The 57,104-nt window shown below is 73.4% G+C and carries 53 protein-coding genes (1 of these 53 running past the window's edge); 24 read left to right on the top strand and 29 right to left on the bottom strand.

The features are described 5' to 3' along the window. The first annotated feature begins 113 nt into the window (after window positions 1-113). The 4 genes from QUV83_RS15355 to uxuA all read left to right on the top strand — a co-directional run bounded on the left by QUV83_RS15355 (window position 114) and on the right by uxuA (window position 3,481). Complete coding sequence (locus QUV83_RS15355) at window positions 114-839, top strand: hypothetical protein (protein WP_289565799.1); 726 nt, start codon at window positions 114-116, stop codon at window positions 837-839. Window positions 840-928: 89 nt separating this feature from the next. Next, window positions 929-1,333, top strand: coding sequence for a DUF2809 domain-containing protein (locus QUV83_RS15360; protein WP_289565800.1), 405 nt, complete (start codon window positions 929-931; stop codon window positions 1,331-1,333). After that, window positions 1,330-2,235 carry a polyphosphate kinase 2 gene (gene ppk2 / locus QUV83_RS15365; protein WP_289565801.1) on the top strand — a complete coding sequence of 302 codons (906 nt, stop codon included), beginning with the start codon at window positions 1,330-1,332 and terminating at the stop codon, window positions 2,233-2,235. Before QUV83_RS15360 ends, ppk2 begins: the two co-directional genes overlap by 4 nt. Window positions 2,236-2,305: 70 nt before the next feature. Further along, entirely contained in the window at window positions 2,306-3,481 is a 1,176-nt protein-coding gene (gene uxuA / locus QUV83_RS15370) for a mannonate dehydratase (protein WP_289565802.1), read from the top strand. Between the two features lie 48 nt (window positions 3,482-3,529). Here uxuA and QUV83_RS15375 read toward each other — a convergent pair whose 3' ends face one another. Then, on the bottom strand, window positions 3,530-5,119 hold the full coding sequence (locus QUV83_RS15375; protein WP_289565803.1) for a mechanosensitive ion channel family protein: 1,590 nt from the start codon (window positions 5,117-5,119) through the stop codon (window positions 3,530-3,532). A 188-nt stretch (window positions 5,120-5,307) separates the two neighbouring features. On the opposite strand from QUV83_RS15375, the gene QUV83_RS15380 reads away from it, so the two are divergent. The 4 genes from QUV83_RS15380 to QUV83_RS15395 all read left to right on the top strand — a co-directional run bounded on the left by QUV83_RS15380 (window position 5,308) and on the right by QUV83_RS15395 (window position 10,837). Continuing rightward, window positions 5,308-6,951 carry a Na+/H+ antiporter gene (locus tag QUV83_RS15380; RefSeq protein WP_289565804.1) on the top strand — a complete coding sequence of 548 codons (1,644 nt, stop codon included), beginning with the start codon at window positions 5,308-5,310 and terminating at the stop codon, window positions 6,949-6,951. 143 nt (window positions 6,952-7,094) lie between these two features. Beyond that, window positions 7,095-9,851, top strand: coding sequence for a bifunctional acetaldehyde-CoA/alcohol dehydrogenase (gene adhE / locus QUV83_RS15385; protein ID WP_436231932.1), 2,757 nt, complete (start codon window positions 7,095-7,097; stop codon window positions 9,849-9,851). Between the two features lie 205 nt (window positions 9,852-10,056). Then, entirely contained in the window at window positions 10,057-10,575 is a 519-nt protein-coding gene (locus QUV83_RS15390) for a hypothetical protein (protein WP_289565805.1), read from the top strand. 133 nt (window positions 10,576-10,708) lie between these two features. After that, complete coding sequence (locus QUV83_RS15395; protein WP_289565806.1) at window positions 10,709-10,837, top strand: molybdopterin oxidoreductase; 129 nt, start codon at window positions 10,709-10,711, stop codon at window positions 10,835-10,837. A 66-nt stretch (window positions 10,838-10,903) separates the two neighbouring features. On the opposite strand, the gene QUV83_RS15400 is transcribed toward QUV83_RS15395, so the two are convergent. Both QUV83_RS15400 and QUV83_RS15405 read right to left on the bottom strand, forming a co-directional pair. Next, entirely contained in the window at window positions 10,904-11,530 is a 627-nt protein-coding gene (locus QUV83_RS15400; protein ID WP_289565807.1) for a DUF1349 domain-containing protein, read from the bottom strand. Between the two features lie 55 nt (window positions 11,531-11,585). Continuing rightward, window positions 11,586-12,863, bottom strand: coding sequence for a multidrug effflux MFS transporter (locus QUV83_RS15405; protein ID WP_289565808.1), 1,278 nt, complete (start codon window positions 12,861-12,863; stop codon window positions 11,586-11,588). An 83-nt stretch (window positions 12,864-12,946) separates the two neighbouring features. On the opposite strand from QUV83_RS15405, the gene QUV83_RS15410 reads away from it, so the two are divergent. Continuing rightward, window positions 12,947-13,687, top strand: a complete 741-nt coding sequence (locus QUV83_RS15410) for an SOS response-associated peptidase (protein ID WP_289565809.1) — start codon at window positions 12,947-12,949, stop codon at window positions 13,685-13,687. Between the two features lie 22 nt (window positions 13,688-13,709). Here QUV83_RS15410 and QUV83_RS15415 read toward each other — a convergent pair whose 3' ends face one another. Both QUV83_RS15415 and QUV83_RS15420 read right to left on the bottom strand, forming a co-directional pair. Further along, window positions 13,710-14,792 (bottom strand): adenylate/guanylate cyclase domain-containing protein, encoded by a 1,083-nt coding sequence (locus tag QUV83_RS15415; RefSeq protein WP_289565810.1) that lies wholly within the window; start codon window positions 14,790-14,792, stop codon window positions 13,710-13,712. A 15-nt stretch (window positions 14,793-14,807) separates the two neighbouring features. Beyond that, complete coding sequence (locus QUV83_RS15420) at window positions 14,808-15,677, bottom strand: biotin--[acetyl-CoA-carboxylase] ligase (RefSeq protein ID WP_289565811.1); 870 nt, start codon at window positions 15,675-15,677, stop codon at window positions 14,808-14,810. A gap of 128 nt (window positions 15,678-15,805) precedes the next feature. Here QUV83_RS15420 and QUV83_RS15425 point away from each other — a divergent pair, with 128 nt between their 5' ends. Genes QUV83_RS15425 through QUV83_RS15440 form a run of 4 tightly spaced genes read left to right on the top strand, consistent with a single transcriptional unit; the run spans window position 15,806 to window position 20,004 of the window. Further along, a complete protein-coding gene (locus QUV83_RS15425; RefSeq protein WP_289565812.1) occupies window positions 15,806-17,422 on the top strand; it encodes an acyl-CoA carboxylase subunit beta in 1,617 nt (538 codons plus the stop codon). Further along, entirely contained in the window at window positions 17,419-17,952 is a 534-nt protein-coding gene (locus QUV83_RS15430; protein WP_289565813.1) for a hypothetical protein, read from the top strand. Before QUV83_RS15425 ends, QUV83_RS15430 begins: the two co-directional genes overlap by 4 nt. Then, window positions 17,949-18,233: an acyl-CoA carboxylase epsilon subunit gene (locus QUV83_RS15435; protein ID WP_289565814.1), complete on the top strand. Its 285-nt coding sequence runs from the start codon at window positions 17,949-17,951 to the stop codon at window positions 18,231-18,233. The genes QUV83_RS15430 and QUV83_RS15435 overlap by 4 nt, the downstream gene beginning before the upstream one ends. Window positions 18,234-18,282: 49 nt before the next feature. Then, window positions 18,283-20,004 (top strand): DUF885 domain-containing protein, encoded by a 1,722-nt coding sequence (locus tag QUV83_RS15440; protein ID WP_289565853.1) that lies wholly within the window; start codon window positions 18,283-18,285, stop codon window positions 20,002-20,004. An 81-nt stretch (window positions 20,005-20,085) separates the two neighbouring features. Here the strand turns inward: QUV83_RS15440 and QUV83_RS15445 are convergent, their stop codons facing one another. Then, complete coding sequence (locus QUV83_RS15445; RefSeq protein ID WP_289565815.1) at window positions 20,086-20,763, bottom strand: vitamin K epoxide reductase family protein; 678 nt, start codon at window positions 20,761-20,763, stop codon at window positions 20,086-20,088. A gap of 160 nt (window positions 20,764-20,923) precedes the next feature. Here QUV83_RS15445 and QUV83_RS15450 point away from each other — a divergent pair, with 160 nt between their 5' ends. From QUV83_RS15450 to QUV83_RS15465, 4 genes are all read left to right on the top strand, one after another. Continuing rightward, on the top strand, window positions 20,924-21,613 hold the full coding sequence (locus QUV83_RS15450; RefSeq protein WP_289565816.1) for a Maf family protein: 690 nt from the start codon (window positions 20,924-20,926) through the stop codon (window positions 21,611-21,613). Window positions 21,614-21,804: 191 nt separating this feature from the next. Beyond that, the gene (locus QUV83_RS15455; RefSeq protein ID WP_289565817.1) at window positions 21,805-23,598 is read left to right on the top strand and encodes an acetyl/propionyl/methylcrotonyl-CoA carboxylase subunit alpha; all 1,794 of its coding nucleotides are present in this window, start codon (window positions 21,805-21,807) and stop codon (window positions 23,596-23,598) included. 4 nt (window positions 23,599-23,602) lie between these two features. Beyond that, window positions 23,603-24,100, top strand: coding sequence for an NUDIX hydrolase (locus tag QUV83_RS15460; protein WP_289565818.1), 498 nt, complete (start codon window positions 23,603-23,605; stop codon window positions 24,098-24,100). Window positions 24,101-24,213: 113 nt separating this feature from the next. Then, the gene (locus QUV83_RS15465) at window positions 24,214-26,178 is read left to right on the top strand and encodes an endonuclease/exonuclease/phosphatase family protein (protein WP_289565819.1); all 1,965 of its coding nucleotides are present in this window, start codon (window positions 24,214-24,216) and stop codon (window positions 26,176-26,178) included. 3 nt (window positions 26,179-26,181) lie between these two features. Here QUV83_RS15465 and QUV83_RS15470 read toward each other — a convergent pair whose 3' ends face one another. Beyond that, entirely contained in the window at window positions 26,182-27,630 is a 1,449-nt protein-coding gene (locus tag QUV83_RS15470) for an NAD(P)H-quinone dehydrogenase (RefSeq protein ID WP_436231933.1), read from the bottom strand. A gap of 151 nt (window positions 27,631-27,781) precedes the next feature. Between QUV83_RS15470 and QUV83_RS15475 the strand changes: the two genes are divergently transcribed. Then, a complete protein-coding gene (locus QUV83_RS15475; RefSeq protein WP_289565820.1) occupies window positions 27,782-28,645 on the top strand; it encodes a purine-nucleoside phosphorylase in 864 nt (287 codons plus the stop codon). Window positions 28,646-28,650: 5 nt separating this feature from the next. Beyond that, entirely contained in the window at window positions 28,651-30,537 is a 1,887-nt protein-coding gene (locus QUV83_RS15480) for a phospho-sugar mutase (protein WP_289565821.1), read from the top strand. An 85-nt stretch (window positions 30,538-30,622) separates the two neighbouring features. Here the strand turns inward: QUV83_RS15480 and deoC are convergent, their stop codons facing one another. The 12 genes from deoC to QUV83_RS15540 all read right to left on the bottom strand — a co-directional run bounded on the left by deoC (window position 30,623) and on the right by QUV83_RS15540 (window position 43,514). Continuing rightward, window positions 30,623-31,297, bottom strand: a complete 675-nt coding sequence (gene deoC / locus QUV83_RS15485) for a deoxyribose-phosphate aldolase (RefSeq protein ID WP_289565822.1) — start codon at window positions 31,295-31,297, stop codon at window positions 30,623-30,625. Beyond that, a complete protein-coding gene (locus tag QUV83_RS15490; RefSeq protein ID WP_289565823.1) occupies window positions 31,294-32,400 on the bottom strand; it encodes an adenosine deaminase in 1,107 nt (368 codons plus the stop codon). Before QUV83_RS15490 ends, deoC begins: the two co-directional genes overlap by 4 nt. 35 nt (window positions 32,401-32,435) lie before the next feature. Further along, window positions 32,436-32,741, bottom strand: coding sequence for a hypothetical protein (locus QUV83_RS15495; protein WP_289565824.1), 306 nt, complete (start codon window positions 32,739-32,741; stop codon window positions 32,436-32,438). 112 nt (window positions 32,742-32,853) lie between these two features. Further along, entirely contained in the window at window positions 32,854-33,810 is a 957-nt protein-coding gene (locus tag QUV83_RS15500; protein WP_289565825.1) for a hypothetical protein, read from the bottom strand. Further along, a complete protein-coding gene (locus QUV83_RS15505; protein ID WP_289565826.1) occupies window positions 33,807-35,099 on the bottom strand; it encodes a thymidine phosphorylase in 1,293 nt (430 codons plus the stop codon). Before QUV83_RS15505 ends, QUV83_RS15500 begins: the two co-directional genes overlap by 4 nt. After that, complete coding sequence (locus QUV83_RS15510; RefSeq protein WP_289565827.1) at window positions 35,096-35,509, bottom strand: cytidine deaminase; 414 nt, start codon at window positions 35,507-35,509, stop codon at window positions 35,096-35,098. Before QUV83_RS15510 ends, QUV83_RS15505 begins: the two co-directional genes overlap by 4 nt. Window positions 35,510-35,541: 32 nt before the next feature. Beyond that, complete coding sequence (locus QUV83_RS15515) at window positions 35,542-36,843, bottom strand: ABC transporter permease (protein WP_436231934.1); 1,302 nt, start codon at window positions 36,841-36,843, stop codon at window positions 35,542-35,544. After that, window positions 36,840-38,102 (bottom strand): ABC transporter permease, encoded by a 1,263-nt coding sequence (locus QUV83_RS15520; RefSeq protein ID WP_436231935.1) that lies wholly within the window; start codon window positions 38,100-38,102, stop codon window positions 36,840-36,842. The genes QUV83_RS15515 and QUV83_RS15520 overlap by 4 nt, the downstream gene beginning before the upstream one ends. Then, window positions 38,099-39,691, bottom strand: a complete 1,593-nt coding sequence (locus QUV83_RS15525; RefSeq protein WP_289565828.1) for an ABC transporter ATP-binding protein — start codon at window positions 39,689-39,691, stop codon at window positions 38,099-38,101. The genes QUV83_RS15520 and QUV83_RS15525 overlap by 4 nt, the downstream gene beginning before the upstream one ends. Before the next feature lie 124 nt (window positions 39,692-39,815). After that, window positions 39,816-40,907: a BMP family lipoprotein gene (locus tag QUV83_RS15530; RefSeq protein WP_289565829.1), complete on the bottom strand. Its 1,092-nt coding sequence runs from the start codon at window positions 40,905-40,907 to the stop codon at window positions 39,816-39,818. A 239-nt stretch (window positions 40,908-41,146) separates the two neighbouring features. Next, entirely contained in the window at window positions 41,147-42,340 is a 1,194-nt protein-coding gene (locus QUV83_RS15535; RefSeq protein ID WP_289565830.1) for an amidohydrolase, read from the bottom strand. Window positions 42,341-42,398: 58 nt separating this feature from the next. Then, window positions 42,399-43,514, bottom strand: coding sequence for a mannose-1-phosphate guanylyltransferase (locus QUV83_RS15540; RefSeq protein WP_289565831.1), 1,116 nt, complete (start codon window positions 43,512-43,514; stop codon window positions 42,399-42,401). Window positions 43,515-43,710: 196 nt separating this feature from the next. On the opposite strand from QUV83_RS15540, the gene sdhC reads away from it, so the two are divergent. From sdhC to QUV83_RS15560, 4 genes are all read left to right on the top strand, one after another. Continuing rightward, on the top strand, window positions 43,711-44,091 hold the full coding sequence (sdhC, locus tag QUV83_RS15545; protein ID WP_289565832.1) for a succinate dehydrogenase, cytochrome b556 subunit: 381 nt from the start codon (window positions 43,711-43,713) through the stop codon (window positions 44,089-44,091). Further along, window positions 44,091-44,543 (top strand): succinate dehydrogenase, hydrophobic membrane anchor protein, encoded by a 453-nt coding sequence (gene sdhD, locus QUV83_RS15550; protein WP_289565833.1) that lies wholly within the window; start codon window positions 44,091-44,093, stop codon window positions 44,541-44,543. Before sdhC ends, sdhD begins: the two co-directional genes overlap by 1 nt. Window positions 44,544-44,622: 79 nt before the next feature. Then, the gene (sdhA, locus tag QUV83_RS15555) at window positions 44,623-46,533 is read left to right on the top strand and encodes a succinate dehydrogenase flavoprotein subunit (protein ID WP_289565834.1); all 1,911 of its coding nucleotides are present in this window, start codon (window positions 44,623-44,625) and stop codon (window positions 46,531-46,533) included. Further along, window positions 46,533-47,300, top strand: coding sequence for a succinate dehydrogenase iron-sulfur subunit (locus QUV83_RS15560; protein WP_066584734.1), 768 nt, complete (start codon window positions 46,533-46,535; stop codon window positions 47,298-47,300). Before sdhA ends, QUV83_RS15560 begins: the two co-directional genes overlap by 1 nt. An 83-nt stretch (window positions 47,301-47,383) precedes the next feature. Here QUV83_RS15560 and QUV83_RS15565 read toward each other — a convergent pair whose 3' ends face one another. The 7 genes from QUV83_RS15565 to sigE all read right to left on the bottom strand — a co-directional run bounded on the left by QUV83_RS15565 (window position 47,384) and on the right by sigE (window position 53,535). Further along, a complete protein-coding gene (locus tag QUV83_RS15565; protein ID WP_289565835.1) occupies window positions 47,384-48,415 on the bottom strand; it encodes a YihY/virulence factor BrkB family protein in 1,032 nt (343 codons plus the stop codon). Between the two features lie 9 nt (window positions 48,416-48,424). Continuing rightward, on the bottom strand, window positions 48,425-49,069 hold the full coding sequence (locus QUV83_RS15570) for a 2'-5' RNA ligase family protein (RefSeq protein ID WP_289565836.1): 645 nt from the start codon (window positions 49,067-49,069) through the stop codon (window positions 48,425-48,427). Beyond that, entirely contained in the window at window positions 49,066-50,094 is a 1,029-nt protein-coding gene (gene trpS / locus QUV83_RS15575) for a tryptophan--tRNA ligase (protein WP_289565837.1), read from the bottom strand. The genes QUV83_RS15570 and trpS overlap by 4 nt, the downstream gene beginning before the upstream one ends. A gap of 62 nt (window positions 50,095-50,156) precedes the next feature. Continuing rightward, the gene (locus tag QUV83_RS15580) at window positions 50,157-50,555 is read right to left on the bottom strand and encodes a twin-arginine translocase TatA/TatE family subunit (protein WP_289565838.1); all 399 of its coding nucleotides are present in this window, start codon (window positions 50,553-50,555) and stop codon (window positions 50,157-50,159) included. 21 nt (window positions 50,556-50,576) lie between these two features. Then, window positions 50,577-51,959 (bottom strand): S1C family serine protease, encoded by a 1,383-nt coding sequence (locus QUV83_RS15585; protein WP_289565839.1) that lies wholly within the window; start codon window positions 51,957-51,959, stop codon window positions 50,577-50,579. Further along, complete coding sequence (locus tag QUV83_RS15590; RefSeq protein ID WP_289565840.1) at window positions 51,956-52,927, bottom strand: zf-HC2 domain-containing protein; 972 nt, start codon at window positions 52,925-52,927, stop codon at window positions 51,956-51,958. The genes QUV83_RS15585 and QUV83_RS15590 overlap by 4 nt, the downstream gene beginning before the upstream one ends. Further along, window positions 52,924-53,535: an RNA polymerase sigma factor SigE gene (gene sigE / locus QUV83_RS15595; protein ID WP_289565841.1), complete on the bottom strand. Its 612-nt coding sequence runs from the start codon at window positions 53,533-53,535 to the stop codon at window positions 52,924-52,926. Before sigE ends, QUV83_RS15590 begins: the two co-directional genes overlap by 4 nt. 189 nt (window positions 53,536-53,724) lie before the next feature. On the opposite strand from sigE, the gene QUV83_RS15600 reads away from it, so the two are divergent. Beyond that, window positions 53,725-54,357, top strand: a complete 633-nt coding sequence (locus tag QUV83_RS15600) for an O-methyltransferase (protein WP_289565857.1) — start codon at window positions 53,725-53,727, stop codon at window positions 54,355-54,357. 332 nt (window positions 54,358-54,689) lie between these two features. On the opposite strand, the gene QUV83_RS15605 is transcribed toward QUV83_RS15600, so the two are convergent. From QUV83_RS15605 to QUV83_RS15615, 3 genes are all read right to left on the bottom strand, one after another. Then, window positions 54,690-56,249: a leucyl aminopeptidase family protein gene (locus QUV83_RS15605; RefSeq protein ID WP_289565842.1), complete on the bottom strand. Its 1,560-nt coding sequence runs from the start codon at window positions 56,247-56,249 to the stop codon at window positions 54,690-54,692. Between the two features lie 62 nt (window positions 56,250-56,311). After that, on the bottom strand, window positions 56,312-56,479 hold the full coding sequence (locus tag QUV83_RS15610; protein WP_082812748.1) for a DUF3117 domain-containing protein: 168 nt from the start codon (window positions 56,477-56,479) through the stop codon (window positions 56,312-56,314). A gap of 157 nt (window positions 56,480-56,636) precedes the next feature. Continuing rightward, a protein-coding gene (locus QUV83_RS15615) for a hypothetical protein (RefSeq protein ID WP_289565843.1) crosses the window boundary here: on the bottom strand, window positions 56,637-57,104 show its end. It continues 840 nt past the right edge of the window; the window shows 468 of its 1,308 coding nt (coding positions 841-1,308); its start codon lies off the right edge, out of view; the stop codon is at window positions 56,637-56,639.

Consider the following 57,104-nt stretch of genomic DNA (forward strand, 5'->3'; position numbering starts at 1 on the left):
CGGCCACGCCGCGGCCCACCCCGACGCCGAGCCCGAGCGCGTCACCCACCACCTCGCCCACCACCACGCCCACGCCGACCCCGACGTCCGCCCCCTGGTCGCCGCCCGCTGGCATGTCGCAGGCCCTGGACCAGGTGTGGGCCCACCAGGAGCAGACCTACAACAACGGCGACCTCTACGCCTTCAAGAACTACGGCTGGGACCAGGTCATGGCCAACGGCGGCTACCTGAACATCTGCGTGCGCTGGGACTCCGACCAGCCGGTCAGCGCCACGCTGCGCGACCAGATCCACGCCAAGTACGCCGAGCAGTACGCGAAGTGGTTCGACACGCTGCGCGAGAACGGCCAGCGCTGGAACGGCTGGCCCTACGACCAGGTGAAGATCACGGTGGTGGGCTGGGCGGTGCGCGACCGCAGCCTGCTGCAGTGGACCGACAACAGCGTCGACATCTACGTCAACGACATCCGCGAGAACGCGCCGCAGTGCGCCGAGAGCCGCGGCCGGTTCTTCCACCAGGACGGCGTCTACCCCGGCGGCACGGAACGGCACTACGACCAGTCGCTGTGGCTGACCAAGGGCATGGGCGGCGGCGCCGGCGGCGACTGGGGCCAGCGCATGGGCAGCGAGTACTTCGTCGGCGCCCTGGGCAGCCCTGACGTGACGATCCTCCAGCACGAGATCGGGCACACCTTCGGCCTGGACGACTTCTACGACTGGACGCCCACCGGGCAGAACAGCTTCGTGATGCTGGCCGGGTCCTCGCCGCGGATCACGCAGTTCGACGCGTGGATGCTCCGCGACTGGTGGCGGCACCTGAAGCCGCGGTACGGGCTGTGAGGCCGGTGCGGACAGTGCGGCACACGACCTGCACGGGACCCGCACGCCCGGGGCGTCGACGGCGGCGCCCCGCGGCCTAGGGTGCCCGTGTGCACCACGCTCCGCGCCGCCGCACGGCGTTCCTCCTCCTCGTGCCAGTCGTCGTCGCGGTGGGCCTCGTCGTCACCGGCGCCGTCGGAGGCTTGGCGGGCGACCTGCTCGGCGGGGTGCTGTACGCGGCCCTCGTGTACGTCCTGCTCGGCGCGGTGCGGCCGGCGTGGCGGGTCCCGGTGCTGGCCGGGGTCGCGTTCGGCGTGTGCGCGGCCATCGAGCTGGCTCAGTTGACGGGCCTGCCCGCGCAGGTGGTGGGCGAGTTCTCCCTGGCCCGGTACGCGCTCGGCTCCACGTTCACGGCCCACGACCTGCCCGCCTACGCCGTGGGCGCGGTGCTGAGCGGCGCCATCGACCGGTGGGGCGCGACGCGGGCCGTCGCCAGCGGTACTTTGCGGACATGACGAAGACGTCGGGCGACGCGTCCACCACCGCGCAGCAGACCCGGGGGAAGAAGTCCGGCAAGAAGGCCAAGGGCGGGGCCGCGCGCCCGCCCAAGATCCCCAACGCCGTCTACGAGGCCGAGTTGTTCCGGCTGCAGGCCGAGCTGGTCAAGGTGCAGCTCTGGGCGCAGGCCACGGGGGCGCGCGTCGTGGTCGTCTTCGAGGGGCGGGACGCGGCCGGCAAGGGCGGCACCATCAAGCGCATCACCGAGTACCTCAGCCCCCGGGTCGCGCGGATCGCGGCGCTGCCCACGCCCACCGAGCGCGAGCGCACCCAGTGGTACTACCAGCGGTACATCGAGCACCTGCCCGCCGCCGGGGAGATCGTGCTGTTCGACAGGTCCTGGTACAACCGGGCGGGCGTCGAGCGGGTCATGGGGTTCTGCACCCCGCAGGAGTACGCGCAGTTCATGCGGCAGACGCCGATCTTCGAGCAGATGCTCGTCGAGGACGGCATCATGCTGCGCAAGTACTGGTTCTCCGTGTCGGACGACGAGCAGCTCCGGCGCTTCCGGTCCCGGCTCAGCGACCCCGTGCGGCAGTGGAAGCTCAGCCCGATGGACCTGGAGTCGATCCACCGCTGGGAGGACTACTCGCGGGCCAAGGACGAGATGCTGGTGCACACCGACGTGCCCGCGAGCCCCTGGTTCATCGTGGAGTCGGACATCAAGAAGCATGCCCGGCTCAACATGATCGCCCACCTGCTGTCCACCATCCCGTACACCGACGTGCCGCACGAGAAGGTGGTGCTGCCGGAGCGCCCCGCCGCGTCGAGCGGGTACGTGCGCCCGCCCCGCGAGCTGTCCACGTACGTCACCGACCACGTGGCCGAGCTCATGGGCGACCCCGAGCGGTACGCCTGACGCGTCGCCCGCCCGTCGACGTGCGAGCCAGATGGTGGCGCCCACGCCTCCCACCAGGCTCAATGGTCCGATGGAACTCACTTGGCGATGGTTCGGGCCTGCGGACCCGATTCAGCTGACTGACATCAGGCAGACGGGCGCGACGGGCATCGTCACGGCACTGCACGAGGCGCCGAACGGCGAGGTCTGGACCGTCGAGGCGATCTCGGAGCGCAAGCGGATCATCGAGGAGGCCGGCCTGACCTGGTCGGTCGTCGAGAGCATCCCGATCCACGAGGACATCAAGCGCGCGCAGCCGCTGCGCGACACGTGGATCGCCGCGTGCCAGCAGAGCCTGCGCAACCTCGCGACCTGCGGCATCGACATCGTCTGCTACAACTTCATGCCCGTCCTCGACTGGACGCGCACCGACCTGGCCTACCCGCTGCCCAGCGGCGGGTGGGCGCTGCGGTTCGACCAGGACGCGTTCGCCGCGTTCGACCTGTGCATCCTGCGCCGAGTCGGCGCCGAGGCCGACTACACGCCCGAGGAGATCGCCCGCGCGCAGGCCTACGCGGACGCGCTGACCCCCGAGGGGCGTGACCGCCTCGTCGACACCATCATCGCCGGGCTGCCCGGCTCCGAGGAGGGCTACACCCTCGAGTCCTTCCGCGCGATGCTGGACTCCTATGCCGGCATCGACGCCGACACGCTCCGCGAGAACCTCGGGTACTTCCTCCGCGCGATCATCCCGGTCGCCGAGGAGGTCGGCATCCGCATGGCGATCCACCCGGACGACCCGCCGCGCCCCATCCTCGGGCTCCCCCGTGTGGTCTCCACGCAGGCGGACGCGCAGTGGCTGCTCGACGCGGCGCCGTCGGTGGCCAACGGCCTGACGTTCTGCACCGGCTCCTACGGCGTGCGCGCCGACAACGACCTGGTGGCCATGGCCCGCCACTTCGCGCCGAAGATCTACTTCGCGCACCTGCGCTCCACGCAGCGCGAGGCGAACCCGCTGAGCTTCCATGAGGCCGAGCATCTGGGCGGCGACGTCGACATGGTCGGCGTCATCGCCGAGCTCGTGAGGGAGGAGCGCCGCCGCGAGGCCGAGGGCGGCCCCCGCCTGCCGCTGCGGCCCGACCACGGCCACCAGCTCCTCGACGACCAGAGGCGCCGCTCCAACCCCGGCTACTCGTTGATCGGGCGGCTCAAGGGCCTCGCCGAGCTGCGCGGCATCGAGTTGGCGGTGCGCCGGCTGATCGGCTGACCTCCTGACGCCAATCCTCCGCGGGCTGCGGGGCTGCGACCTGCCCGGTCAGTAGTCCCGCAGCTCGCGTCGGCTCGACCGGCGCTCGGAGGTGTCGAAGACCTGCGTCTCCGCCGCCCCCACGTCGCCGCCGGGCCGGTCGTCGTACAGCCGGGCGACCTGCGCCGGGTCGAGCACCTGCGTCTGGTCCACCGCCGCCCCTCCTCCGCTCCACGGGTCGGACGGCGGGGCGGTGGGGGTGCGCCGTGCGAGCAGGGGCGCCGCGCTGCCCTCCAGGAACGCCGGCAAGGGCTCGGGCTGCGGCGCCTGACGTGTCGGCAGCGGCGCCGCGGCCGACGGCATGGCGCTGCGCCGCTCAGGCAGGCGCGGCGCCTCGTGGTCGCGGGATGTGTCGGGCTGCCACGGGTCGACGGCGGGCGCCGGCTCCACGGCACGCTGCGGTTCCAGAGCACGCTGCGGCTCCACGGCACGCTGCGGCACGCTGGCGCGCTGCGGCTCTGCGGTGGGCTGCGGCTCCGCGGCCCGGGTCGGCGTCGCGATCGCGGCCGCCGTCTGCCGCCAGGCGCTCGACGTCGCCGCCCCGCTGCCGCCCGACCACGCCCCGGCCCGGCCGCCGCCCAGGCCCGACGCGGTCGCCTGGGCGCCGAGCAGCCAGCCCACGAGCTCCTCGCGCACATGCTCCCGGAGCTCGAGCAGCGTCGCGCCATCAACGGCGCTGGCCACCGCGCGCACCCGCACCTGGGAGCCCGCCAACGCTGCCACCTGCAGGCGCCCCACGCGCCCGTCCCACAGGCGGGTGCCGTCGAGGACGTGCTGCAGCGCGGCGCGCAGGCCGGCCAGGTCGACTCCGCCGTCGACGTCCAGCTCGACGGTCCCCACCACCGCGTCCCCGGCCCCCCGGGTGCGGTTCTCGACCCGCGAGGTGGCCGCGTGCGCGGTGGGCATAGCCACCCGGCGCCCGTCGGCAAGCCTCACCGTCACAGTGGTGAGCGTGACGGCCTCGACCACGCCCCAGTCGCCATCGACGACCAGCACGTCCCCGACGCGCACGGAGTCGGTGTAGGCGATGCGCACCCCGGCGACGACGTCGGCCAGGACCTCGCGGGCGGCCAGGCCCAGCACCACGGCGGCGACGGCCACCAGCGCGAGCAGCCCGACGCCGACCGGTCGCACGACCGGGAAGACGAGCAGCGCGGAGCCGACGCCGAGGCACCAGAACAGGGCCCGGGTGGCGCCGCGCAGCAGCGAGCGCACCCGGGTCTGCAGCGCGAGGGCGTGCGGGTCGGCGCCCTCCTCGTCCTGGTGGCGCGCGAGGGCGGCCCCGGCCTGGTGGTGGGCCATCGCCGCGTCCTCTAGCCGGAGCGCGACCGCGCCCAGCAGCCACGCGACCGCGAGGACCACCGCGATGAGCAGCGCTGTCTCCAGGGCGTGGATCGCGGGCGTGGTCTCGGTTGTCGCGCCGAGCACGATCCAGGCGGCGGCGGCGGCGAGCGCGGCCTTCAGCGGGCGGCGGCTGACCGCGATGACGGCGAGGGCGAGCGGCTGGCGGCGCGCGGCGCGATGGGCGAACGTGGCGACGAAGATCTCCGCGACGAAGGCCACGATGACGGCGATGAGGACGCTCAAGACGGGGGGCACGCGGACCAGGGTAGACACTCGCGCCCGATTAGTCCGAAGCGGGTTCTCGGGCGACGGCGCCGCACGCCTGGCCTGCGCCCGGTCCCATCGGCGCCACACCGGCTCCTCACGGCGCGCTCCCCGCTGGCTCACAGCATCGGCGCCTACCGTTCCACGCCGACCCCGATCCCATCGAGAGGCTGACGTGGATGCACGTGATCGAGCTGTTCGTGCTGGTCGCGGGGGCAGTGCTCCTCACTGCCCTCTGCCGCCAGCGCGCCTGGCCGGCGCCCTTGGTGCTGGTGGCCGCGGGGCTCGTCGTCTCGTTCATCCCCGGTGTCCCGCGGTTCGAGGTCGACCCTGAGCTGATCCTCGACTTCGTGCTCCCGCCGCTGCTGTTCTCCGCGGCGCTGACGACCTCGTACCAGGACTTCCGCCGCTCGTTGAACTCGATCACGCGACTGGGCGTCGGGCTGGTGCTGGTCTCCGCCCTCGCGGTCGCCGTCGTCGCGTGGCTGCTGGCCCCGTCCCTCCCGTTCGCCGCGGCGCTCGTGCTCGGCGCGGTGGTGGCGCCCCCGGACGCGGTCGCCGCGGCGGCGGTGGGCCGCCGGCTCGGGCTGCCGCGCCGGGTGATGACGTTGCTGACGGGCGAGAGCCTGATCAACGACGCCACGTCGCTGACCCTCTACAAGGTGGCATTGGCGGGGGTGGCGACGGGAGTGTGGTCGCTCAGCGAGGGCCTGCAGGTGTTCGCGGTGGCGGTGGTCGCCGGTGTCGGGGTGGGGCTCGCCCTGGGCTGGCTGCTGCACCAGTTGCGCCTGCGGCTCGACGACCCGGTGGTGGCGTCCGCCGTCGCGGTGCTCACCCCGTTCGCCGCGTACTGGGGCGCGGAGGCGATCGGCGGCTCGGGTGTGCTCGCCGTGGTCGCGGCGGGCCTCCTGCTGGCCGCCACCTCGCCCCGTGCGGGGTATGCGACGCGGCTGTACCAGGAGCCGGTGTGGTCGACTGTGGACCTGCTGCTCGAGGCGTTCACGTTCGCCCTGATCGGCATCCAGCTCAAGTGGCTCATCCTCGACGTGAACGCGTCGGACCAGGGGCTCGGACAGGCGGCCCTGCTCGCCGTCGCGGTCCTCGCGGTGGTGATCCTGGTGCGCCCGCTGTACGTGCTGGCGACCGCGTGGATGGACCGGGTGCGCATGCGCGGCAGCCACCGCACCGCCGACGACGCGTTGACCAGCAGGGAGTCCCTGGTCGTCTCCTGGGCGGGGATGCGGGGCGTGGTGACGCTCGCGGCCGCCGCAGCGATCCCCCTGACGATGTCGGGCGAGGCCTTCCCGGAGCGCGCGACGCTGCAGCTCGTCGCCTACGCCGTGGCGATCGGCACGTTGCTGCTGCAGGGGCTCACGCTGCCCTGGGTGATCCGCCGGCTGGGCGTCGGCGCCCAGGACGAGCGCAGGCGTGACGCGTTGCAGGAGGCCAAGGTGCGAGTGGCGCTCGCGGAGGCGGCGCAGTCGGTCATCGAGCGCCAGCGCCCCCAGATCGCGGCCCAGGTCGGCGAGCAGGCCGCCGAGGCGATCGTCTCCCGAGTCGTCGCCGCGCTGAGCGTGCGCGGGCAGGCGGCGGCCGCCCTGCTGGCGCCGGGCCGCGACGACGACGACAACCCCGACGCGAGGGCTCCCTGGCCCGTGCTGCGCCAGCAGTCGCTGCGCCGCGAGGTCATCGCCGCGCAGCGCGCTGTGCTGGTGGCCCAGCGCGACTCGGGGGACCTCGACGAGGTGGTGATGCAGCGGGTGCTGCGGGAGCTCGACCTCGAGGAGGAGCGGATGTCGTCCTCATGGGTGAACCGCATCTGACACCGCCATTCGGGTGAGCCCAGAGCGAACCCGGTGACGAATCGGGACCTTCGGCACAGGAGGATCCGTCCCATGACTTCTAATGTCGGTGACGAGGTCAACGGAGACTTCCCACACTCACCGCGACCCGAGGGAGACCTCCTGTGAGCACCACAGCCCGCACCGACACGTCGATTGACGGCGCCATCGACCAGCTCGTCGCCAACGCCGCCAAGGCCCTCGCCGAGTACTCGCGATTCACCCAGGAGGACATCGACCACCTGGTGAAGAAGGCGGCGGTCGCCGCCCTCGACCAGCACGGCGAGCTCGCCCGCCACGCTGTCGAGGAGACCGGGCGCGGGGTCTTCGAGGACAAGGCCGTGAAGAACATCTTCGCGTGCGAGCACGTCACGAACTCCATGCGCTCGCTCAAGACCGTCGGCGTCATCAGCCGCGACGAGCTGTCCGGCATCACCGAGATCGCCGAGCCCGTCGGCGTCGTCGCCGGCATCACGCCCGTCACCAACCCGACGTCCACCGCGATCTTCAAGGCGCTCATCGCGCTCAAGACGCGCAACCCGATCATCTTCGCGTTCCACCCGAGCGCGCAGGAGTCCTCGGTCGCCGCGGCCCGCGTGGTCCGTGACGCCGCCGTCGCGGCCGGCGCCCCCGAGCACTGCGTGCAGTGGGTCGAGAAGCCGTCGCTCGACGCGACCGGCAAGCTCATGAACCACCCGGGCGTCGCCCTGATCCTCGCGACCGGTGGCAACGCGATGGTCCGCGCCGCCTACTCGTGTGGCAAGCCGGCCCTCGGCGTCGGGGCCGGCAACGTCCCCGCCTACATCGAGAAGTCCGCGAAGCTCAAGCGCGCGGTCAACGACGTGGTGCTGTCCAAGGCCTTCGACAACGGGATGATCTGCGCCTCCGAGCAGGCGGTCATCCTCGACGAGGAGATCTACGACGAGGCGATGGCGGAGTTCGCGACGCTGCACGCGTACCGCGTCAACGCCAAGGAGAAGGCGCTCCTCGAGAAGTTCATCTTCGGGGTGCAGGCCCAGGGCAAGAACTGCGGCGAGGCCAAGCTCAACGCCTCCGTGGTGGGCCAGTCCCCCGCCTGGATCGCCGAGCGCGCGGGCTTCACCGTCCCCGCGGAGACGTCGATCATCCTGGCCGAGGTCAGCGGCGTCGGCCCGCAGGAGCCGCTCACCCGCGAGAAGCTGTGCCCCGTGCTGGCCGTGCTGCGCGCCGGGTCCACCGAGCAGGGCATCTCCTACGCCGAGCAGATGGTGGAGTTCGACGGGCTCGGCCACAGCGCCGCCATCCACACGCAGGACGAGGCGCTCACCGAGGTCTACGGCAGCCGCGTCAAGGCGGTGCGCGTGATCGCGAACGCGCCGTCGTCGCTGGGCGGCATCGGCGACATCTACAACGCCTTCATCCCGTCCCTGACCCTCGGCTGCGGCTCGTACGGCCACAACTCGGTCTCGAACAACGTCTCGGCGGTCAACCTGGTGAACATCAAGCGCATCGGCCGCCGCAACAACAACCTGCAGTGGTTCAAGGTCCCGGCCAAGACGTACTTCGAGCCGAACGCCATCCGCTACCTCGCGGACATGGCCGACGTCGAGCGCGTGACCATCGTGACCGACTCGACCATGACGACGCTCGGCTTCGTCGACCGCATCATCGAGGTCCTCAACCGCCGCCCCAACAAGGTCGCGCTGCAGATCATCGACCAGGTCGAGCCCGAGCCGAGCGTGCGCACCGTCCAGGCGGGCGCCGCGCAGATGCGCCACTTCCGGCCCGACACGATCATCGCGCTGGGCGGCGGCTCGCCGATGGACGCCGCCAAGGTCATGTGGCTGCTGTACGAGCACCCCGAGATCGTCTTCTCGGACCTCAAGCAGAAGTTCTTCGACGTCCGCAAGCGCGCGTTCAAGTTCCCCGTGCTGGGCGAGCTCGCCAAGCTCGTGTGCATTCCGACCACGTCGGGCACGGGCGCGGAGGTCACGCCGTTCGCTGTCATCTCCGACCCGGACGCCGGCAAGAAGTACCCGCTGGCGGACTACGCGCTCACGCCGACCGTCGCGATCATCGACCCGGTGCTGACCGCGAAGATGCCGCGCTCGCTGGCCGCCGACTCGGGCTTCGACGCCCTGACGCACGCGACTGAGGCGTACGTGAGCGTGTACGCGAACGACTTCACGGACGGCATGGCGCTGCAGGCCATCCGGCTCATCTTCGACAACCTGGCCGCGAGCGTGAACGGCGAGCCGGGCGCCCCGGAGACGGCCGACGCCCGCGAGAAGATGCACAACGCGGGCACCATCGCCGGCATGGCGTTCGGCAACGCGTTCCTGGGCATCGTCCACGCCATGGCGCACGTGGTGGGCTCCACCTACCACCTGGTCCACGGCCGCACGAACGCGACCCTGCTGCCGCACGTGATCCGCTACAACGGCACCATCCCGACCAAGCTCACGAGCTGGCCGAAGTACGAGCACTACGTGGCGCCCGAGCGGTTCCAGCAGATCGCCCAGGCGCTGGGCCTGCCGGCCGAGACCCCCGAGCAGGGCGTGGAGTCCTACGCGCTGGCCGTGGAGTCGCTGCGCTCGAAGGTGGGCATCCCGTCCTCGTTCCAGGCGCAGGGCGTCGACGAGCAGGAGTTCCTCGCCCGCCTCGACGAGGTCGCGATGGGCGCCTACGAGGACCAGTGCGCCCCGGCGAACCCGCGGATGCCGATGCTGGCCGACATGAAGGACATCATGACGGCGGCGTACTACGGCACCTCCGTGGAGGACGTCCGGAGCCGTCGCGAGGTCGCGGCCCCGAAGGCGGCGAAGGCGGCCGCCGAGGCGCCGGTGGCCGACGAGGCCACCGCCGATGAGGCACCGGCCGACGAGGCGCCTGCCCAGGCCTGACCGCCACGCCGCTGACCGGCTCGACCGGTCGCCTGCCAGCGCCCCGCCCGCGTGCCACACGCGGGCGGGGCGCTGTGCTGTGCGGCCCGCGCCCCGCCCGCGCGCCAGCGCTTTCCCAGGTCAGCGGGGCGCCCGGTTCCTCCGCTGTCGTCCCGGTCCTGTTCAGGCCACACTGGTGCGTCCGTCCCCCCTGTGAGGAGATCCCATGCGCGTCCCCCCTGGTGTCCCCCGCCTGCTCGCCGCCGCTTCTGCCACGGCCCTCGCGCTCGCCCTGGCGGGCTGCGCCGAGGCGTCGACGGCCATCGACGAGGCCCGCGACGGCGCCCAGACCGCCGTTGACGAGGCGAAGGGCGCCGTCGCCGAGATGCAGGCCGCCGTCGACTCCGCCCGCGACGGGCTCGCCCAGGCCCGCACCGCCGCCGAGGACGCCCGCGCCGAGCTCGAGCAGCTCGACGCGAGCGCCAGGACGTCCGCGCAGGACGCCGTGGCTCGTGCGAGCACCGCGATGGACGACGCGTCAGCCGCGCTCGACGAGGCGGCTGCTGAGGGCTCCACCACGGCGAAGCAGCAGCTCGCGGACGCCGAGACCGCCCTGGCCGACGCCCGCGCGGAGGTCGAGAAGGCCGCGGAGTCGGCCGACGGCAACGCCCGCGCCGCGCTGGACGAGCTGTCCGCGCGCGTCGACGAGCTCCGTCAGAAGGTCGAGCAGGCGAGCGCGCAGTAACTCAGCCTGGCTCCCCGCGCGGTCGGCTCCCTTGAGCCCGGCCCATGGCTGGGCGCGCGAATTCACTCTGTTGCGCGGACTTCCGTGCGGGTCGGATATTCACGGGAACCCCCTGGCCTGCCGATCAGAGGGCATGGGAGTCCCACGGACCGAGCGCGCGGCACGGCGGCGCCATGTCGAGTGGTGGGTGCTCAGCGCCTGGCTCTCGCTCGGCCTGCTCGTCCTCGCCGGGCTGACCGCCGCGGCGGGCGTGGGCATCTGACGCAGGGGCGCGCGACCGCGCCGGTTGCTCCCCGACGCGGCCGGGCGCCCGCGGCGCCGCCTCGGCTCAGGAGCCGTCGCGCAGGTCGCCGAGCCGGGCGCGGGTGAACCTGACCTGGTCGAAGACGACGGCGCATCCGTCGCCGGTGGGCGCCTGCGCCTCGAAGCCGAGCGTCAGCGCGCCAGCCGGGTCGTCGAGCGCGAAGAAGCGGATCAGGCGCCATGCCTCCCCGTCGAGGGACGCGTGGTAGGCGAAGGCCTGGTCGATCCGGGACACGCGCAGCCACACCGACCGGCCGTCCACCACGAACCCGTTCGCGTCGTCGGCCACCTCGCGGCACACCACGGAGACGACCATCGGCTCGCCGTCGGGCGAGTACTCGAAGCACAGCTTCGCCCAGTGCCGGTCGTCGATCCACAGCAGCAGGACGCCTGCGTCGAAGGTGGCGGCGAAGTCCACGCTGACGCGCGCGCTGAGCTGGAAGTCCCCGGCGGGCGGCGCGCCCAGGAGCGTCACGGCGTTCAGCATCGACTCCGCGTTCAGCGCGGACCCGGAGCCGGGGTCGACGAAGATGTCGCTGTGCGGCAGGGCGGCCACCCGCACCGTGCCGGTCGCGTCATCCACGGCCCAGGAGGAGCCGTCTCGGGGCGTGAGCGCGAAGGGGATGCCGGGGACGTGCTGCGCAGTGGTCATGAGGTGCTCCCAGGTGGGTGTCGGGGACCGCACGACGACGCCGCGCGGGTGGTTCCTAGGTGGTCCAGCCGCCCGCGCGGTAGGCCGGCGTGGCGAGCACGAGCACGAGCATCGCCACGGCAGCGGAGCCGACCATGACGATCGCCATCGCGAGGGTGTCCCCGCCGAGCACGCCCACCAGCGGGCTGACGGTGCCGGACACGCCGGCCTGCGTCGCTCCGATGAACGCCGCCGCGGTGCCCGCGATCGCCCCATGCCGGCCCAGGGCCAGCGCGGAGGCGTTGGGCGGGGTGAAGTTGACCAGCGCGAGCAGCATCCACAGCACCACGAGCAGCGCGGGCAGGCCGCCGGCGCCGGTGAGCGCGAGGACGAGCAGCAGCAGGGTCAGCCCGAGCGAGATCGGCAGCACGATCCGGATGATGCGGATCGGCGCGTACTTGCGCACGAGTGACGCGTTGACCTGGGCGCCGAGCACGAGCCCGGCGCCGTTGACGGCGAAGACGAGGGCGAACTGGTTCGCGCTGAGGCCGTAGCCCTCGCGCAGCACGAACGGCGAGCCGACGACGTAGCTCATGAGCACCGCGGCGCCGAGGCCCGGGAGCACCGCGAGCGCCACGAAGTGCCTGTCGCGCAGCAGCGTCGCGTACCCGGCGATCGCGGCCCGCAGCCCGCCGTCACGGCGCCGCTCGACGGGCAGCGACTCCGGCATCCGCCGCCAGACCACCACCCACAGCGCCGCCCCGAACACCGCCAGCGCGACGAACACCCCGCGCCAGCCGGCGAACCCGGCGATGAGGCCGCCGATGGTCGGGGCGAACAGGGGCGCCACGCCGATGACGAGCATGAGGCGGGACAGCAGCCGGGACGCGTCCGACCCGACGAAGCGGTCGCGGATGAGCGCCATCGCGACGACGGAGGCCGACGCGTTGAAGAACCCCTGGAGGACGCGCAGCGCGATGAGCGGCACGATGCCGGGCGCGATGGCGCACAGCAGGGAGGTGACCACGTGCAGCGCGACGCCGATGAGCACCGGGAGCCTGCGGCCGAGCCGGTCGGAGGCGGGGCCGATGACGAGCTGGCCCACGGCGCCGCCGAGCAGCATGCCGGTCATGGTGAGCTGGGCGCCGGTGGCGGTGGCGCCGAGGTCGCGTGCGACGTCGGGCAGCGACGGCAGGTAGATGTCGGTGGAGACGGCCGGCAGCGCGCACATCACGCCCAGCAGGAGCACGTACTTGGCGTTGGGGACGTAGGCGGGTGCGCCGGGCGCGCCTCCGGGCGTCGCGGGCGCGCCGGTGGGCTCAGGGGGCAGGGCAGGGGTGGAGCGGCTGGTCATCGTCGGCCATGTTCTCATCGACGGCCGACCTCATGCGAATCGATTCGACCGCTCGTGTCGGAGCCATCGGCCACACTGGGGGGATGTGTGGTCGATATGCCTCCTTCCGCCGGGTCCAGGCGCTGGAAGACGCGTTCCGCATCGCCGAGGTGGCCCAGGACGCGCGCCTGCTCCCCGAGTCCTGGAACGTCGCGCCCACCGACCCGGTGCGCATGGTCGTCGAGCGCGCGGACCGCGAGACCGGTGAGATCAACCGCCAGCTCCAGGCCGCGCGGTGGGGGCTCGTGCCGTCCTGGGCGAAGGACCCCTCGATCGGCAACCGGATGATCAACGCGCGCGCCGAGACCCTGCTGGACAAGGGCTCGTACCGCAAGGCCTTCGCGCAGCGCCGCGCGCTGCTGCCCGCCGACGGGTACTACGAGTGGAAGCGCCCGGGCCCGGGGGCGCTGACCAAGGCCAAGCAGCCGTTCTACATCCACCCCGCCGACGACGGGCCGCTCGCCCTCGCCGGGCTGTACGAGTTCTGGCGCGACCCCGCCAAGGCCGCCGACGACCCGAGCCGCTGGCTCGTGACCACCACAGTCATCACCACCGACGCCAGCGAGCCGCTCGCGCACATCCACGACCGGCAGCCGCTCATGCTGCGCCCCGAGGCCTGGGACGCCTGGCTCGACCCCGCCGTGGGCGCCGACGACGCGGCCGACCTGCTGCGGGCCCCCGCCCCGACGCTCGTCGCGACGGAGGTCTCCACGCGCGTCAACAAGGTCGGCAACAACGGGCCCGAGCTGATCGAGCCCGAGGAGCCGGCAGCCCCGGAGGCCTGACGCCGAGGCCTGGCGCCGAGCGTCAGGCGACGCGGAGCAGCACCGGCGCGATCGGCCCGATGCCGGCCAGGTCCCGCGTCGGCTGCTGCTCGGCCACGAACCGCGGGTCGGAGGCCAGCAGCGCGGCCGTGGAGCCGTCCGTGAGCACGGTGCTCGGCTCCGCGATGTCCGTGAGCCGCGCCGCGAGGTTCACCGACGGCCCGAACACGTCGCCGAACCGGGACAGCACCCGGCCCCACACGAACCCGACACGCACGGGCGTCACGCCGCGCGCCCCCTCGGCCAGCCCGCCGGCGCCCTTCTCGCGCTCGACGTCGAGGTCCCCGCCCAGTACCCGGGCCAGCCCCAGGGCCACCCGCGCGCCGGTCTGCACGTCGTCCGCGACGAACAGCACCGCGTCGCCGATGGTCTTCACCACCCGGCCGCCCGCGTTGGTGACGACGTCCCGCGCGACGGTCTCGAAGCGCTGCACGAACTCGCTGAGGTCGGTGGAGCCCAGGCCTGCCGTGCGGCGCGTGAAGGACACCATGTCGGCGAATCCGACGGCGCGGGCCAGGGGCAGCGCCGTCGGGTCGGGCCGCTCGTCGCGCTGGTGGGCGAACTCCGCGGACAGCCGCCCGGCGATCGCCGCGAGCTGGCGCCGCCAGGAGTGCACGAGCTGCGACTCGAGCAGCGGCGCGATGTCGGCGAGCTGGTCCAGCACGAGCAGCCGCGCCGAGATGTCGTCCAGCTCATGCCTGCGGGCCAAGTCCTCCACGAGTGCCTCGACCTGCCACAGCGCCAGGCGGTCGCTGGTGTGGCCCAGCGCGCGGGTCAGGGAGATCGCGGTGCGCCTGTCGACGCCGTGCTCGCGCTGCAGGTCGGCCCACCGGCCCACGGCGGCGGCGTCCTGCTGGGTGAAGACCACCTCGTCCGCCGAGGGGTGCGGCAGGCCCAGCGTCTGCCAGTACAGCCGCACCAGGTCCAGGTCGATGCCGACCTGCTCGGCGAGGTCGCGGAGCGTCAGCGTGCGCGGGCCGCCGAGGAGCTCGTCGTCCAGCTCGTCCAGCGTCGACGGACGCTCGGACTCAGCCCCCGCGTCGTGCTCGTCTCTCTCACCCGCCACGAGGTCGAGCGTAGATCACCCACCTGCCCGCACGTGACGCACGTCACCGGCCAGCACCTGGTGCTCCGTCCCCGCGGCGTCCACCACCACGAGCGCGCCCTCGTGGTCGAGCCGGCGCGCGACCCCCAGCAGCTCGCCGCCGCCGGGCAGCTCGACGCGCACCCGGTCGCCCAGCGTCGCGCACACCGCGGAGACCTCGTCGGCGATCCCCGACGCCTCCGCGTCGCCGCCGTGCGAGCGCCACCTGTCGAGCACATCCGCGAGCGAGGACACCAAGGCGACCAGCAGCAACTCGCGATCCTGCTCGCCGCCGCCCGCGACCCGCAGCGACGTCGCGCTCGGCACCACCAGCTCGTCGTCCGCCTGCGAGACGTTGATGCCGATGCCCACCACGACCACGTCGCCCTCGGGGGTGCGCACCAACTCGGTCAGCACCCCGCCGAGCTTGCGCAGCGTCCCCCAGCCCGGCACCTCGCTGCCGTCCGCCGCGTGCACCATCACGTCGTTCGGCCACTTGAGCGCCGCCGCCACCCCGGCGGTGGCGCGCAGCGCGTGCACGGCCCCGAGCCCGGCGACGAGCGGGATCCAGCCGTAGGTCTCCGGCGGCGTCGCGGGGCGGATCGCGAAGGAGGCGGTCAACGCGGCGCGCGGCGGGGTCTCCCAGGTGCGCCCGGCCCGGCCCCGGCCGTGCTCCTGGTGGTCGGCCACCAGGAGGCTCCCGCTGGGCCAGGCCGCGGGGTCGGCGCGCACCGCAGCCACCAGGTCGGTGTTGGTCGACCCGGTGCGCTCCACCACCTCCACCCGGCGCAGCGGGCCCGCGGGCTCCAGCAGCAGCTCGCGCAGGACGGAGGCGCGCAGCGGCCGGCGCTCGATCTGTTCAGCCATGAGGCCATCATCGCTCGCCGGGCAGCGGGCGCCCAGACCGTGCTTGTGGGAACCCGACGACACGACGCGCACATCCCCGTCAGCGGACTGCACGTGTCGGACGGGCTCGGACATCTAGTCTCGGTCGGGTGACGCAGACCGATCCGACCTCGCCTGGCGCATCGACCGACCAGGTCCCCGGCTCCACCGCCGCCCGCCTCGCCGACCTCGAGCAGCGCCGTCAGGCGGGTGACGACGCCGCGCTGGCCGCAGCGGAGAAGCAGCACGCGCGCGGCAAGAAGTCCGCCCGCGAGCGCGTCGAGTCGCTGCTGGACCCGGGCTCGTTCACCGAGATGGACGCGCTCGTGCGGCACCGCTCGACGAACTTCGGCCTGGACAAGAAGCGCATCGCCGGCGACGGCGTGGTGGTCGGCCACGGCACGATCGACGGCCGGCCTGTCGCCGTGTACTCGCAGGACTTCACGGTCTTCGGCGGCAGCCTCGGCGAGGTGCACGGGCAGAAGATCGCCAAGGTGATGGACCTGGCGCTGCGCACGGGGGTGCCGTTGATCGGCATCAGCGACGGCGGCGGCGCGCGCATCCAGGAGGGCGTCGCGGCCCTGACGCAGTTCGCGGAGATCTTCCGGCGCAACGTCGCCGCCTCGGGCGTCATCCCGCAGATCTCCCTGATCCTGGGCCCGAGCGCGGGCGGCGCGGTGTACTCCCCCGCGCTCACCGACTTCATCGTCATGGCGGACGGCACGTCCAACATGTTCATCACCGGCCCGGACGTGATCCGCGCGGTCACCGGCGAGGAGGTGGGCCTCGAGGAGCTCGGCGGCGCCACCACGCACAACACGCGCTCCGGGGTGGCCCACTACCTGGCCGCCGACGAGGACGACGCGCTGGACTACGTGCGCTCGCTGCTGTCCTACCTGCCGCAGAACAACCTCACCGACCCGCCGTCGTTCCCGCATGAGACGGAGGTGTCGGTCACCGAGGAGGACCTCGAGCTCGACACGCTCATCCCCGACTCCGACGCCCAGCCCTATGACATGCGCACAGTGATCGAGCATGTGCTGGACGACGGCGTGCTGCTCGAGGTGCAGCCGTTGTACGCGCAGAACGTGCTCATCGGCTTCGGCCACGTCGAGGGGCGCCCGGTGGGCGTGGTCGCCAACCAGCCGCTGTCGATGGCGGGCACCCTGGACATCAACGCCGCGGAGAAGGCCGCGCGGTTCGTGCGCACCTGCGACGCGTTCAACATCCCCGTCGTGACGTTCGTGGACGTGCCGGGGTTCATGCCCGGCGCCGACCAGGAGTGGAACGGCATCATCCGCCGCGGCGCGAAGCTCATCTACGCGTATGCCGAGGCCACGGTCCCGCTCGTGACCGTGATCACCCGCAAGGCGTACGGTGGCGCGTACATCGTCATGGGGTCCAAGCAGCTCGGCGCGGACGTGAACCTGGCGTGGCCGACGGCGCAGATCGCGGTCATGGGGGCGGGTGGCGCGGTGAACATCCTGCAGCGCGGCGCCCTCAAGGCGGTGGCGGACGCGGGCGGCGACGTGGAGGCGGAGCGCGCCCGGCTGACCCGCGAGTACGAGGAGGCGATCGTGAACCCGTGGGACGCCGCCGATCGCGGCTACGTGGACGCGGTGATCGCGCCCGCGCAGACCCGCAGCGAGATCACCAAGGCCCTGCGGCTGCTGCGCTCCAAGCGCGCGAGCCTGCCGCCCAAGAAGCATGGGAACATCCCCCTGTGAGCGGCAACGAGGGACATGAGCACGACCACCCGTCGCACGGCAGCGAACCGCTGACCGGCGTCGACCCGGCGGAGCTGCGGGCCGTGGTCGACGACCTGGGCGCCGCGCTGCGCGACTACGTGGACACGGCCGTGGGCGTGCGCGCGGAGTTCGGCGCGCATGAGGCGGACGAGGACCCGCGGATCCTCGCGCTCGAGTCGCGCGTCGCGGGCCTCAACGCCGCGTTGTACGACCTGCTGCACGAGCGCCTCGGGCTGCACTCCGACCTCACCGGCATGACGTGGGACGACGACGAGGAGCCGGCGCCGCACACCCGCACCGACACGTTCCACCTCGGCTTCGTGGTGGGCCCCCCGCAGGGCACCAGCGACCTGTCGATGGACTCGGTGCTGGGCATCGTCGACGACGCGGGCGAGGAGATCGCCCAGCGCCTGATCGGCAGCGGCTTCGACGTCAGCGAATGGGGCACCTCGCGCGGCGTGCCGGTGGTCTTCGACCTGGACGAGGACGACGAGGGCGACGGCGCGTGAGCACTGCCCTGCCCAACGGGCCGACCTCCGTGCTGCCCGGCGCCCCGATCGTGCCGGCGGCGCCGCATGTGCACGTGGTGCGCGGCGAGCCGGACGAGGCCGAGCTCGCGGCCCTGGTCGCGGGGCTCGCCGCCGCGCGGTCGCAGGACGCCCACGAGTCGCATCCCGGCGACGACGGGCTCCCCGTGTCCGCCTGGGCCGATCGCTCCCGCACCCTGCGCGGCGCGGGACGGGCGCCCGCCCCGGGCCCCGACGGCTGGCGCTGGAGCCTGCACCCCTGAGCTGGGCCGCTGGTCTGGGCCAGTCGCGCGATATGGTGCCGCGGTGACCATGACCTCCTCGCTCAACGGACAGCAGGGTCATCGCGACCCGTCTCCCATCGACGCCATCGCGGACAAGCACGTCGCCCTCGGCGCCCAGCTCGACCCGCTCAGCGCCACCTCGATGGGCATCTCGGGCCACGACCACGAGATGACGGACCTGTCCCCCGCGGGCCACGACGCCCGCGCGGAGGCCGCCCGGGCCACGCTGGTCGCGCTCGACGCGCACGCCCCGTCGGACGCCGTGGACGAGGTGACCGTCGCCGCGATGCGCGAGCGCCTGGGCCTCGAGCTCGAGCTGCACGACGCCGGCGAGCTCCTCGCCGACCTGAACAACATCGCGTCCCCCGTGCAGGGGCTGCGCGACGTGTTCGACCTGATGCCGACGGGCGACCCGGAGGCCTGGGAGAACATCGCCGCGCGCCTCAACGCCCTGCCCGGCGCCATCGACGGCTACGTCGAGTCGCTGCGCGAGGCGGCGGGCCGCGGGCGGGTCGCCGCGGTGCGCCAGGTGCGCGAGGCCGTCGCGCAGGCCGCCGAGCTCGCCGACCCGTCCACGTCCTTCTTCACGGGCTTCGTCCAGGGCGCCGCCGTGGACGCGGCCCTCGACGGCTCGGCCGCGTGCCAGGCCATCCGCGGCGAGCTCGAGCTCGGCGCGCAGGCCGCCCGCCAGGCCTACGCCACCCTCACGTCCTTCCTCGCCGACGAGCTCGCGCCGCAGGCCCCCGAGGCCGACGCGGCGGGCCGCGAGCGCTACTCGATGTGGTCGCGCTACTTCCTGGGCTCCACCGTGGACCTCGAGGAGACCTACCAGTGGGGGCTCGAGGAGCTCGCCCGCGTGGTCGACGAGCAGGAGCGCGTCGCCGCGCAGATCGCGGGCCCCGGGGCCACCGTCGAGCAGGCCGTGGCCGTCCTCGACGCCGACCCCGCGCGGCGGCTCAACGGCACGCAGGCGCTGCAGGCCTGGATGCAGGAGACGTCCGACGCGGCCATCGCGGCCCTCGACGGCGTGCACTTCGACATCCCGGGGCCGGTGCGCACCCTCGAGTGCATGATCGCCCCCACCCAGAACGGCGGCATCTACTACACCGGCCCCAGCGACGACTTCACGCGCCCGGGCCGCATGTGGTGGTCCGTGCCGCCCGAGGTCACCACCTTCAACACGTGGCGTGAGAAGACCACCGTCTTCCACGAGGGCGTCCCGGGCCACCACCTGCAGGTCGGCCAGGCCGTGCACCAGCGCGCGACGCTGAACTCGTGGCGCCGGCTGAGCTGCTGGGTCTCGGGCCACGGCGAGGGCTGGGCGCTGTACGCCGAGCGCCTCATGGCCGACCTCGGCTTCCTGGACGACCCGGGCGACCGCCTCGGCATGCTCGACGGCCAGCGCATGCGCGCCGCCCGCGTCGTGCTCGACATCGGCGTGCACCTGGGCCTGCGGGCGCCCGAGCGCTGGGGCGGCGGCACGTGGGACGCCGACAAGGCGTGGGAGTTCCTCAAGGCCAACGTCAACATGCCCGAGCAGTTCGTGCGCTTCGAGCTCAACCGCTACCTGGGCTGGCCGGGCCAGGCGCCGTCGTACAAGATCGGCCAGCGGCTCTGGGAGCAGGCCCGCGACGACTCCGCGAAGGCGGCCACCGGGCGCGGCGAGGTCTTCGACCTGCGCGAGTTCCACGCCCGCGCGCTGGGCCTGGGGGCGCTGCCGCTCGACGTGCTGCGCTCCGCCCTGGTCTGACACTTCCCGGCACACACAGCAGCGCCCGGCCCCGCACAGGGACCGGGCGCTGCTGTCATGCGGGCCGGGGAGGGCGGCCCGTCAGGCGAACACGGCGGCGCCGTACTTCAGCAGCACCAGGGCCACCAGGACCACCAGCCAGGCGGCGACGACGATCACGTCGTTGTCGCTGTCCACGAACTCCCGGGCGCTGCGCTGCAAGCGCGGGGGCAGGAAGAGGTTGTTCTCCCGGATGTTGTAGTGCGTCAACGTGGAGAACACGAGCGTGGTCGACAACGTCACCAGCAGGCACCACGGGCACAGCGAGCCGATCACCATCATCGACTGCTGGAACAGCCAGTACGCGAACACCAGGCCGATCGTGTAGACGATCTGCGCCGAGAACATGAACCAGCGCGGGAACCGCACGCCGCCGAGGCCGGCCACGGCGATGGTGATCACCACGGACTCGGCGATGAGCCCGAGGAACGCGTTGGGGAACCCGAGCAGGCTGGCCTGCCAGGACAGCCCGACCGCCCCGCAGCTCACCACCGAGTTGATGTCGCAGGACAGCTCCGCGCCCGGATCGGCGGCCAGGGCGATCGCGTCGACGGACAGCACGAACGAGGCCGTCAGGCTGATGAGCGCGGAGAACAGCATCGTCCCGAAGATCCAGCCACGGGAGTGGCGCAGTGCGCGCAGCCGGTTCACCGGCCGCGCGTCGGCCTCCATCAGGTCGCTCATGTCGTCGAGGTCCTCGGGGTCGGGGCGGGATGGCACGGCTCTCTCCGATGATTGTGGTGTTCCGGCGGCCAGAACGGGGACGTACGTCCCCATCTCGACCGCGGGCCGGCCCCCAGACGATAACGATCGGGGCCCGCGTTCCACCATGACCCCGCGACGGCGGTGGGCGCAGGCTGGGCGGCTAGGCTCCCAGGCCGTGACCCGACTGCTGCTCGCCTCCGCCTCCCCCGCCCGTCTCGCGACCCTGACCGCCGCCGGGATCGACCCGGTCGTCCGCGTCTCAGCGGTTGACGAGCACGCGGTGCTCGAGGCGGCGCGTGAGCGGTTCGGCGACTTGGAGCCCGTGGACGCGGTGCTCCTGCTCGCGCAGGCCAAGGCGGAGGACGTCGCCCGGGCGCTCGCCGCCGAGGACGACGCCGACGACGCCGCGCAGGGCGGCCTGCTCGTGCTGGGCTGCGACTCGCTGCTCGAGCTCGACGGCGAGGTGCTGGGCAAGCCGCGCGACGCGCAGGACGCCGTCGAGCGGTGGCGGTCGATGCGCGGGCGCACGGGCGAGCTGCACACGGGCCACTGGCTGATCGACGAGCGCACCCCGCAGGCCGAGGGCGGGGACGGCACGGGCGGGACGCTCGGGGCGGTGTCCTCGACCACCGTGCGCTTCGCGGACCTGTCGGACGCCGAGATCGACCAGTACGTCGCCACCGGGGAGCCGCTCGCGGTGGCCGGCGCCTTCACCCTCGACGGCTTGGGCGGCGCCTTCGTCACCGGTGTGGAGGGCGACCACCACGGGGTGGTGGGCCTGAGCCTGCCGCTGCTGCGCGAGCTGCTCGCCGAGGTCGGCGTGAGCATCCCGTCGCTGTGGCGGGCGGGCACGATCCCGGCCTGAGCCACCGCGGGCCTGTCCGCGCCGGGCATTTGTCAGCATCTGACAAGCCGCACCCGACGGAGCGGACACCGCGCCCATGTCCTCGTGGGATCCCTACAACTGCCCCCTGGCCTGGCTGGGCAGTTCCCCAATCTTCCGCCGGGATGCGTGGCACGGCTGAGATGCCGACGCCGCGCGCGTTACGGTGAGCCGTGCCCGCCATCTCAAAGGTCCTCATCGCCAACCGCGGTGAGATCGCCGTGCGCATCGCCCGCGCCTGCCGGGATGCCCGCATCGGCTCCGTCGCCGTCTACGCCGACCCGGATCGGGAGTCGCTGCACGTGCGCGTCGCCGACGAGGCCTTCGCGCTCGACGGCTCCCGCGCCCAGGAGACGTACCTCGACATCGGCAAGCTGCTCGACGTGGCCCGCCGGTCCGGCGCCGACGCCGTGCACCCCGGCTACGGCTTCCTCGCGGAGAACGCCGACTTCGCCCGGGCCGTGATCGACGCCGGGCTCGTGTGGATCGGCCCGCCGCCCACCGCCATCGAGCAGCTCGGCGACAAGGTCAGCGCCCGCCACATCGCGCTACGCGCCGGCGCCCCGCTGGTGCCCGGCACCCCCGACCCGGTGGCCGACGTCAAGGAGATCCACGCCTTCGCGGAGCAGCACGGCCTGCCGGTCGCGATCAAGGCGGCCTTCGGCGGCGGCGGCCGCGGCCTCAAGGTCGCCCGCCACGCCTCGGAGATCGACGAGATGTTCGAGTCGGCGGTGCGCGAGGCCACCGCGGCGTTCGGCCGCGGCGAGTGCTTCGTCGAGCGCTACCTCGACTCCCCCCGCCATGTGGAGACCCAGTGCCTCGCGGATGAGCACGGGACCGTCGTGGTGGTCTCGACGCGCGACTGCTCGTTGCAGCGCCGCCACCAGAAGCTCGTCGAGGAGGCGCCCGCGCCGTTCCTCACCGATGAGCAGCGCAAGCAGCTCGTGACCTCCTCCGTCGCGATCCTGCGTGAGGCGGGCTACGTGGGCGCCGGCACCTGCGAGTTCCTCGTGGGGGCCGACGGGACTGTGTCGTTCCTCGAGGTCAACACCCGCCTGCAGGTCGAGCACCCGGTCACCGAGGAGATCAGCGGCGTCGACCTGGTGCGCGAGCAGCTCCGCATCGCGGCGGGCGAGCCCCTCGGCTACGACCACGTCGAGACGCGCGGGCACTCGATCGAGTTCCGGATCAACGGCGAGGACCCGTCCGCCGGGTTCCTGCCCGCGCCGGGGCGCTTGTCCACGCTGCGCTTCCCCTCCGGCCCGGGCGTGCGCGTCGACTCCGGGGTCGTCGAGGGCGACACCGTCTCCGGGGCCTTCGACTCGATGATCGCCAAGCTCATCGTCACGGGCGCCACCCGCGAGCAGGCCCTCGAGCGGGCCCGTCGCGCGCTCGCCGAGCTGGAGATCGTCGGCATCCCGACGGTCGTCCCGTTCCACCGCGCGGTGCTCGAGGAGGAGGCGTTCGCGCCCGCCGACCCGTCCACGCCGTTCCGGGTGCACACCCGCTGGATCGAGACGGAGTTCGCCGACCGGCTGCCCGGCCTGGTCGGGCAGGGCCCCGCCGCGTCGAACGGCTCCCCGCAGGAGGACCACGACGAGCCGGTCGCGCTGGAGCGCGTGGTCGTCGAGGTCGGCGGCAAGCGGCTCGAGGTCGTCATCCCGGCGTCGCTGGCACGCAGCGTCGGGCGCCCGTCCGCCACGAGCCGTCGCCCGGCGCGGCGCACAGCGGCCCGCGCGGTGGGCGCCAACGGCGTCACGCTGGCCTCCCCCATGCAGGGCACGATCGTCAAGGTCGCGGTGGCCGATGGCGCCGAGGTGGCCGCGGGCGACCTGGTGGTGGTGCTCGAGGCCATGAAGATGGAGCAGCCGCTGCTGGCCCACCGGGCCGGCCGCGTGACTGGGCTGTCCGCCGGCGTCGGGTCGAGCGTCAGCGCCGGCACCGCGATCTGCGACATCGTCGGCTGATCGCATGAGGTCCGACGACCTCAGGAGGCCGCACCACCCGCAGCCCGGCGACGGGTGGGTCGAGTGCGCCTGCGGCCGTCGGCACTGGGGGCTGCACGGCGCGGCCGGCTTGCTGCTCGCACGCCGGGGCCCCGACGGCATGGCGACGGACGTGGTGCTGCAGCATCGGGCCGTCTGGAGCCACCAGGGCGGCACCTGGGGGGTGCCGGGCGGCGCCCGGATGCCCGACGAGACGGCCGTCGAGGCCGCGCTGCGCGAGGCGCAGGAGGAGGCGGGCATCGACCCGGCCTCGGTGCGGGTGCTCGACGAGCACGTGCTCGACCATGGCCCGTGGAGCTACACCACTGTCCTGGCGACGGCCATCGGCGCCGTCGAGCCGCGCCCCACAGACTCGGAGAGCCTCGAGGTCGCCTGGACGCCCGTGGACGACGTCGCCCTGCTGCCGCTGCTCCCGGAGTTCGCCCGCGCGTGGCCCTCGCTGCGCAGCCGACTGGACGGCTGACGCCGCTTTTCCCCGCCGCCCGGCGCCGTCCGCGCGGCTGACCAGGCACGGCACGGCGCCCAGGCGCTGAGGCGAGTCGAGGCCCGCCCCGCGTCGCGGGTACCGTGGCGGCCGTGACAACGCCCGACCGCACCAGCCCGCCCGACGTCGGGACGCCCACCCGGGTGGTCCTGATCGCCCTGCTCTCCACCCTGACGATCGAGGCGGTGCGCGCCAGCGGCCCGCTGCTCGACCGCGCGTTCGCCTCGGGCGTGGTCACGGCCGGCGTCACCGCGCTGACCACCTACGCCGCCGTCGGCCTGGTCGTCGCGGCGCTGCTGCTCGCGACCCGGCGTTTCACCTCGGGCTCCCCCTCCGGCCGCACGGTGCTGGCGGGCACACTCGTGCTGGCGGTGGCCCGGCTCGCCGCGCAGGCCCTCGACGGCGGCGCCCGGTTCGCCGTCGGCCTGGCCACCGCGACAGTGGCCGTCGCCGTCCTCATGCTCGCTGTGGCCTTCGTCGCGGGGCGCCCGCACGGGGCGCGCGCGGCGGCCGTGGGGCTGGCCCTCGGCACGGGCTTCGCCGCGGGACTGCAGCTCGTGCTCGGCACCTGGGACGCCTACTGGCGGCACGGGCCGCTGGGCTGGATCCTCACGATCGCGCTGGTGGGCGGGGCCGTCGCCGTGGCCCGCGTCGTGCGCCGTGACGTCGTGGAGGCGCGCCCCCGGCGGCTGTGGGTGCTGGGCCCCTCGCTGGGGATCGCAGTGATGGTGCTGGCGAACCCCGCGTTCGCGGCGTCTCAGTCGGGCGCCCGGCTCGACGTGGCCGGGCTGGTCGTCGTCGGCGCCTCGACTGTCGCGGTGTGGATGATGCTCGACCCGCAGCGGCTCAACAGCGAGACCCGGGTGCTGGCCGCCGTCACCGTGCCACTCGCCCTGGTCGCGGCGTTCCTCACGCAGGGCACGGGCACGCTCGTGGCCATCGGGGCCCTTGGCGTCGCGGCCCCGGTGACGCTGGTGACCGCGCTCAGCGTGCGCCGGCCCGCCCCGCGCGGCGGCCTGCGGGTCAGCCTCGCGGCCTCCCTCGTCGGGCTCGGGCTGATCATCCCGCTCGCGCTGTACCTCGTCGACTACGACGTGCCGCTGGGCTTCGACAACGCCTGGGTGGTCGTGGCCGCCGGGGTGGCGTTGGCCTGCGGCGGGCTGCGCCGTCGGATGCCCGCGCTGCCGGGCGCCGATCCTGAGACCGCCGCGCCCGAGCCTGCCGCCCCGCGCGCCAACCCCGTGCGGGCGAACGCCGTCCGCCTGCTCGTGATCCCGGCCGTGCTGCTCGCCCTCGTGGGCTGGGCCGTCTCCAGCCCCGCGTCCGCCAGCCAGGACCGCGCGCGCTCCGACGAGCTCGTGCTGCTGAGCTGGAACCTGCACTACGGCGTCGAGCCGGCCACGGCCGTGGACCTCGAGCGCATCGCCTCCGTGATCGAGGAGCACGACCCCGACGTCGTGGCCCTCCAGGAGGTCTCCCGCGGCTGGGTGCTCGGCGGCGGCGTCGACATGGCCACCTGGCTCTCGCACCGCCTCGGCATGGAGTTCGTCTACGCGCCGGCCGCCGACGCCCAGATGGGCAATGCGCTGCTGTCCCGCTCGGCGCTGACCGACACGCAGGTCACCGAGCTGCCCATCGGCGCCGGGCCGCAGCAGCGCTCCGCCATCACGGCCACCGTCACGCTGGCCGACGGATCGCCGATCCGGGTGACGTCGGTGCACCTGCAGCACCGCGACGAGAACACCCCCACCCGCATCGACCAGCTCGAGGCCCTGCTGGCCGCGGAGCCGCACGGCGACGAGCCCGCGGTGATCGCGGGCGACCTCAACGCGGAGCCGGGCTGGCCCGAGCTCGAGCTGCTCGCCGACGACGGCTGGACCAGTGCCGTGGACTCCGCCGGCGACCCCGACGCGCTGACCTTCCCCAGCGACGACCCGCAGGTGCGGATCGACTGGGTGCTGGGCGCGGGCGTCGAGTTCAGCGACGTGCGGGTGCTCACCGGCGAGGGGTCGTCCGACCACCTGCCGATCGTGGCGCGCGTCCGGGCCGCTGGCTGAGGGCTACCCCTCCTGCACGTGGTGCAGCATGCGGGCGACCTCGGCGATCGAGCCGGTGATCGACGGGTACACCGTGAACGCGCTCGCCACGTCGTCGACGGTGAGCCGGTGCGCCACCGCCAGCGTGATCGGGAAGATCAGCTCGCTGGCGCGGGGCGCGACGACCACCCCGCCGAGCACCTGCCCCGCCGGGTGGGCGAAGAGCTTCACGAAGCCGTCCTTGAGGCCGAGCATCTTGGCGCGGGGGTTGCGGGTCAACGGCAGCATGCTCGTCACATACGGCGTGCCGTCACGCTGCAGGCCCGCCTCGCTCGCCCCCACCGTCGCGATCTCGGGCGCGGTGAAGATGTTCGCCGCGACCGCGGGCAGCGCGAGCGGGACCACGGCGTCGCCCAGCGCGTGGGACATCGCGATGCGGCCCTGCATGGCGGCCACCGAGGCCAGTGGCAGCACCCCCGTGACGTCTCCCGCGGCGTAGACGCCCCGAGCGGTTGTCCGCGAGACCTTGTCCACCTCGATGTGCCCGCTCTCCGTGAGCCGCACCCCGGCGCCCTCGAGGCCGAGGCCGGCGGTGCTGGGCGTCGACCCGACGGCCATCAGGGCGTGTGAGCCCTCCACCGTCCGGCCGTCGGCCAGCGTCACCAGCACGCCGTCGGCGGTGCGGCGCACGGACTGCGCGCGCGAGCGGGACATCACTGTCATCCCACGGCTGCGGAACACCTCCTCGATGAGGGCCGCCGCGTCGGCGTCCTCCCCCGGGAGCACCCGGTCGCGGCTGGAGACCAGCACCACGTCGGAGCCCAAGGAGACGTACGCCCCGGCGAACTCGGCCCCGGTGACCCCGGAGCCGATCACCACGAGGCGCTCCGGCAGCGACTTCAGGTCGTAGAGCTGCGTCCAGGTGAGGATCCGCTCGCCGTCGGGCTGCGCGTCCGGCAGCACCCGGGGGGTGGCGCCGGTGGCGATCAGCACCACGTCCGCCTCGAACACGTGCTCCCCGCCGCCGGCCTCCTGCGCGAGGACGCGCTGCGGCCCGTCGAGCCGCGCGCTGCCGATCACCACCCGGACGCCCTCGCGGTCGAGCCGGGCGCGGATGTCCTGGGACTGCGCGGCCGCGAGCGCGAGGACGCGCGCGTTCACCTCGTCCAGGTCGACGCGGTGGCGCTCGGACTCCGTGGGGCCGTCCGCGGCGACTCCGGCCGCGCCGGGCACGTCGAGCCGGATGCCCAGGTCGGGGGCCCGGTCCGCGATCGTCATCCACTCGGCCGTCGCGATCAGGGTCTTGGACGGGACGGCGTCGGTGAGCACCGCGGCGCCGCCGAGCCCGGTCCGCTCGACCACTGTGACCTGGGCGCCCAGCCGGCGCGCGACGAGCGCCGCCTCATATCCGCCAGGGCCGCCGCCCACGATGACGACACGGCTGGCCTGCAGGTCATGAAGGGGGGTGTTCACGCCCCCATTGTGCCGTCCTGCCCCGTCCGCGCAGGTCGGAAGGACCTGGCGCGGCGCTGGCGCGGTGTCGGCTCGGCGCCGGGGCGGCGCAGCCTCGGGCGCGCGCCGCGTCGCGGGCGAGATCAGGCGGCGCGGCCACTAACCTCGACGCATGTCTGAACTCGACGACCCCCGCACCGACCCCTTCGACGTGGCCCGCCTGGCGGCCGAGCACCTGGCGCGGGTGACCGGCGTCGAGCGGCATGACATCGCGCTCGTCCTCGGCTCCGGCTGGGGCGGCGCCGCCGACCTGCTGGGCGAGACGGTGGCCGAGGTCCCCAGCCACGAGATCCCCGGCTTCTCCGCCCCCGCGGTGCCCGGCCACGTCGGCACCACCCGCTCCATCCGGGTCGCCGGGGAGGACGGGGCGCCGGACCGCCACGTGCTGGTCATCGGCTCCCGCACGCACCTGTACGAGGGGCGCGGGGTGCGCCGCGTCGTGCACGGCGTCCGCACGGCCGCCGCCGCGGGCGCGCACACCATCGTGCTGACCAACGGCTGCGGCGGCCTGAACCCGGACTGGGCGCCCGGCACCCCCGTGCTCATCCGCGACCACATCAACCTGACGGCCACGTCGCCGCTCGAGGGCGCGACGTTCGTCGACCTCACCGACCTGTACGCGCAGCGCCTGCGCGATCTGGCCCGCACCGTCGACCCGAGCCTCGACGAGGGCGTCTACGTCCAGTTCCGGGGGCCGCACTACGAGACCCCCGCAGAGGTCACGATGGCCGGCCGCATGGGCGGCGACCTGGTGGGCATGTCCACCACCCTCGAGGCCATCGCCGCCCGGCAGGCCGGCATGGAGGTGCTGGGGCTCTCCCTCGTGACGAACCTCGCCGCCGGCATCAGCCCGGTTCCGCTGTCCCACGCGGAGGTCATCGAGGCCGGCCAGGCCGCGGGCCCGCGCATCAGCGCGCTGCTCGCCTCGATCGTGCGCCGCCTGGACGACGCGTCGGCGACGCCGTCGGTAGATTGAGCGACATGGCGACCGCCGACGCATGGCCCCAGGTGCAGGACAGGGTGCGAGCCTGGATCGCTGACGATCCGGACCCCACCACCGCCGCCGAGCTCGCGGAGCTGCTCGCGACCGCCGGCGCCTCCCTTGAGGAGGTCGAGGCGGGACGTGTCCCCGGCAGCGACCTCCCGCCCGAGCAGGAGCAGCTCGTCAGCGATGTCGAGCGCGCCCGCGCCGAGCTCGAGGACCGGTTCGCGGGCACCCTGCAGTTCGGCACCGCCGGCCTGCGGGGCGCCATCGCAAGCGGCCCCAACCGGATGAACCGCGCTGTGGTGATCCGGGCCGCCGCGGGCCTCGCCGGCTACCTGCGCGCCCAGCTCCCCGCCGCCCGGCCCGCGCCGCGCGTCGTGATCGGGTACGACGCCCGGCACCGCTCCGCCGACTTCGCCCGGGACACCGCCGCCGTCATGACGGCCGCGGGCATCGAGGCACTGATGCTCCCCGCGCCGCTGCCCACCCCCGTGCTGGCCTTCGCCGTCCGCCACCTGGGCGCCGACGCCGGGGTCATGGTCACGGCGAGCCACAACCCGCCGCAGGACAACGGCTACAAGGTGTACCTCGGCGGCCGGGTCGCCGCCGGCGGGGCGCAGGGCTCGCAGATCGTGCCGCCCGCCGACGCGGAGATCGCCGCGGAGATCGCCCGCGTCGAGTCCGTCGCGTCGGTGCCGCGCGCCGACTCCGGCTGGACGGTGCTGGGCCCCGAGGTGCTCGACGAGTACGTCGCCGCGGTGCTGACCCTCGCCGACCCGAGCGAGCTGGCCCGCGTCCAGGCGAGCGACCTCAGGGTCGTGCTGACGCCGCTGCACGGCGTGGGCGGCGCCGTGGCCCACCGGGTGCTGGCCGCCGCCGGGTTCAGCGACGTCACGCTGGTGCCCGAGCAGGCCGACCCCGACCCCGACTTCCCCACCGTCGCCTTCCCCAACCCGGAGGAGGCCGGCGCGATGGACTACGCGCTGGGCCTCGCACAGGACCGGGACGCGGACCTGGTGCTGGCCCTCGACCCGGACGCCGACAGGTGCGCCGTGGCCGTCGACGACCCCGCCTCACGCACCTACCGCGGGCCGGGCACCGCGGCCGCGGACGGCTGGCGGATGCTGCGCGGCGACGAGGTGGGCGCCCTGCTGGGCGCGCTCGCCGCCGGCGCCATCGACGGCGTGGGCACGTTCGTGGCCGGCACGCCCGACGACCGCGAGCTCGTGTTCGCCAACTCGATCGTCTCCTCGCGGCTGCTCGCGGAGATCGCGCAGGCCGCCGGGGCACGGCACGAGGAGACCCTCACGGGCTTCAAGTGGATCTCCCGCGTGGACGGCCTGGCCTACGGGTACGAGGAGGCGCTCGGGTACTGCGTCGACCCGGCGCATGTGCGGGACAAGGACGGCATCTCCGCCGCGCTGGTCATCGCGCAGCTCGCGGCGACGCTCAAGGCCAACGGACGCACCCTCGTCGGGGTGCTGGACGACTTGGCCCGCGACCACGGCCTGTACGTCACGGACCAGCTCTCCGCGCGCTTCACGGACCTCGCGCAGATCCCCGCGACGATGGCCCGGCTGCGGGACAACCCCCCGGCCACGCTGGGCGGCTCCCCCGTGACGAAGGTCGTCGACCTGGAGGCGGGCACCGACGCCGAGCGCGGCGGGCTCCCCCCGACGGTGGGGCTGCGCCTGCTCGCCGAGGACGGCACCCGCGCGATCGTGCGGCCCAGCGGCACCGAGCCGAAGGTGAAGTGCTACCTCGAGGTGATCGTCGAGGTCGGCGAGCACGCCAGCGAGGCGAAGATGATGAGCGCACGCCAGCACGCGCGCGACCGGCTCGACGCGGTGCGCCGCGACCTCGAGGCCGCCCTCGGCCTCTAGGTCGGAAACGGCCGAGACGCACAGCAGCCGGCGGCCCCGTTGACCGGGCCGCCGGCTGCTGTCATGTGCGGGTCGTGCCGCCGGCTCAGTAGCCGGAGTCGGCCTCCAGGCCGGCCAGCACGGCGGCCGTCCCCGACAGGCCCAGGCGCGTCGCGCCCGCCTCGATCATCGCGAGCGCGTCGGCGCTGGTGCGCACCCCGCCCGACGCCTTGATGCCGAGGCGTCCGCCCACCGTCGCGTGCATCAGCTCGATGGCGTGCACGGTGGCGCCCCCGGCCGGGTGGAAGCCCGTGGAGGTCTTGACGAAGTCCGCGCCCGCGGCCTCGGCCGCCTGGCACACCGCGACGATCTCCTCATCGCTCAACGCCGCCGACTCGATGATGACCTTGAGCACCACAGGCGCCGGGGCTGCCGCGCGCACCGCGGCGATGTCCGCCTGCACCGACGCGAACTGCCCGGCCTTGGCCGCGCCCACGTCGATGACCATGTCCACCTCGTCGGCGCCGTCGACCACCGCGCGGGCGGCCTCGGCGGCCTTGACCTCGCTGTGGTGCTTGCCGGACGGGAACCCGCACACCGTCGCGACCTTCAGGCCGCCCGCGTCGAGCGGCAGGAACGACGGCGAGACGCACACCGAGTACACGCCCAGGCGCTGCCCCTCGGCGATGAGCGCCGCGACGTCGTCCGCCGTGGCCTCCGGCTTGAGGAGCGTGTGGTCGACGTACTGGGCCAGGGTCGTCGGGTCGATGTTCGTGGTCATGCGCGGTGCCTCCCGCTGCCGTTCTGCGAATAGGCCGGGAGGATCACCCGGTCGATCAGGTCGCGCCGCTCGGGCAGCGCGAGGAAGGAGTGCTCGGCGGCGGTGACCGTCACGTCGCGCAGGTCGTCGAGGGTCCAGCCCGCCTCCGCCGCCAACAGGGCGAACTCGCGGGTGAGCGAGGTGCCGGACTGCAGGCGGTTGTCGGTGCTGACGGTCACAGCGAAGCCGAGCCGCCGCAGCGTCGTCACCGGGTGCTCGGCGATGGACCGCGCGGCGCCCGTCTGCAGGTTCGAGGACGGGCACAGCTCAAGCGGGATGCGCCGGTCCAGCACCCACTGCGCGAGCCGTCCGAGCCGGGCATGGGGCATGCCGTCCGGGCCCGTCGTGACGGTGATGTCGTCCATGATCCGCACGCCGTGGCCGAGGCGCAGGGCCCCCGCGACCTGCACGGCCTCGGCGATGGACTCGAGCCCGGCGGCCTCCCCGGCGTGCACCGTCACGGGGAAGCTGGCCTCGCGCAGCATGCGGAACGCCGACGCCTGACGTGACGGCGGGAAGCCCTGCTCGGCCCCGGCGATGTCGAATCCGACCACGCCGCGGTCACGGTTCGCCAGGGCGAGCGCGGCGATCTCGTCGCCGCGGTCGGCGTGCCGCATCGCCGTCAGCAGCGTGCCGACGCGGATCTCGCGGCCGTCCTCGGCGGCCAGGGCGACGCCCTCGTCGAAGCCCGCCTGCACGGCGTCGACGACCTCCTGCAGGCTCAGGCCACCCTGCAGGTGCTGCTCGGGCGCATACCGCTGCTCCGCGTAGACGACGCCGTCGGCGGCCAGGTCGAGCACGGCCTCGCGGGCGACGCGCCGCAGGTTGTCAGCCGTCTGCATGACGGCGACGGTGTGCGCGAACGTCTCCAGGTAGCGCTCGAGGGAGCCCGAGTCGGCGGCCTCGACGAACCAGCGCGCCAGGGCGTCCGGGTCCGCGGCTGGCAGCTCGTGGCCGGCCTCTCGCGCGAGCTCCACGATCGTCGCGGCCCGCAGCCCGCCGTCGAGGTGGTCGTGCAGCAGCACCTTGGGCAGCACGGCGATCTGGTCGGCGGCGAGGGTCATGGTCCCACCGTAGTGGTCGGTGGGGACTGCTCCGATCAGGGGTAGTCGTCGCGCTCGTCGGGCGGGACCTCACGGGTCTGCTCGGTCACGTCGGCCACATTCGCCTTGTCCTCGAGGTCGGGCCGCGGCGCGTCGGGGCGGTACTCCTCGACGACGCCGGCCGCCGGGTCGACGACCGTCACGTCGGTGGCCGCCTCCTCGTCGCGCAGCTCGTCGGAGGCCTGCTCGTCGTCGATCTCGTCGAGCTCGAACGGCGAGGGGTCCGCCTCGGTGGTGTCGCGCAGCGATGGCCGCGTCAGGCCTGCGTCACGCCAGGAGTCCTTGCCGGGCACGGTGCTCATGATTCCTCCCGGGGGATGAGGACGGCTCGTGCGGTTCCATCGTGGACCGCCCCGGCGGCCTGTGCCAACAGGACAGAGCGGTCATCCCCCGCGGATCGCGCCCGCGTCGGCCTCAGGCCCGCCGCACGGGCAGCAACGCCCAGCACACATGCGACCAGCCGCCGTACGCCGCGCGCGGGACTCCCCCGTCGAGCACGGCCTCCTCGGGCAGCACCAGCTCCCGGCCGGTGGACGGCTCGTAGAGCCGCAGGCCTGCGGCGTCCGCCCCGGTGAGGAGCACGACGTGGCGGGGCACGGCGGCGGCCAGCCCGTGGGACGTGTCCCCGCCGGTGTACAGCGGCACGGGAACCCCGTGGGCGAGCGAGCGCCGGGCGCGGGCCAGCACGGCGCGCACCTCGTCGGGTCGGGTGTCGTCGACCATCACCGAGCGGTAGGCGACGCCCAGCCCACCGGCGCACACCTCGGTGGCGACACGCGCGGCCCCCCACGGCGGGGTGCCCAGGGCCGTCGGCCAGGGCAGCGCCCCGAGCAGCGCGCGCCGGGTGCCGCGCACGTGCAGGGCGGCTTGGAGGGCGGCCAGTCGCCCCTGCGGCCCAGAGGACACCGGCGCGACGCCGTCCAGCGCCGCGGGCTCCTCGCCGACGTGCTCGCCGGTGACCAGCCAGAGCGCCAGCGCCGGGTCCGCCTGCGCGGCGAGCATGGCCAGCACGGCGGCGCCGCAGGACGTCTCGTCGACCTGGCGGGCGGCCGCGGTGCCGAAGCGCAGCACGTCGGCGCCCGGGGCCGGTCGCAGCGGCTCGACGACCTGCCATGCCTCCCGGTCGGTCAGCCGCGCGACGCGGCCAGCCAGCTCGGCGGCGCCGTCCGGGGCGAGGCCGGCTCGGACGGCACGGGCCCGCACGAGGTCGGCTGCGGGGCGGCTCGAGCGCGCCAGCACGGCGGCGGCCGGCTCGTGGCCGGCCGCCGACTGCACGCACGGGACGCTGCGCCCGCGCAGCGCGCGCAGCGCGCTCGTGAGCTGCACCGCCGTGAGCCGCGCCGCCGTGAGCCGCGTCGAGGTGGGCGTCACTCGCCGATGCGGTCGATGAGCAGCGGGCGCGCAGCCACCTCGGCGCCGTCGGCCTCGATGCGCACAGCGCCCTCGAGCGCCTCGCGGGCCCGGCCGAAGCGCTCCGGGGTGTCCGTGTGCAAGGTGAGCAGCGGCTCCCCCGCGCGCACCCGGTCGCCCGGCTTGGCGTGCAGCTCGACGCCAGCGGCGGCCTGCACCGGGTCCTCCTTGCGGGCCCGGCCGGCGCCGAGCCGCCAAGCCGCGACGCCCACGGCGTACGCGTCCAGCCCGGTCAGCACGCCATCGGAGGCCGCGAGCACCTGCTCGGTCTCCCGCGCGACGGGCAGGGGCGCGTCGACGTCGCCGCCCTGCGCCGCGATCATGCGCCGCCACACGTCCATCGCGCGCCCGTCGGCCAGGGCGGCCGCCGGGTCGGCATCGGGCTGCCCGGCGGCGGTGAGCATCTCGCGGGCCAGCGCCACGGTGAGCTCCACGACGTCGGCGGGGCCGCCCCCGGCCAACACCTCGACCGACTCGCGGACCTCGAGGCCGTTGCCGGCGGTGAGCCCCAGCGGCGTCTCCATGTCCGTGATCAGCGCGACGGTCCGCACCCCGGCGTCCACGCCCAGCTCCACCATGGTGCGGGCGAGCTCGCGGGCCCGGTCGATGTCCTTCATGAAGGCGCCCGAGCCGACCTTCACGTCGAGCACCAGCGAGCCGGTGCCCTCGGCGATCTTCTTGCTCATGATCGAGCTGGCGATGAGCGGGATGGCCTCGACGGTCCCGGTGACGTCGCGCAGCGCGTAGAGCTTGCGGTCGGCGGGGGCCAGCCCGGATCCGGCCTGGCAGATGACGGCGCCGACGTCCTCGAGCTGGCGCATCATCTCGTCGTTGCTGAGCGCGGCCCGCCAGCCAGGGATGGCCTCGAGCTTGTCCAGCGTGCCGCCGGTGTGCCCCAGGCCACGGCCCGAGAGCTGCGGCACCGCGACGCCGAACACGGCGACCAGGGGCGCCAGCGGCAGCGTGATCTTGTCGCCGACCCCGCCCGTCGAGTGCTTGTCAGCGGTCGGGCGGGACAGGCCCGAGAAGTCCATCCGCTCGCCGCTCGCGATCATCGCGGCCGTCCAGCGGGAGATCTCCGCGCGGTCCATGCCGTTGAGCAGGATGGCCATGGCGAGGGCCGACATCTGCTCCTCGGCCACGGCGCCGCGGGTGTACGCGTCGATGACCCAGTCGATCTGCCCGTCGCTCAGGCGACCGTGGTCGCGCTTGGCACGGATGACGTCGACGGCGTCGAACTGCTCGCTCATCGGGCTGCCCTCTCCACGAGGTCGTCCGGCCCGAACGCGTCGGGCAGCACCTCGGTCATCGGCTTGATGCCGCTGACGGTGTCCACCAGCAGCGACGGGCCGCCGTGCTCCCACAGGAGCTGGCGGCAGCGGCCGCAGGGCATCAGCGCGTTGCCGTGCTGGTCCACGCACGCGAACGCCACCAGGCGCCCGCCGCCGCTCACGTGCAGCCCGGAGACGAGCGCGCACTCGGCGCACAGCGTCAGGCCCAGCGACGCGTTCTCCACGTTGCAGCCCACGACGATGCGGCCGTCGTCGACCAGTGCCGCGACGCCCACGGGGAACTTCGAGTAGGGCACGTAGGCCCGGGTCATGACGTCCCGCGCGGCGGCGCGCAGGGCGTCCCAGTCGATCTGGGGGGTCTGGCTCATGTCACTCACTCCACTATCGCTTGTCGCACGTCTCACTTGACGTACGGGACGCCCTCGGCGGCCGGGGCGCGCACGCGTCCCACCAGGCCGGCGACGGCGAAGATGGTCACCACGTACGGGGTCATCAGCATGATCTGGCTCGGGATCGGGGTGCCGATGATGCCGAGCACCACCTGCAGGTTGTCCGCGAAGCCGAACAGCAGCGCCGCCGCGAGGGCGCCCATCGGGCTCCACCGGCCCAGGATCATCGCGGCCAGGGCGATGAAGCCCTTGCCGCCCGTCATCTCCTTGCCGAACGCGAGCCCGGCGGCCACGGTGAAGAACGCCCCGCCCAGCCCGGCGACGGCGCCGCCCAGCATCGTCGCGCGGACCCGGGTGCGGTTGACCTTGATGCCGACGGTGTCCGCGGCCTTCGGGTGCTCGCCGACGGCGCGCAAGCGCAGGCCCCAGCGGCTGCGGAACACCATCACCTGCAGCAGCGCCACCACCACGTACATGACGTAGACGAGCGCCGTCTGCCGGAACAGCACCGGGCCGATCACGGGGATCTGCGAGAGCAGCGGGATCTCGATGGTCGGCAGCTTCGGCGGGGAGTTCCACGTCGCGGCGTTCACCTTGAGCACCGTGGAGAACAGGTAGCTGGTGACGCCGACCACGAGCACGTTGAGCACCACGCCGACGATGATCTGGTTGACCAGGTACTTCACCGAGAAGAACACGAGGATCAGGCCGACCAGCGCGCCGGCGATGGGCGCGGCGATCAGGCCCGCGTACGCGCTGTGCGTCAGCGAGGCGACGACCGCCGCCGCGAAGGCGCCGGCGAGCAGCTGGCCCTCGATGGCGACGTTGATGATGCCCGAGCGCTCGCACAGCACACCCGCCAGCGAGCCGAACACGAGCGGGATGGCCAGGAACAGCGAGCCCTGCAGCAACCCCGTGATCGGCAGCGGCTGCGCCTTGCCCGCGACGGCCCACGTGAGGAACGCGAGCACGAACACCACGCCGAACAGCACGGGCAGCCACACGCCCGTCTTGCGGCGGCTGCGGGTGAGCCACAGGGACACCGCCGCGAGGGCGAGCCCGATCAGCGAGAGCACGATGGCCGTGGACTTCGACGGCACCGTCAGCGGGTCGATCTGGAAGAAGTCCTTGGACGTCGCGAACGTGAACGTCGTCGTCCGGCCCGCAGCCGGCAGCAGCCCGAACAGGACCAGCGACGCCAGCGCGGCGACCCCGTACCCGATGGGCGCCTTCCAGTTGATCGGCGGCAGCGGCTTGCCCGCGTCGGGGGCGGGGCTCGCGGCGGGCCGCGAGGGTGCGGTCACGGCGCTCACGCTGCGGCCTCCTTGGTGGCGAGGACGCCGGGTCTGACCGCGCCTGGGGAGGGCAGTCGGAACACAGCGCGGACGAGCGGCGGCGCCGCGATGAACAGCACGATCAGCGACTGCACGACGAGCACGATGTCGATGGGCGTGCCCGTGCGGGCCTGCATCGAGTACCCGCCGGCGCGCAGCGCCCCGAAGAGCAGGCCCGCGAACACGGTGCCCAACGGCTTGGAGCGGCCGAGCAGCGCCACGGTGATGGCGTCGAAGCCGAAGCTGGCGGCGACGCCGGCGGTGAGCACCTTCTCAGTGCCCAGCACCTGGGCCGATCCGCCGAGCCCGGCCAGCGCCCCCGCGATCACCATGACCCACACGTAGCTGGCCTCGACGGACATGCCGGCGGTGCGGGCGGCGTGCGGGTTGGAGCCCACGGCGCGGAACTGGAACCCGATCGTCGACCGGTTCATCAGCCACCACACGCCCACCGCCGCGGCGAGCGCGAGCAGGAACCCGGCGTGCAGGCGGAAGCCGGTGCCGAGCAGCAGCGGGTACACCGCGCTGGACTCGACCGGCGGCGAGATCGGGTTGTTGCTGTTCCCGCGCTGGAACGCCGACGTGGTGAGCAGGTAGCCCACCAGGTAGATCGCGATGTTGTTGAGCATGATCGTGACGATCACCTCGTTGGCGCCCGTGCGTGCCTTGAGCACACCGGCGATGCCCGCCCAGATGGCCCCGCCCAGCGCCGAGCCGATCACGGCGAGGAGCAGGTGCAGCCCGACGGGCAGCTCGAATGTGAAGCCGATGTAGCCGCCGAGGACGGCGCCCATGATGATCTGCCCCTGGGCGCCGATGTTGAACAGGCCGGCGCGGAAGCCGATGCCGAGGCCGAGGCCCGCGAAGATCAGCGGCACGGACACCGTCATGGTCTCCGTCAGCGGGCGCACGGCCCGGGCGAAGGTCGTGGCGCCCGGGTCGACGATGGCGCCCTGGAACAGCGCCGTGTACGCCTGGGACACAGCCACCCACGCCGCGTTGAGCAGGTCCATGGGCCGTGCGAAGAAGTAGCTGGCGGCGGCCTGCACCTCGGCGTCGGCCGCGGCGATCAGCACCGCGCTGATCACCAGTGCGAGCACGATCGCCAGCACAGTGACGAGCCAGCTGCTCTCGAGCATCTCGCGGAGGGCGTTCTGGCCGCGGGACGGGGGCCGCTCGACCCCGGTGTCTCCCGGGACCGGGACGGCCGCGTCCCGCAGCGGAGCGGACTCGCTCACGTGAGGTCCTCCTCGGAGGGGTCGGTGTCGGCCGCGGCGTCCGCCTGGCCGAGGGTGGTGCGGTGAGTCGCGACCTGCGCCTGCGCCTCGTCGAGCGGCACGCCGGCCATCATCAGGCCGAGCACGTCGCGGTCGGCGCCGCCGGGGACGATCCCGACGATGGCGCCGCGGTACATCACGAGGATGCGGTCGGCGAGCGCGAGGACCTCGTCGAGCTCGGTGGAGACGATGACCACCGGGGTGCCGAGGTCGCGCTCGGCGACGACCCGGCTGTGCACGAACTCGATCGATCCGACGTCGAGGCCGCGGGTGGGCTGCGAGGCGATGAGCAACCGCAGCGGGCGCGACATCTCGCGCGCCAGCACCACCTTCTGCTGGTTGCCGCCGGAGAGCGTGCCTGCGAACGCGTCCACCGACGGCGTGCGGACGTCGAACTCGACGACCCGCTCACGCGCGCTGGCGGCCACCTTCGCGGGGTCGAACGCGATGCCCCGCGCGTAGGGCGCCTGGTCGTACAGGTCGAGGACGAGGTTCTCGGCGACGGAGAAGTCGGCGATCACCCCGTCGGCGGTGCGGTCCTCCGGCACGTAGCCGACGCCGGCGCGCAGCACCTCGCGCACCGAGCGGCCCACGAGCTCCGCGCCGTCCAGCAGCACCGAGCCGGCCACGGGCTCGAGCAGCCCCATGAGCACCTCGGTGAGCTCGGTCTGCCCGTTGCCCTGCACCCCGGCCACGGCGAGGATCTCCCCGCGGTGCACGTCGAAGCTGACGTCGTCGACCTGGCGCACGCCCGCCGGGTCGATCACTGTGACGCCCTGCACCTGCAACGCGACCTCGCCCGGCGCGGCCGGGTCCTTGTCCACCCCGAGGTCCACCGAGCGGCCGACCATGAGCGCGGCGAGCTCGGTCTCGGAGGATGTGGGCAGGGCGCTGCCGACGACGGCGCCCCGCCGGATGACGGTGATGCGGTCCGCGACGGCGCGCACCTCGCGCAACTTGTGCGTGATGAAGACGATGGAGGTCCCGGCGGCCTTGAGCTGCCGCATGATCTCGATGAGCTCGTCGGTCTCCTGCGGCGTGAGCACCGCGGTGGGCTCGTCGAGGATGAGCACATGCGCGTCGCGGGACAGCGCCTTGATGATCTCGACGCGCTGCTGCGCGCCGACGGGCAGGTCTTCGACCAGCGCGTCGGGGTCCAGGTCGAAGCCGAACCGGTCGGAGATCTCCCGGACCCGCCGCCGCGCCTCGGCGAGGTCGATGATCCCGGCGCCGCGCACGGGCTCATGCCCGAGGGCCACGTTCTCCGCGACGGTGAACACGGGCACGAGCATGAAGTGCTGGTGCACCATGCCGATGCCGGCGGCCATCGCGTCGCCCGGGCCGGTGAACGTCACCGGCTTGTCGTCGACGAGGATCTCGCCGCCGTCGGGCTCGTAGAACCCGTAGAGGACGTTCATCAGGGTGCTCTTGCCGGCGCCGTTCTCGCCCAGCAGGGCATGGATCTCGCCGGGCTCGACCACCAGGTCGATGTGGTCATTGGCCACCAGGCTGCCGAAGCGCTTGGTGATCCCTCGCAGTTCCAGCTTCACGTGCCCCGGCTCCTTCAAAGTTCGTGGTGGTCGACACTAGCGACCAGTGCGGGTGCGTGCCGGGTGGTCAGGCCGATGGCCCGGGCGTTCGCGCCGCCCGGGCCATCGGTGGGTGCTGCGTTCGTCAGCTGTTGGCCGACGGCGAGTCGACCGACAGGTCGCCCGCGATGATCTCCGCCTTGAGCGCCTCGATCGCGTCCGCGAGCTCGGTGGGCACCTTGCCCTCGAAGTCGTGGAACGGGGCCAGGCCGATGCCGCCGTTGGCGAGCGTGCCGACGTAGGCCTCGGAGCTGTACTCGCCGGCCACGGCCTGGTCGACGGTGTCGAAGACCGCCTGGCCGATCTCCTTGATGACCGAGGTCAGGATGAGCGAGGAGTAGTCGGGCGCCGTCTCGAACCAGTCGGCGTCGACGCCGATGATCATGACGTCACCGGCCTCCTTGGCCGCCGCGGCCGCGCCGAGGCCGACCGGGCCGGCGACGGGCATGATCACGTCGACGCCCTGGTCGATGAAGCCCTTGGCGAGGTTCTGGCCGTTGGCCTGGTTCGAGAAGTCACCGGTGAACGAGCCGGTCTGCGTGGCCTTGTCCCAGCCGAAGACCTCCACGGCCGTGCCGTTGTCCTCGTTGTACTTGGCGACGCCGTCGACGTAGCCGTCCATGAAGATCGTGACCGAGGGGAGCGCGATGCCGCCGAACGTCGCGACCTTGCCCGTGGTGGACATGCCGGCCGCGGCGTAGCCCGCGAGGTAGGCCGCCTCCTGCGTGTCGAAGAGGAGCGGCTTGGCGTTGTCGTACGTCACCGGGTTGAAGTCGGCGTCGCTGAAGCCGGAGTCGACGAGCGCGAACTCGATGTCGGGGTTGGCGATCGCCGCCTCCTCGATCGCGTCCTCGAGCATGAACCCGACGCCGATCACGAGGTTGCAGCCCTGCGTCACGAGGTTCGTGACGTTGGGGCCGAAGTCGGTGACGTCCTGCGACTCGACGAGCGCGGTGGTGATGCCGAGCTCGGACTTGGCCCGCTCGAGGCCCTCCGCGCCGGACTGGTTGAAGGACTTGTCGTCGAACCCGCCCTCGTCGGAGACCATGCAGGCCTTGAAGTCGGCGTTCTCCGCGCCGGCGGACGCGGTCGCGTCGTCCTCCGGCGCGCTCCCACATGCCGCGAGAGTGAGGGCGAGCGCCCCACCGAGCGCTGCCACACGGATGATCTTCTTCACGCGACACTCCTGTTGGTCTGGGTCCAGATGCTGTTGGTCGTGACGTCACCGCCCTCGCGACATGACGGTCGGCGAGGGGGACGGGCACGCCATTGACACCCGCAAGCGCATTCTATGGAGGTTCGCTTTCCGGCACGTTACCAAGGGGTAGGCGACCGGTTTCCGTTACAAATTTGGGACCAAGCGCCGAGATGCGGGACGCGCCGTCCCAGCCGGCGGGCAGCCGCCCGGCAACTCGCTCAGTCGGACGTCACAGCGAGCGCAGTGCGCGCCAGCAGCAGCACGCCGGAGTCGATCGCCCGCTCGTCCACCTGGAAGTCGCCCTGGTGCAGGTCGTACGACCGGCCACCAGGAGTCCGGGTCCCGAGCCGCGCCATCGCCCCGGGCACCTTGGTGAGGTACCAGGCGAAGTCCTCCCCGCCCAGCGACTGCTCCGTGAGCTGCACGGCGTCCTCGCCCAGCACGTCGCGCGCTGCCGCCTCGAGGACCGCCACGCTGTGCTCGTCGTTCTCGACCGGCGGCACGCCCCGCAGGTGGCGCACCTCGGCCTCGACTCCATACGGGGCCACCACCTGCTGCACGGCCTCCTGGAACACCGCCGACGCCTGCTCCCACGCCCGCACGTCGAGGCAGCGGAGGGTCCCCCGCGCCGTCCCCACCGCGGGGATCGCGTTCGGCGCGGAGCCGGCCTGCACCGCCCCCCACGTGAGGTTCACACCGGACCGCGGGTCCAAGCGGCGCCCGAGCACCCCGGGGACCTGCGTGATGACCTGGCCCAGCGCGTACACCACGTCAGCGGTGCGGTGCGGGCGGGAGGTGTGGCCCCCCGCGCCCCGCAACGTGACGGTGACCTCGTCGGAGGCCGACGTGATGGGGCCGATGCGGGTGCCGATCCGCCCCGCGTCCACGCGAGGGTCGCAGTGCACGGCGTACACGCGGCTGGCGCCGTCCAGCACGCCCTCGGCGATCGCGTCGAGGGCGCCGCCGGGCTGCACCTCCTCGGCGGGCTGGAACAGCAGCCGGACCCCGCGGGAGAGCCGGCCGGCCGCCGCCAGCTCGGCGAGCACCAGCCCGGCGCCCAACACCACTGTGGTGTGCACGTCGTGGCCGCAGGCGTGGGCCACATGCGGCACGGTTGACGCCCACTCGACGCCCGAGGTGTCCATCACCGGCAGCGCGTCCAGGTCGGCGCGCAGCACCACGCGCCGCCGATCACCCTCGGCGACGCCCGGTCCGATGTCGCAGATCAGCCCCGTGCCCGGCAGGAGCTTCGGCGTGAGCCCCGCCAGCCGCAGGCGCTCCGCGACCTTCGCCGTGGTGCGCTGCTCGAGGCGGGACAGCTCGGGATGCGCATGCAGGTCTCGCCGGAAGTCGACGAGCTCGGAGCGCAGGGCGGCGACACGGTCAGCGAGGTGGAAAGCGTCTTCGGGCACGTCGCGAGGGTAGTCCGCTTGGCTGGGACAGCGCCCTGCGAGCAGACGACCGGGCTGCTCAGAGCAGGTCCTCGCGCCCCCGCTCGCGCCACCCGTCGACACCGGCCTTGACCTGCTGGGCCCGCTCCAAGGTCGTCACCAGCAGCGCGTCCGGGGTGTCCACGACCACCGCGTCGGGCACGCCGATCACCGTGACCGCGCGCCCGGAGGCCGGCGCCACCAGCGTGCCCGCGGCGTCGATGCGCAGCACCAGCGACTCGTCGCCCAACGTGCGGGCCGACGCGTCGGACTGCGCGGGCAGCAGCTCGGCGAGCGACGCGAAGTCGCCCACGTCGTCCCAGGTGAAGTCGCCCGGCACCACTGCCACCCCGCCCGCGGCGGCGACCGGCTCGGCGATCGCGTGGTCGATGGCGATCCGGGTCAGCGTGGGCCACACCCGGCCCAGCACCTCGTCCCGCTGCGGGGTGTCCCATGCGGCGGCGATCTCGCGGAGCCCGTCGTGCAGCGTCGGCAGCTGCGCGTGGAGGTGGTCGAGCAGGGCGCGCGCCCGGACGATGAACATGCCGGCGTTCCAGCGGTACTCCCCCGTGGCGAGGTACTCCGCGGCGGTCTCGGCGTCGGGCTTCTCCGTGAACCCCTGGGCGTGGCGGACGCTCGGCGCGCCCTCGACGCCCAGCGGGGCGCCGGACCGGACGTAGCCGAACGCGGTCGACGGCCCCGTCGCCGCGATGCCCACCGTCACGACGTAGCCCGCGCGGGCGGCCTCGACACCCTCCCGCACGGCCCTGCCGAACTCCTCGGCCCCGTCGATCACCTGGTCGGCCGCGAACGACCCGAGCACGACGTCGCCGTGCCGCTGCTCGAGCACCGCCGCCGCCAGGCCGATCGCGGCCATGGAGTCGCGGGGCGACGGCTCGGCGAGCACGTCCTGCGGGCGCACCTCCGGGAGCTGCGCCTGCACTGCGGCCTGGTGCCGGGCGCCGGTGACGACCATGACCCCGCCCTCGCCGGTGAGCGGCAGCAGCCGGTCGACGGTGCCCTGGAGCAAGGTGCGCCCGGTGCCCGTCAGGTCGTGCAGGAACTTCGGCGCGCCCGCGCGCGACAGGGGCCACAGGCGGGTTCCAGCCCCGCCCGCCGGGACGACGGCGTGGAAGCCGGGGATCACGTCAGTCATCGGGCCAGGGTAGCCATCACCAGCGGCGCGCCGGCCCAGCGGCGACTGCCCGGGGACTGCTGTGGACTTGGTCACATTGCGTCATCACCCCGTGCGCCACGGTCCGCACTCGCCGCGGGCGGACGCGTCGTGTCACTAGAGTGGCCAGCGAAAAGGACAGTGTTGTCCCTCATCCGACTGCCAGGAGGCTCTCCACGTGCCCACCGCACCGGCCGGCACGCTCTACCGAGGGCGTGAAGGCATGTGGTCGTGGGTCGCGCACCGCGTGACCGGCGTCCTCATCTTCTTCTTCCTGCTCGTCCACGTGCTCGACACGGCGTTGGTCCGCGTCTCCCCGGAGGCGTACAACGCCGTCATCGGCACGTACAAGAACCCCATCATGGGCCTCGGCGAGGCCGGCCTCGTCGCCGCCATCGTCTTCCACGCCTTCAACGGAGTGCGGATCATGCTCGTCGACTTCTGGGTCAAGGGACCGAAGTACCAGCGGGTCATGCTGTACGTCGTGCTAGGGCTGTTCGTCGTGACCATGGCCGGCTTCCTGCCGCGCCACCTGGGCCACGTCTTCGGGGGCGCCTGATGACCACCATCGCCGAGCCGCGGTCGCCTCGCGCGCCCCGCAGCGGCCGCGCCACCACGCGCGGCAACTTCGAGTTGTACGGCTGGATCTTCATGCGGGTGTCAGGCGTCGTCCTGATCGTCCTCATCTTCGGGCACCTGTTCGTCAACCTGGTGCAGGGCGAGGGCATCAACGCCGTCGACTTCGGCTTCGTCGCCGGTAAATGGGCGTCGCCGCTGTGGCAGATCTGGGACCTGCTCATGCTGTGGCTCGCGATGATCCACGGCGCCAACGGGGTGCGCACCATCATCAACGACTACGCCGAACGGGACGGTGTGCGCCTCGCGCTCAAGGCCGCCCTGGTCGCGTCGCTCGTCGTCGTGGTGGTGCTCGGCACCCTCGTCATCTTCACGTTCGACCCGTGCCCGCCCGAGAGCCCGGCGAACCTGCTCCCCTCGTTCTGCTCCGCCTGACCGCCGGCGCCGCCCGCCCCTCGCGGCGGGCGGCGCCGGCGCGTCTCGCACCGAACCGCCACAGGAGGCATCGACACCGATGCAGACCCATCAGTACGACGTCGTGATCGTGGGCGCAGGCGGCGCGGGGATGCGCGCCGCCCTCGAGTCCTCCGGCCGCACCCGCACGGCCGTCATCTCCAAGCTCTACCCGACGCGCTCCCACACGGGAGCCGCGCAGGGCGGCATGTGCGCCGCCCTCGCGAACGTCGAGGAGGACAACTGGGAATGGCACACCTTCGACACGGTCAAGGGCGGTGACTACCTCGTCGACCAGGACGCCGCCGAGATCATGGCCAAGGAGGCCATCGACGCGGTGCTCGACCTGGAGAAGATGGGCCTGCCGTTCAACCGCACGCCCGAGGGCAAGATCGACCAGCGCCGGTTCGGCGGCCACACCCGCAACCACGGCGAGAGCGCCGTGCGCCGCTCGTGCTACGCCGCGGACCGCACCGGCCACATGATCCTGCAGACGCTGTACCAGCAGTGCGTCAAGCAGGACGTGGAGTTCTTCAACGAGTTCTACGTGCTCGACCTGCTGCTCTCCCACGACCTCGTCGACGGCGACGTGCCGGAGGGCGAGGACGTGGCCGTCAGCGGCGTCATCGCCTACGAGCTGGCCACCGGGGAGATCCACCTGTTCCGCGCCAAGTCCGTGGTCCTGGCCACCGGCGGCGCCGGCAAGATCTTCAAGACGACCTCCAACGCCCACACCCTCACCGGTGACGGCATGGCGCTGGCCTACCGCCGCGGCCTGCCGCTCGAGGACATGGAGTTCTTCCAGTTCCACCCGACAGGCCTGGCGGGGCTGGGCATCCTGCTCTCCGAGGCCGCGCGCGGCGAGGGCGGCATCCTGCGCAACTCGGATGGCGAGCGCTTCATGGAGCGCTACGCCCCCACCATCAAGGACCTCGCGCCCCGCGACATCGTCGCCCGGTCGATGGCCCTGGAGGTCCGTGAGGGACGCGGCGCGGGCCCGAACAAGGACTACGTGCTGCTCGACCTGACGCACCTGGAGCCCGCGCACATCGACGCGAAGCTCCCGGACATCACCGAGTTCGCGCGCACCTACCTGGGCATCGAGCCGTACACCGAGCCCATCCCCGTCTACCCGACGGCGCACTACGCGATGGGCGGCGTGCCGACCAACGTCACCGCCGAGGTGCTGCGCAACAACACGGACGTGGTCAAGGGCCTGTACGCCGCCGGCGAGGTCGCCTGCGTGTCCGTGCACGGCTCCAACCGGCTGGGCACCAACTCGCTGCTCGACATCAACGTGTTCGGCAAGCGCGCGGGAATCGCCGCCGCCGCCTACGCCGCCACCGCCGAGTGGGTCGAGGTCCCCGAGGACCCGGAGAGCGGCGTGGTCGCCGAGCTCCTGGAGATGCGCGAGCGCCCGTCCGGCGAGCGCGTGGCCGACGTGCGCCGCGACCTGCAGCAGACCATGGACACCAACGCGCAGGTGTTCCGCACCGAGGAGTCGCTGCTCCAGGCGCTGGCGGACGTCCGCGAGCTGCAGGAGCGGTACACGAACGTCTCCGTGCAGGACAAGAGCAGCACGTTCAACACCGACCTGCTCGAGGCCCTCGAGCTGGGCTTCCTGCTCGACATCGCGGAGGTCGTCGTCGTCGGCGCCCTCAACCGCAACGAGTCCCGCGGCGGGCACTTCCGCGAGGACTACCCGGACCGCGACGACGCCGGCTACATGAAGCACACGATGGCCTACCGCCGACGCCCCGGCGTGCTGGCCCCGTCCGAGCCGGTGGCCGTGGCCATCGCCGCCGCTGCCACGCCCGGCGCCGAGGGCGCGGTGCTGACCGCGGACCAGGGCGGCGAGCTCGTCGACGTCCTCAGCGGGCCGGGATCGGCCGCGCCCGGCGCCTTCGACGTCAGCCTCGGGTACAAGCCCGTGGTCATGACCCGGTACCAGCCGATGGAGCGTAAGTACTGATGACTGCCACCCTCGACGCCGCGGTCTCCGAGACCACCGAGATCGGCGCGGTCCCCAGCTTCGACGTGACGCTGCGCATCCGCCGGTTCCTGCCCGACACCCACGGGGACGACGCCTACTGGGAGGAGTTCACGGTCACGGCCCACGGCACAGACCGGCTCCTGGACGCCCTGCACAAGGTCAAGTGGGAGCACGACGGGTCGCTCACGTTCCGCCGGTCCTGCGCGCACGGCGTGTGCGGCTCGGACGCCATGCGCATCAACGGGCGCAACCGGCTCGCGTGCAAGGCCCTGCTCAAGGACCTCAACCCCGGCAAGCCGATCATCGTCGAGCCGATCAAGGGCCTGCCCGTGATCAAGGACCTCGTGGTGGACATGGAGCCGTTCTTCGCCTCCTACCGCGAGATCATGCCGTTCCTCATCACCGAGGGGAACGCGCCGACCAAGGAGCGCCTGCAGTCCGCCGCCCAGCGCGAGCGGTTCGACGACACCACCAAGTGCATCCTGTGCGCGGCGTGCACGTCCTCCTGCCCGGTGTTCTGGACCGACGGGCAATACTTCGGCCCCGCCGCGATCGTCAACGCGCACCGGTTCATCTTCGACAGCCGCGACGAGGGCGGCGCGCAGCGCCTGGAGATCCTCAACGACAAGGAGGGCGTGTGGCGCTGCCGCACCACCTTCAACTGCACTGAGGCGTGCCCGCGCGGCATCGAGGTCACCAAGGCGATCCAGGAGGTCAAGCGGGCGATGATCACCCGCGCCTTCTGACCTGGGCTGTCAACGCGACGAGAGCGCCGTCCCACCCGGGCCGGCGCTCTCGTCGCGTCGCGGGCCGCCGCGACGGCCAGGGCTCACGCCGACGCGGCGGCGGCCTCGGTGTCGTCCTCGGCGGCCACCGCGGGCGGGTCAGCCGTCCACGCGGCGGCCAGCAGCACGATGCGCGACATCAGGTTGACCCACACCAGCAGCGTCACCACGGCGGCGAACGAGGCCAGCAGGGCGTTCCGGTCCGCGCCCCGGGCCACCAGCGACGTGCCGGCGATGCGCATCGCCCCCAGTCCGACGGCGGCGATCAACGCCCCGCCCAGCAGGTCCCGGAACGGCGGGCGCTGCCCCGCGAGCACCCAGACGATCAACATGAACGTGCCGACGTCCACCACGAAGCCCGCCGCGACGACGAGCACCTGCACGACGGCGCCGGCGCCCTCCGTCACCCCGAAGAACCGCAGCACGCTGTCGGCCAGGGACGACGCGGCCACGCTGAGCACCGCCGAGAGCAGCACCGCCAGGGCCAGCCCCACGAAGCCGGCCAGGTCGCGCGCCTTGCCGAGCAGCGCGTTCTCCGGCATCTTCCCGGCGTCGAACATGGCCCGCACGGCAGTGCGCAGCGACGACAGCGCCGACGTCGCGCTGACCAGCAGCACCACGGCGGCGATGAGACCGGTCAGGTTCAGGCCGGTGCTGAGCTGCAGGGAGTCCGGCTCCAGCAGCCCAGAACCCGAGCCGGTGTCGACGAGGCCCGGCAGATTCGCCGCCACCGCGTCCAGCATGTCCTCGCGCAGCGCGTCGTTGCTGCCCAGCACCGCCATGAACACGGTGTACCCGATCGTCAGCCCGGCGAAGACGGAGAACAGCGTGGCGTAGGCGATCCCACCCGTCAGCACACCACCCCCGGCGGCCCCGAACCGGGCGTTCGCGCGCGCCGCGCGCGTCTGGTTCCACCAGGCCACCACTCGGCGGATCCAGGCGGTGAGGGCCGTCACCCGGCCCCGCAGCCCTCCGGGGGAGCCCTGGGGCCCCGCAGCCGCACTCTCGGTGGCGGACGCCTTGACGTGCGCCTGACCTGCACCGATGGGCGTGTGGGGGTCCGACTGGGCGATCATCCCCCGACCCTAGGAGCCGATTGACCGCGCGGCATCCCGAGAGTGGGCGAGCTGGGCGCCGTCGGCGGGAGCCGCCGCGGTCACGGGCGCCGGCGCCGCGGTGACCGGGGGCAGCGCGCCCGTCAACGGGAACCCGCGCACCGGCCGCCAGACCTCGTCGTCGCCATGCTCATACGAGTGGAACGCGCTCACCACGAACGACGCCTCGAAGTCCACGAGCTCGGCGAAGGCCCGGTCGAGGTCCGGCTCGGCGACGTCGTGGGCCACCGTGACATGCGGGTGGTAGTAGAAGTTCAAGTCCTGCGCGAGCGGACCGGTGCGGATGTCCCGCTCGAGGGCCTCACAGCTCGCGATGCCGTCCACCACCTGGATGAACACCACGGGCGAAACCGGCCGGAAGGTCCCCGTCCCCCGCAGGTGCACCACGAACGGCCGGTGCCGGGCGGCGGCCTCGGTGAGGTGGCGCTCGACCTGGGGCACGTCGCCCGGCTCGACCACCGTCGGCCCCAACAGCGTGATGTGCGGCGGGATGAACGGCGCCGCCGGGTCCCCGAACCGCCCGCGGGCGGCCTGCAGCATCGACCCGTACGGCTCGGGGATCGTGATGGCGACGCCTATCCGCACCTGGTCGCCGCTGCGGGCCGGCAACCTCATGCCCGGCCCCGCTGAGGCAGCAGTCCCATCCGGTCGTGGACCCGGTCGAGCATGCCGCGCGCGATCCCCCGCGCCCGCTCGGCCCCATCCGCCAGCACGTCGTCCAGCGCCGCCGGGTCCGCCAGGTACGTGTGCACCCGCTCCTGGAACGGGGTGAGGAACTCCACGACCACGTCGGCGAGGTCCTTCTTCAGGTCCCCGTACCCCTTGCCCTGGTAGTCGGCCTCGATCGCGAGGACGTCACGCCCGGTGAGCGCCGCGAAGATGGTCAGCAGGTTCGCGATGCCGGGCTTGGCCTCCGGGTCGTACCGGATCTCCCGCTCGGCGTCGGTCACCGCGGACCGGATGCGCTTGGCGACGACCTTCGGGTCGTCGAGCAGCTCGATGATCCCGTTCGGGCTGGCCGCGGACTTGCTCATCTTCGCCGTCGGGTCCTGCAGGTCGTAGATCTTGGCCGTCGCCTTGACGATGTGCGGGTCCGGCACGACGGCGGTGCCCTTGCCGAAGCGCGTGTTGAGCCGCTGGGCCAGGTCGCGGGTCAGCTCGAGGTGCTGGCGCTGGTCCTCGCCCACCGGGACGAGCGCCGTGTCGTAGAGCAGGATGTCCGCCGCCATGAGGACGGGGTAGGTGAACAGCCCGACAGTCGTGCCCTCCTGGCCGAACCGGGTCGACTTGTCCTTGAACTGCGTCATCCGGCTGGCCTCGCCGAACCCCGTCTGGCAGGACAGCAACCAGGCCAGCTCGGCGTGCTCGGCCACATGCGACTGCACGAACAGGATCGATCGGGCCGGGTCGACGCCCGCGGCCAGGTACTGGGCCGCCGTGCGGCGGGTGCGCTCGCGCAGCACCGCCGGGTCGGGCGCCACGGTCAGGGCGTGCAGGTCCACGACGCAGTACACGGCGTCGTAGGAGTCCTGCAGGGCGACCCACTGGGTCAGGGCGCCCAGGTAGTTGCCGAGGTGGAGCGAGTCCGAGGTGGGCTGCATTCCGGAGAAGATGCGGGGGCGCTGCGTCGCGGGTGCCATTCGACCGGTTCTCTCTTTCACAGACATGCCAGGGGGGTGGGTGATCTGGGGGTCTGACCCGGTCAGGTCGCCTCGTCGTCGAACGGAGTGGATGCTCCTGCGGCGGGGACGGCCGGGTCGCGCGTCGACGCCTGCCAGGAGGAGCCGGCGGCCGCGACCGGCGCGGCGGACGCTCGCACCCGGGTGCTGGCGGGCTTGGCCGGCGGCGGGTCGTCGAGCAGCGCCTCGCGCACGATGCGGCGCGGGTCGTAGCGACGCGGGTCGAGGGCCGCCCAGTCGACGTCCTTGAGATCGTCACCGAGCTCGGTGTCGACGCGCGACTTCGTGTCCTGCACGAACCCGCGTGCCTGGCGCGCCCACTGGCCGAGCTGCTCCGCGTACTTCGGCAGGCGCTCGGGGCCGATCACCAGGACAGCCACGACGAGCAGGAGGATGAACTCACCGCCGTTGATGTCTAGCACGAGGCTAGGCTACCCGCCCCTTCAGGAGCCCGAGGACTCGTCGAGCACGACGCGGACGTCACGCTCGTCGTCGCCGGTGCGAACTCTCAGCACCACGGTGTCCCCGGGGGTCTTCGCGCGGATCGCCACGATCAGCTCGTCGGGGTCCGTGACCGGCCGCCCGTCGATGGCCAGGATCACGTCGCCGCTGCGGATTCCGGCGTTGTCCGCGGGGCCGCGCGGCGTCACGGGCGCGGTGCCGCCCTGCGCGTCGGCGGCGACCTGGACGCCCTCGCCCGCATATCGCTGGTCCAGCAGCACGCCGATGATCGGGTACGTGGCCGCGCCCGTCTCGATGAGCTGCTCGGCGGTGCGCCGGGCTTGGTTCGAGGGGATCGCGAATCCGAGCCCGATGCTGCCGCTGGAGCCGCTGAACGAGCCCGGTGGCTGGGCGATCGCCGAGTTCACGCCGATCACCTCGCCGGACGCGTTGACGAGCGGGCCGCCGGAGTTCCCCGGGTTGATCGCGGCGTCCGTCTGGATCGCGTTGATGAACGCCGTGTCCGTGTCGGCGCCGCCTGCGGAGACCGGGCGGTTCAGCGCGCTGACGATGCCGGTGGTCACGGTGCCCTCGAGGCCGAGGGGCGCGCCGACGGCGATCACCGGGTCGCCCACCACGGCGAGGTCGGAGTCGCCGAGGGCCAGGGGCACCAGGCCGGTGCGCTCCACCTTGAGCACCGCGATGTCGTAGTCGGCCGTCTGGCCGACGATGGTGGCGGGCTCCTCGGTGCCGTCCCCGAACAGCACCACAGTCGTGGCGCCGGCTGCCGTCGCGTCGGCGACGACGTGGTGGTTGGTCAGGACGTAGCCGTCCTGGCGCAACACGAACCCGGAGCCGGTCGACGTGCCGTTGGGGCCGACCACCTCGATGGACACCACGCTCGGCAGCACCACAGCCGCGATGCCCGCGACGCTCTCGGGGGCGCGGTCCCCCGCGCCGGTGGACACCGTCACCGGCAGCCCCGCCTCGGCGAGGCGGCCGTCGTCGAACACCCGGCTGCTGACCACGCCCCCCGTGGCGCCGGCCACGAGGGCGACCACCACGAGCAGCACGACCCAGCCCAGCGGCAGCCCGGCGCGGCGCTGGCGGACGGGCGCGGGCGCCGGCGCCGGGACGTCGACGCCCCCATCGTCGCCGGGCCAGCGCGGGCCGTCGTCGAACGTGGGCACAGGAACGTGCGCGGGCGCGGGCGCCGCGGGGGCGAACGGCGCGGGTGGGCCGTACGGCGCCGCGACGTGCGAGGGCGCCGCGAACGGGTTGGGGGCCGGGTTCGGGGCCGGAGCCGGGACCGGCGAGGGCGCGGCGAACTGCGCTGGCGCCGGCGGCGGCGTGTGCCCGCTGAAGGGCTGCTCGGGGTGGGTCATCGCTGCTGCAACGCCTGGGTCACGGTGTCCCATCCTCGGCTGATCCTGGCCGGCAGGCCGTCGTCGAATTGTCCACCGGGGAACCCGGCCACCACAGACTGCACCGTCTCCGAGCCGGAGGCGGCCACCACCTCCACCACGAGGTCGCCAGCCTGCCACGCAGCGTGCCAGGGCTGCTCGGAGAGCACGTACAGCGTCCGGTCACCGAGAACGACCTGCGTCACGCCCTCCAGCGCCTGGGTGTCGAGGCGCCCCGGCTGCTCGGTGAGGACCGCGTCGACCCCGGGACCGGACAGGTCCACCTCCAGGCGGGAGCCGCCCTCGCTGATCTGCACGTCGGTGACAGTCCACCCGTCGGGCAGGGTGACCGGGCACTGCCAGCCCTCGGCGCGCAGCGCGGCCAGCGCGTCCCCCGCCGCGACGTCGTCCCCCACCGCCTGCGATGCGCCGCCGGCCGCGCCCGCGGCGAGCGCCGCGAGGCTGGCCGCACGCTCGCCCGACTCGTGGCCGAGCAGCGTCAACGCCTGCGCGGGGTGGCTCGACGGCAGCACCGACGGCTGGTCGCCCAACAGGAACAGCCCGCCGCAAGCGACCCCGACGCCCGCGACCGCGGCGACGACCGCCCGCACCGGCCCACGCCGCGTCAGGTCGCCGGTGATCGCATGCGGCGCCGTGAACGCCGCCGCCCGGGCGTGGGCCCCGGAGGAGACCGGCGAGGCGAACGGGTCCCGGCGCGGCTGCGGCTCCGTTGGCTGCCCGCCGGCCAACGACAGCAGCCGGTCGGTGAGGTCGGGGGCCGGGCGCACGTCACGGGCCTGCGCGAGCGCGCTGCGGGCCGTGCGGGCCGCGGCGAGCTCCGCCGCGCACTCCGGGCACATCGCGACGTGGGCCAAGGCACGCTCCGTCGCGGCGGGCGGCAACTGGCCGTCGACGAGCGCAGAGATCCAGGTGCCCAAGTGCGTGGTCATCGGGACACCGCCGGCGCGTCGAGGGCATCCGGGGCGAGCACCGGCTGGTCGAGGTCGTCGCCCTCCAGCCGGCCCGGCGCGCGGTGCTCGAGCGCCACCCGCAGCCGCGCCCGCGCCCGGTGGATACGCGAGCGCACCGTCCCGAGCTTGATGCCGAGGGTGACGGCGATCTCCTCGTAGGACAGGCCCTCGATGTCGCAGAGCACCACGGCGGCGCGGTACTCGGGGGGCAGCGCGTCGAGCGCGCGCTGCACGTCGTGGTCGAGGTTGTCGTGCTCATACGCCCGCTCCGGCGAGTGCCGGCCCTCAGCGGCGGGATAGCGGTCGCTGTCCTCGCCCATCGCGTCCATGCGGATGCGCTGCTTGCGCCGCATCTGGTCGAGGAAGAGGTTGGTGGTGATGCGGTGCAGCCACCCCTCGAAGGTGCCCGGGGTGTACGTCGACAACGAGCGGAAGACGCGCACGAACACCTCCTGCGTGAGGTCCTCCGCGTCGTGCTGGTTGCCGGTCAGGCGGTACGCGAGCCGGTACACCCGCGCGGAGTGGTCCCGGACGATCTGCTCCCATGACGGCGCCTGCCACGGCTGCTCGGTCGCGGAGCCTGTCATCAAGGTCCTCCCTGGTCGCCACGCCTGGTCGGCGTGCGAGGACCCCTAGTGTCCCAGGCCCACGCCAAAACTTCGAATACCGGGGCTGCGCGACCGGGGGCGCCTCCCGCTCCCCCGCGGGCGCGGCACTAGGCTGGCGCTCGACTGCGATCATCTCCGAGCATCGCCATCGAGCCCCGGGAGGCTGCCATCTCGACCGACAAGGCCCAGAGCTGGGTGTACGCCGAGGGCTTCCTCACCGAGGACGACACCCTGCTGCGCGCACGCGAGCGGGCGGGCCAGCTCGGCTGCACGCCGGTGCTGCCGGGCTCGGGCGCCGTGCTGCGGCTGCTCGCGGCGGCGGCGCAGGCCAAGGCGGTCGTGGAGATCGGCACCGGCGCGGGCGTCGGCTCGCTGTACCTCCTGCGTGGCATGCCCGAGGAGGGCGTGCTCACCACGATCGACGTCGAGATCGAGCACCAGCGCGCCGCGAAGGACGCCTTCAGCGAGGAGGGACTGCGCAGCACCCGCACGCGCACCATCTCCGGCCGCGCGCTCGACGTGCTCCCCCGCCTCACCGACGGCGGCTACGACCTGGTCTTCGTCGACGCGGACAAGGAGTCCTACCCGGCCTACGTCGAGCAGGCCCTGCGCCTGCTGCGCCCGGGCGGGGTGCTGGCGATCGACAACGCGCTGTGGCACGACCGCGTCGCCGACCCGGCCCGCCGCGACGAGGTGACCACGGTGATCCGCGAGGTCGGCCGCATGGTGCGCGACGACGCGCGGCTGCTGCCCGCGATGATCCCCAGCGGCGACGGGCTGCTCACCGCCGTCAAGCGCTGACCGGCCAGCCCTCGCACAAACCCCTGCCCCAAGTGGCGCCCGATTCACCCCTTCCCACGGAAGACTGGGCCCCTCGACTGGGGGTGATGAGGTGCTGCTTGGCATTCTCGGCATGGCGCTGGGCCTTGTCGCGGGGTGGGCCGTCCAACGAAGGACGCCGCTCTCGCCGCCCCTGCGCGACCTGGCGACATCTGGGATCACACTCCTCGGCATCGCCCTCACGATGGGGGCCACGGGCGACGCCGCCCGAGGCGGGGCGGGCATGGCGGCAGGCGCCGCCGTCGTCGCATTGGCCACCCTGGTCGCGCGACTGGTGAGGCCCGCCGACGACGTCAGCGCAGAGCGGCCAGGTACCGCAGCAGCAGACGGGCGCCGTAGCCGGTGGCGCCCTCGGTGACCTCGTGCTTGTCGGAGGCGGAGCGCGCGGGGCCGGCGATGTCGAGGTGCGCCCACGTGCGCGATCCCACGAACTCGCGCAGGAACAGCGCCGCCGTGATGGACCCGCCGCCGAACTCCGAGCCGTCGATCGGCACATGCCGCAGGTCCGCGACGTGTGAGCGCACCGCGGGCAGGTACTCCTCGACCAAGGGCATGCGCCACACGGCCTCGCCGGACTCCGCCGCGGCGGCCTCGAGCGCGGCGATCAGCCGGTCGTCGGCCGAGTACAGCGCGGCGTGCTGGCGGCCCAGGCCCAAGCTCGCCGCGCCGGTGAGCGTGGCGACGTCGATGAGCACGTCGGGATCCAGCTCGGCGTCGGCCCAGGCCAACGCGTCGCCCAGCACGAGGCGGCCCTCGGCGTCGGTGTTGGCGATCTCGACGGTGCGCCCGCCGTACAGCCGCAGCACATCGCCCGGCCGGTACGACGCCCCGCCGAAGTGGTTCTCGGCGAGCGGCAGCACAGCCGTGACGCGGTGCTGGCTGCCAGCGGCGGCGGCGCCCAGCACGGTGGCCAAGGCCACGGCGGCTCCCGCCATGTCCGTCTTCATCGGGACCATCGCCTCGCGCGGCTTGATCGACAGCCCGCCCGTGTCATACGTGATGCCCTTGCCGACCACGACCACATGGCGGCGGCCGCGCGCGGGGGCGTCGCCAGCCGGGGTGTAGTCGACGGTGACCAGCCGCGGCGTGGACGCGGAGCCGGCGCCGACGGCCAGGATGCCGCCGAAGCCCTCGGCGGCGAGCTCCTTCGGACCGCGCACCTGCACGGACAGCCCCGCCTCGGCGCCGAGCCGGACGGCCTGCTCGGCGAGCCACGCGGGGTTCTTGACGCTGGACGGCGTGTTCGCGAGGTCGCGCACCAGCCACGTGGCGGCGGCCTCTCGCGTGGCGTCCTCGACAGCGTTCGCGACCCGCACGCCGTGGCGCCCGAGCAGCACGAGCTCGTGGGCGGGTCGACGCCTCGCCGCGGCCTCGGGGGTGGACGACGCGGACGTCGGCACGGTGTAGGCGGCGAGCAGGTACCCCTCGACCAGCGAGCGGACGGCATGCGGCGCGCCGGGGCCGCCCTCGGAGGCCACCGATGTCACCACGCGGTCGAGCCCACGAGTGGCGCGGGCCAGGGCGGCGCCCGCGCGGCGCAACTCGTCGGGAGTGCCCGAGCCGACGCCCACAAGCACGACGCGGCGGGGAAGCCCCGCCCAGGGCAGGTCCGCGCCGCGTCCGATGGGGCGCGGGAGCTGGAGGGTGTAGGCCTCCCCGGCGGCGCCCGTCAGGCGGGCGCGCTCCGCGACCTCGGCGAGGTCGAGCCCATACCGGGCCGCCGCGTCGGCGGTGCCGGCGCGTGGCTGCAGGTCGCTCTCGTCGGGAGCCGCCGGGGCCACCGGCAGCGCGATCGCGTCGACCCGGGGGTCGTTCAGCAGCTCCGTGCTCGCCACCGCACCGGTGGCGAGCACGACAGCTGGAAGTTCACGCCCGGGCGCCGTGGCGGCGTCCGGGACTTCTCGGCGGGCCAATGTCAGCTGACGACCGAGGTCAGCGCCTCACCCAGCTCCTGGGCCTCGGTCGCGTTCAACTCGACGACCAGCCGGCCACCGCCCTCGAGGGGAACTCGCATGACGATGCCACGGCCCTCCTTGGTCACCTCGAGCGGGCCGTCACCTGTCCTCGGCTTCATCGCGGCCATGCGGGCTCTCCTTCGCGTCGTTCCTGACCGACCGAGCATCGTCGCGCGAGTGCCGAAGCACGCGCCGCTGCGAGCTGCGGGGCCGGATGTCCGGGATCATTCTAGGTCACCTGGCTCGACGCACGGGCAGGTCAGCGCGCCGAGTGTGCGGAACCGGTCACGGCGGCCATCCGGACGGCGGTGTGAACCGCCACATCGAGTCGATCCAGACCACCTGCAGCACCAGCATCAGGAGCACCACCGCGGCGAGCCAGAGCCGCCGCGCGAGCGTCGGCCCGCGCACCACCCCCGCCGTGACGGCGCCCAGCGGGAAGGCCAGCAGCAGGAACCGGGCGAGGCTCGACCCCGGCTCGATGGCGGCCGCCAGGTACAGCGGATACGCCGCCGACCACACGTGCAGCTCGTTGCCGAGCCGCCACGCCGCCGGGACCAGCAAGCAGGCCGCCAACAGCCCGAACCCGCCGATCAGCACCCAGGGGGCGGCGTCGCCGAACCAGAACCGCGAGACGTAGCCCCACGGCTCGAACGGCACGATCTCCCGGACCCCGCGCCACGAGCCCTGCGTCAACAGGTAGCCGTCGGGCTCGCCGGTCACCCAGCCGCAGATGAGCGGCCACGCGACGCC

The organism is Cellulomonas cellasea (assembly GCF_030372105.1).
Lineage (GTDB): Bacteria > Actinomycetota > Actinomycetes > Actinomycetales > Cellulomonadaceae > Cellulomonas_A > Cellulomonas_A cellasea_A.

Coding starts and splice junctions, on each gene's coding strand:
- QUV83_RS15390 (WP_289565805.1), top strand. CDS start 10,057: ATGCGCGTCCCCCCTGGTGTCCCCCGCCTGCTCGCCGCCGCTTCTGCC.
- deoC (WP_289565822.1), bottom strand. CDS start 31,297: ATGACCACGAACATCGACCCGACGACCCTGGCCCAGTACGTCGACCAC.
- trpS (WP_289565837.1), bottom strand. CDS start 50,094: ATGGCACCCGCGACGCAGCGCCCCCGCATCTTCTCCGGAATGCAGCCC.
- QUV83_RS15565 (WP_289565835.1), bottom strand. CDS start 48,415: ATGATCGCCCAGTCGGACCCCCACACGCCCATCGGTGCAGGTCAGGCG.
- uxuA (WP_289565802.1), top strand. CDS start 2,306: ATGGAACTCACTTGGCGATGGTTCGGGCCTGCGGACCCGATTCAGCTG.
- sdhA (WP_289565834.1), top strand. CDS start 44,623: ATGCAGACCCATCAGTACGACGTCGTGATCGTGGGCGCAGGCGGCGCG.
- QUV83_RS15585 (WP_289565839.1), bottom strand. CDS start 51,959: ATGACCCACCCCGAGCAGCCCTTCAGCGGGCACACGCCGCCGCCGGCG.
- sdhD (WP_289565833.1), top strand. CDS start 44,091: ATGACCACCATCGCCGAGCCGCGGTCGCCTCGCGCGCCCCGCAGCGGC.
- QUV83_RS15505 (WP_289565826.1), bottom strand. CDS start 35,099: ATGAGCGAGCAGTTCGACGCCGTCGACGTCATCCGTGCCAAGCGCGAC.
- QUV83_RS15420 (WP_289565811.1), bottom strand. CDS start 15,677: ATGGCTGAACAGATCGAGCGCCGGCCGCTGCGCGCCTCCGTCCTGCGC.
- QUV83_RS15440 (WP_289565853.1), top strand. CDS start 18,283: ATGACCTCCTCGCTCAACGGACAGCAGGGTCATCGCGACCCGTCTCCC.
- QUV83_RS15590 (WP_289565840.1), bottom strand. CDS start 52,927: ATGACCACGCACTTGGGCACCTGGATCTCTGCGCTCGTCGACGGCCAG.
- QUV83_RS15510 (WP_289565827.1), bottom strand. CDS start 35,509: ATGAGCCAGACCCCCCAGATCGACTGGGACGCCCTGCGCGCCGCCGCG.
- QUV83_RS15540 (WP_289565831.1), bottom strand. CDS start 43,514: ATGACTGACGTGATCCCCGGCTTCCACGCCGTCGTCCCGGCGGGCGGG.
- QUV83_RS15410 (WP_289565809.1), top strand. CDS start 12,947: ATGTGTGGTCGATATGCCTCCTTCCGCCGGGTCCAGGCGCTGGAAGAC.
- QUV83_RS15475 (WP_289565820.1), top strand. CDS start 27,782: ATGTCTGAACTCGACGACCCCCGCACCGACCCCTTCGACGTGGCCCGC.
- QUV83_RS15355 (WP_289565799.1), top strand. CDS start 114: ATGTCGCAGGCCCTGGACCAGGTGTGGGCCCACCAGGAGCAGACCTAC.
- QUV83_RS15460 (WP_289565818.1), top strand. CDS start 23,603: ATGAGGTCCGACGACCTCAGGAGGCCGCACCACCCGCAGCCCGGCGAC.
- ppk2 (WP_289565801.1), top strand. CDS start 1,330: ATGACGAAGACGTCGGGCGACGCGTCCACCACCGCGCAGCAGACCCGG.
- QUV83_RS15400 (WP_289565807.1), bottom strand. CDS start 11,530: ATGACCACTGCGCAGCACGTCCCCGGCATCCCCTTCGCGCTCACGCCC.
- QUV83_RS15560 (WP_066584734.1), top strand. CDS start 46,533: ATGACTGCCACCCTCGACGCCGCGGTCTCCGAGACCACCGAGATCGGC.
- QUV83_RS15570 (WP_289565836.1), bottom strand. CDS start 49,069: ATGAGGTTGCCGGCCCGCAGCGGCGACCAGGTGCGGATAGGCGTCGCC.
- QUV83_RS15610 (WP_082812748.1), bottom strand. CDS start 56,479: ATGGCCGCGATGAAGCCGAGGACAGGTGACGGCCCGCTCGAGGTGACC.
- QUV83_RS15480 (WP_289565821.1), top strand. CDS start 28,651: ATGGCGACCGCCGACGCATGGCCCCAGGTGCAGGACAGGGTGCGAGCC.
- QUV83_RS15395 (WP_289565806.1), top strand. CDS start 10,709: ATGGGAGTCCCACGGACCGAGCGCGCGGCACGGCGGCGCCATGTCGAG.
- QUV83_RS15405 (WP_289565808.1), bottom strand. CDS start 12,863: ATGACCAGCCGCTCCACCCCTGCCCTGCCCCCTGAGCCCACCGGCGCG.
- QUV83_RS15495 (WP_289565824.1), bottom strand. CDS start 32,741: ATGAGCACCGTGCCCGGCAAGGACTCCTGGCGTGACGCAGGCCTGACG.
- QUV83_RS15490 (WP_289565823.1), bottom strand. CDS start 32,400: ATGACCCTCGCCGCCGACCAGATCGCCGTGCTGCCCAAGGTGCTGCTG.
- QUV83_RS15380 (WP_289565804.1), top strand. CDS start 5,308: ATGCACGTGATCGAGCTGTTCGTGCTGGTCGCGGGGGCAGTGCTCCTC.
- sigE (WP_289565841.1), bottom strand. CDS start 53,535: ATGACAGGCTCCGCGACCGAGCAGCCGTGGCAGGCGCCGTCATGGGAG.